Genomic DNA, 57,671 nt, shown 5'->3' with positions numbered 1-57,671 from the left:
AGCATATTTTACATCAAGATGTATCAAATCAAAACTCTTATCAACAGCTAGGTAATCATGTATATATTGTACCTTTGCCTCATAGTCATAATATAAAGAATCTAGTTGATCCATTCAGCGCCCTCTTTCTATCCCTGTTTTCAGATAGCATTTGCCAAATAGGCCAATTTCATACAACAGGAAATGGGACAAGCCAGGATAAATTGCACGGATTGTCACTTTATACTGGTAAACAAACATGGAAAAGCTGGATAAGGAAAGGCGGCAGTTTATGAAAAAATATCGAACCTTTTTAACTAGACGTTGGCACACCATTCTCTGCATTCTATTTATGATTATTGTATTAGCCCTATTGCTGCAAAAAGACTTGGCGGAAGAAACAATTCAATACTTCCCTCCCGATGAAGCTGCTCATTTTGTTGAAGCAGCTACTGAACTCAGCTTATCAGAAGACACCGAACAAGACAGCGAACAGATAAAATGGCATTCACATAGTGCTTCCAATCAAAAGATGTATCTTCGGCAAGATATTTCGCTCGTATTCAAAAATGGTTACCTGTTTGGGATACAAAGCATATGGAAACAAAATGAAGCAAAGATTACACTTGATTCCGATTTTCCTGCTGATAAAAATACCCTGCTTCAATCCATTTCCTATCATCATGGTGAAATTCATTATCCAAAAGAAGAAATACGCAGTATCCAACAGATGTCTGCAGACCATCTGTACCTCACTGAAGAACTTGTTTCTTTCAAAAAGGCAACACCTGACCAGCAGCCATGGCAGGACCAGTTGGATCAAGCCACAAGACAAAGGCTACAAACCACTTGGAAACAGTGGATGGCAGATCAACAAATTGATGTAGATCAGTACGATCAAGTACCGCTGATAGATCTTATCCAATTTCAACGGCATCCTATGCAAGGGTTTACTCAAGCAGAAACAGATCAGATCATGGGCCAGTTATGGGAGGGACTATATCGCAATTATTTAATCCCGCTTATTGATGACAACAACTTGACCAAGGTGAATATGCCCCTGATTCTGCTTAGTGTGAAACATGACCATTTACTTGTCCTATATAACACACCTGATCAGCAAGTACAGAGCTTACGTCAGCAAACAGGAAAGCAACCTTAAGATTGCTTTCCTGTATCTGATGCCGGAACATCGCTTAGTATTTCTTCATACAACTCTTGATAATTTTCTTCTCTGTCATTTATCTCTAACAATTGTTCCATTGCCGCTAGAGCTTCTTCTTGTCTATCCTCCTGATGATATAACAAGGCTAAGTTAAACCATGCCTCTTCAAATTCAGGCCGTTCCTCCACTACTTCCTTTAAATCTGTCTCCGCTTGAACATAATCCGATAAGCGGATATAGGCGACAGAGCGGAGGAATAACAGCTCCGGCTTTAACTCATTTGCATATGGCAGCGCTTGATCAATCGTTTCTACCATCTCCGGGTACCTTTCTTCTGCTAATAATTGCTGGGCATGTTGCCCTCTCAGTGTTTCATGATTTTGCACCTCGTCATTAGATACACCATACCAAATGACACCGGCTACATACATCAAATAAACGACCAAGGCAAGCAGCTGCTGCAACCTTGCTTTCATTTCCGGCAGCATAACCATTGCGGCCACAATAAAGCCACCCACTAGGCCGCCCAAATGAGCACCGTTATCGATCTGCGGTATGGTAAAGCCGAAGATTATATTTAGGATTACAATAAAAATCACATTGGCACCTATCGTTTTAAAAAATAGATTTGGCTTCTTCAAGCCGAAATATAACAAGGCGCCAAACAAGCCAAAAATGGCACCAGAGGCACCTGCCCCAACACTTGGATTAAAAGCGAAACTGCAAAGACCGCCAGCAATTCCCGAAAGAAAATAAATCAAGAAAAACCGCAGATTTCCATACATCCGTTCTACTAAAGTGCCGATAAAAAATAAGGCCATCATATTGAGAAGCAGATGCAGGATTCCAATATGAAGGAACATCGAGGTAATAATCCGCCACCATTCTCCATCTAAGACGGCTATATTATATTTGGCGCCAAACTCAATCAATACCTCAGGATTCATCGATCCGCCCTGCGATTCCACCAGGAGAAACAACACTACATTGATAACAAGCAGAAAATAAGTGATGTACGGTTTGGCACGCCGAAAAACATGTTGTACTTTTTTGGCTTCCTGTTTATGAAGCTGACTAATCCGTTGCTGTAAGGCTTGCACTTCATAGGTAAGATACAGCCCCTGTCCAGATACAGTAAAACTTAAAGGTTTCTGCAGCTTGGCCTCTCTAAAAAAGCGAACAAGATCTTCCTGATCCTCTCTCTCCCATATATATACTTTGGAGGACTCGATTTTCTTATACTTTTTCACAGGTTCCTGTGCTTGCCTCCCACCTTCCAGAGGCTGGTATTCATTGATAAACAAGTGATAGAAGGAGACCTTTTGAAATAATAAGGCTTGCTGCAAATTCTTTAACACATTCTCTTCCACTGATTGAACCGAACGCAGCAAATCCTCCCGCCATTCTGCTTGTTTAGTGGAAACATGAACGATATGACTATGACGTTTCTCACGTTTCCATAACAAATAATTTTGAAAATCTGGAGAAGCTGTAAGTAACTCATAATGTTCTTCTTCCATTAAATGAAGGACTAGTTTACATTGCACAAATTGATTATCTACTAGCATGGACAACACCCACCTTACTATTGTTCTCATCATACCATGTTATCGGTAAGCTGGAACAATAATAAGTCATTAATGCTGAGAAAAAATTGAATGGACCATTTTTTTACGAAAGTAAGGAATGCTCATCATGATTCGCACGCCGCTTTTTCTTAATATTGGTATGCTTACGGCCGTATTGACTATTTGTTTTCGGCCAAACCACACCATCCCAATACTGCCAATTACCAAAAAAACCTTTAATAGTTTCATCTTTTTCACTCCTTAGATGTTCTATCAAAAGTTTGTCCGTAAAGCTATTTTTTTATGTAAAGAAACTGGCCGCAACTATATCTTTCTGATCTAGCGTTGTTTGGCAGAGCAAAATATCTTGCCAAAATTGGTGATAAGCACATCAACAGGAATATCATGCTCTTCTGTAATTAGTGCTTCGACAATTTGAAAATCAGCGGCTAAGGCAACAGTAGCACCTTGATAATCGGCTAAAAATCTGTCATAGAAACCACCGCCGTATCCAATCCGATAACCTTGTTTATCAAATAGAATCCCAGGTACAATTACTAAATCAATCTCCTGTTTGCTTATAGCTGTGGCAGTGCCTAACGGTTCTTGCAGTGTTTTCCATGTTACTTCTAAAGGATCTCCTTCTTTATATACATGAAAAGACATCTCATATGTTGCCGGATCCGTGCGCGGAATCACCACCTGTTTTCCTAAGGCTTGGGCTTTCTGCATAATTGGTCCAGTCTGCCATTCTAACCCTTTGGAAAGGGTGATTGCCAGGACAGAAGCTGTGCTCCATTCGGGTAAACGAAACAAATGCTGATACAATTGTTGTTCTGTGACCTTCCGGTTATGATGTAACCTCCATAAAGTCATTGTTTGCCGGCGCAGTTGTTGTTTTATATCATCCATTACCTTGTCACCTACTATACTAGCGTCTAACATAATGATTTAGTTCTCTCTGTTCTGTCAAGTGAGACAAAACCCATCATATGAAAAAAACCCTTACTTTGGACAGAGTAAAGGTTCTTTTACATACTTATTTTGTTTCACGGTGTAACGTATGACGTTTCAAACGTGGGCTATATTTTTTAAGCTCAATACGTTCTGGGTGTTTACGTTTATTTTTAGTCGTAATGTAATTACGATCACCTGTTTCCGTACAAGCTAATGTAATATTAACGCGCATCATTTTCCCTCCAAACTAAATCGAACATAGTTTCCGATTCATAATCGAAACACTTCCTCAAATATCATAGCAAAAACCGTCGATTATTTCAAGTAATTGTTTAATCCATGCAGCAAATATGGTATAACTAAATTATGAAATATACTTTAGGAGGAAAGTCATGATTTTCGCAATTGGTACTGTTATCGTTATAGGTGTAGTTTTGTGGATAACATCCTTTTTCTTACAAGATAAATTTAAACATCTTGAAGAACAAATGGAACAATTATCTATCTCATCACTACAAGAAACCTATCAATTAAAGAAAAAAATCAATGTCTTAGAAGAGGAACTATTAATGGATGACTTCTCTATGCAGCGCTCATTACAGTTTAAAACCCAGATGTCTGCTTCTGTTATAAGCGAAGTAAAAGAATTATACCAGCAAGGACATGATACAGATTCTATTGCAGAACAACTGAATTTAGATGAGTATGATGTAATTGCTATTGTTAAATAACCACTGGAATTCACTACAAATGAGGGATGAATGTTGAAACAAATCGTGAGAGCTTTTTCTTTAGGCTTAATTACGGCTGGTATTATTTTTATGATCATTTACTTTATTGATGAGGACAGCTCTAATCAAGCTTCTTCTCCCGTAACAGTCGAAGAAGCTATCGAACTAGTAGAAAGCAATGGCTATTATGTATATGACGAAGAAATGGCAGTAAGTGTAGAAGATCAAGAAGATGAGGAAACAACTAATATAAACTCGCCGGATCAGGAAGAGGGAATCGATGCAGAAACAGAAGATGCTGATAATGAAGAGGCAGATGGCCACATGATTACGATTATGATTGAGTCTGGCATGGGAATCAGCGATATTATAGCTTTATTAGAAGAAAACAATGTTTTAGATGATCCTCAAGCATTTACTACATATTTGACAGAAAATGACTTAAGCAGATTTATCCAAGCTGGTGAATTTACTGTAGAAACCGATGTGTCACCAGAAGAATTAGCTAATACATTAACTAGACAAAATACGGAGTAGCCTCTCAGAGCACTCCGTATTTCTTTTTACAACAAAAAAAGCCAATGTCTTCGGACACTGACTGGTAAGATATAACCGCCCGTTTAACAGATGATTTCCATTTTGCATAAAACCAACTTACTCAAAGCTCTCTCGATTATTCATTTAAATCTAATGATTCGCCTTTAACCAGGTACATAACATCTTCCCCGATATTGGTGGCATGATCACCAATCCGCTCTACATAACGGCCGCTAAATGCCATTTGCATCACATGTTGTATTTCCTCTGGATCGGTTGCCTTTTCTTCCAATAATTCTTTCATAATTGTGCCGTAAAATTGATCAATCATATCGTCTAATGAGGCCAGTCTTCTTGCTAAGGTAATATCCTCATACTCATAAGCCTTCATCGCCAAATCAATCATTTCTATCGCTATTTCCTTCATTTCCCGTATAGCCGAGTGAGGCTTCACCCTTGGATTACTGCCAAGATGAACCGTTGCCTTTGCGATATTCTTTGCATTATCAGCCATTCGTTCCAAATCAGTTGATATGCGTAGGGCTACCACCAGTCTGCGTAGATCTCTGGCTACCGGCTGCTGTCTCGCAATCAGCACAATCGCTTCATCATTAATCTGATGATCTAATGCGTCCAATTGTTTATCTTGATCAATAACTTGCTTTGCTTTTGCCACATCTGCCTTATAAAGACAGTCAACCGCCTTGGATAACTGCTCTTTCGTTTTATTTGCAAATTCAATAATTAATTTTTCGATATGTTGTTGTTCCGCATGGAACATTGATCTTGCTACCATACCAATAGACAGCTCCCTTCTTAGCCAAAACGTCCTGTAATATAATCCTCTGTCCGCTTGTCTGATGGATTAGAAAATAGTTGATCTGTTTCTGAGAATTCAACTACTTCTCCATTTAACATAAAGACGGTTTTATCCGAAATTCGTGCTGCCTGTTGCATGTTGTGTGTCACGATAATAATCGTATATTGCTTTTTTAACTCTTTCATCAGCTCTTCAATTTTCAACGTAGATATAGGATCTAACGCAGAGGTTGGTTCATCCATTAAGATAACATCAGGCTCTACTGCTAAACAACGTGCTATACAGATACGCTGCTGCTGTCCGCCTGATAAACCATAAGCATTTTGGTGAAGACGATCCTTGACCTCATCCCAAATAGCTGCTCCGCGTAAGCTTTTCTCGACAATTTCATCGAGAATAGCTTTCTTCTTGATTCCATGAATTCTTGGACCATAAACTATATTCTCATAAATAGATTTAGGAAAAGGGTTTGGCTTTTGGAATACCATACCAACTTGTGTTCTTAGATCTTCCACCTTGATCGATTTATCTAAAATATTTTTATTCTTGTAAGAAATACTGCCAGATGTGCTCACACCAGGCACTAATTCAACCATTCGATTTAAAGTCTTAATATACGTTGATTTTCCACAACCCGACGGCCCAATAATAGCTGTTACTTCATTTTCCAATATTTCTAAATTAATATTCTTGAGCGCATGGCTGTTTCCATACCATAAATCTAAATTCTTCGTATCATAAATCACTGATTTTTCTTTTATCTGTGATAGTGCTTCCTTATCGTCCTGACTAGTCTGCAGATCGATTTTAATGCCTTTCTCTGTCAGTGTACTCATGTTTCCACTCCTTGCTTATCTGTTGTTTTCTCTCGCATAACTGAATGATTAGTATGATTGTTGATATTTATTGCGGATAAAAATCGCGATAGAGTTTAAAATGAATAAAATAACCAACAATACAATGATAGTTGCCGCTGCTAAATTCGCATATTCCGCTACTAAAGAAGAATCAAGTGTCCAATAGTAAATTTGCATTGGTAATGCTGTAAACGTATCAAACAAACCACCTGGAAGTGGTATTAACAACGCCGGGATTCCAAGAACCGTCAATGGTGCTGTCTCACCAATAGCTCGTGACATAGCCAAGATAGCACCGGTTAAGATACTTGGAATAGCTGCTGGTAAAATGATCCGACGAATTGTCTGCCATTTTGTGGCCCCCATTCCATAAGAAGCTTCCTCTAAATAACCTGGGACAGCTCTTAATGCCTCTTGAGCAGATACAACTAAGATTGGCAAAACTAATAAAGATAAGGTCAAACCACCAGCCAAGACAACATTTCCAAAAGCCATTAGCCGAACAAATACGGTTAAGCCTAATAATCCATAGACAATGGATGGAACACCAGCTAAGTTAGCAATATTAGTTTCGATGATCGATTTCATAAAACCCTTTTTGGCATACATTTCTAAATATATCGCTGTTCCCACACCTACTATCAAGGTAACAGGTATCACTACTAACATGACCCATAAAGTGCCGAGAATGGCTCCAGAAATACCTGCCGTATTAGGATCGGTTGATAAACGTGAAGTGAGGAATGAGAGATCTAACCAGGCCATCCCATCCGCTACCACTCGGTAAATCAAAATTGCCAGCACAAAAAGGCCAAATAAAGTAGAAAGGAAAAATATTGACTTCCAAAATGTATTTATACGGACTCTTGCATTGATTTTATTAGGTTGACGCATTACTGCTTGTGACTTTGCCATTAATATTCCTCCCTAAATTTACGAGAGACATACTTTGCCAGTAAATTCATGATTAAAGTAAATGCAAACAAGGTTAATGCAACAGCATATAAACTATAATGCAAGGTTGAACCAGCAGGTGCTTCCCCGCCAGATACTTCAACAATGTAGGCTGTCATTGTCTGCATCGATTGTGTCAAGTCAAATGTGAAATTCTTTGAGCTCCCACTGGCAATAGTCACAATCATTGTTTCACCAATTGCCCTAGAAATCGCTAATACAAAGGAAGCAATGATACCAGACAGTGCTGCTGGAATTACCACTTTAAACGTTGTTTCTAATCTGGTTGTACCCATAGCAAGTGAGCCTTCCCGAATACGGTTAGGAACAGATGACATTGCATCCTCTGATAAAGAAGCAATCATCGGAATGATCATGACACCCATTACCAGCCCTGGGCTTAAAATATTTGTAGCCTCTACTTGCGGCCAAATGGCGCGAATGATTGGTGTAACAAATGTGAAGGCAAAGAAACCATAAACAATGGTTGGAATACCCGCCAAAACCTCTAATAAAGGTTTCAGCACCCTCCTTACCTTATCAGATGCATATTCACTCAAGTAAATAGCTGACATTAAACCAATTGGACCTGCAACTAAAATTGCAATGATCGATGAGATAAGCGTTCCATTTAACAAAGGCAGTATTCCAAACTGCGGATCTTGACTAAGCGGTTTTAGCTCTGTACCTGTAAAAAAATCAAGTATCGGCACTTCCATGAAGAAATGGATTGCTTCCGAAATTAATGTGTACAATATCCCTATAGTTGTCAGTATCGTGATGGACGCAAGCAAGAAAAGAAACACTGGTATGCTTTTTTCATTAAAGTTATGAAAACTTTTCTTCTGCTTATTTTGCGCAATCATTTCACTGACTGAAACAGCATTATTCTCTTTTTTGCTGTGACTAGTCATTTACTTTGGCAACTCCTTTGGTAAACAAACAGTAAAATGAGATCTTGTCCCTCATTTTACTGTTGTTACGGTAAATTTCCTGCATGTATTGATTATTGAATACTTTCAATTTCTTCTAATTGAGTTTGTAGTTCCTCATCTGGAATTGGAGCAAATCCTGTTTCACCCGCAAAATCATTGATTTTTTCAGCGATAAACTTAGTAAAGTCCAAAACTTCTGGTTTTTCTTGTGCATTACCTACATTTAAGTAAGTAAATACGGGACGAGTATAATCGGCATATGGTCCTTCTTCACCGATGGTATCAAGTGATGGAACAACAGCACCTTCACCAAAATCAATTCCAACGGCATTTAATTTGTCTTGATTACTGTCATAGTACCCAAATCCGAAGAAACCAATTGCATTCGGATCTTCTGAAATCAATGTTACAAGTGTAGAATAATCTTGTTGAAGGTTGATACCACTAACCATGTCTTGTTCTTCTAAAATTCCTTCATAGAAAAATTCATATGTTCCATGGTTCTCATTAGGACCATACGTTTGAATATCTTCTGCTGGCCAGTCTGGATTAATATCAGACCATTGTGTGACATTTCCTAAGAAAATATCATTTATTTGTTCTGCCGTTAATTCCGTTACCCAATCATTGTCAGGACTAGTTACTATGGTTAAACCATCTAAGGCTACCTTAATTTCCATAACATCTATTCCAAGTTCATCTGCTTTCGCTGTCTCTTCATCCTTAATAGGTCGTGAGGCATCATTGAAGTCTGTACCGCCTTCTGCTAGGAATTTCTCAAATCCTGCACTTGTTCCTGCCCTGCTTACTTCGACCGATACGTTTGGCTGTTCATTTATCATATATTCTTCTGCTAATTTTGCCATTAACGGATAAACAGTACCTGAACCATCGATAGCCACTTTACCTTCCAATTCTTCCCCTGAAGCAGATTCTCCACTTTCAGCAGATTCTCCACCTTCAGCAGAACTGCCACTTTCTTCATTACCACTGCCACAAGCTGCTAACAAACCTGCTGTTAAAATTGTAAATAAACCAATTGCTAACCATTTCATTTTGTTTTTCATCTCTTTATTGCCCCCAGTATCTATAAATATTGGTGAAGCTGTCTTATCTGAGCTTCTACACCTATAATACCCAACAATTATTAATGTACTATTAACCGATTGTAAAGAAATCGTAAATGTAGATTAAAAAAGGTAAAGGTGGCAATACTATTAGATTACGCAATAAAGCAGCAGGCAGTAATGATAATTATCTTTTATCCAAGATATAACTTTACATTTTTCAGTTCTTCCTATACCCCTGTTTGTTACTCTGCTCGAACACTTATGTTATGGACAGTTAGCTTTGTGATAAAAAAATAAAAGAAGAACTAGATCTCTCTAGTCCTTCTTTATTACTTCGTACCATATAAACTTTTGGCAAGGGTTAATTTCCGCCATGTCAAGCAGTTGTATTCCATCTCATTGTTTTCAAAGCAGCACAAGTGGTTATTCTTCTTCATGGTCATTTACTTCATCTACTTTTTCATCATCTGTTTTGTCTTTCAATTCATAATAGGCTTCGATCGCCCTTTTGCCGATTTCATGATTGATTGGATACTGATTAGATCCCGTCCCATTCTTCGGTACAACTACCGCAAAAGCAACTTCCGGATCTTCTGCTGGACTGTAGCCAACAAGAGTTAAATTTTCGGTATCCCTGATCTCACCATTAACATATTGCGGATTTTGTGCGGTACCGGTTTTTCCAGCAACTTCATATGGAATACTGCTCCAATGGCTTTGAGCCGTACCACTTGTAAATACCCGGCGGAATCCTTCTTGAACCCGCTCAATATATTTTTCCTCCATATCAATGCGATTCAATACTTCTGGATCAATTGATTCGATTAATTTTCCCGGCATACCATCACCAGTACCCGGTTCACGGATTTCTTTTACTAAATGCGGACGCATTCGATAGCCATCATTGGCTATTGTAGCCACATATTGTGCCAGTTGTAATGTTGTATAGGCATCATAGTTACCAAACGACAAGTCGAGCAAGTTACCTGCTAATGGATTTGTACCAATTACACCATTTGCCTCAAACGGCAAATCTACACCTGTACTAACACCTAAACCAAACTGGCTGTAGTAATTTCGGAAGGTATTAAAGGCATCAAAATTAAAGTTGTAGAGCGGTTCATTGCGTTGATAAGTTGCCCCGCTGATTCGTAAGGCAATCCGCATCATATAAGCATTGGATGATTTCTCCAAGGCCTGCACATCATTTAGGCTGGAACCAAGGTAAGCATAAGAAGACTTCTCTGCAGAACCCCGGATCTTAATCGGTGATTCATCTAATACTGTACCAATATCAATAACTCCTTCTTGATATCCAGCTAATACTGTTGCCCCTTTAATGGAGGAACCAGGTGCATGGGAATCATAAACATTGCGGTAGGCATTATTTAAATATTCTTTCTCTTCCCGATCATACCTAATTGCTGACATGGCCAGAATTTCGCCGGTTCGGGGATCCATTAAGACAGCCATTGCATCCTCAAGGTAGCCCGAATTATTTACCGGATGGTTGATTGCGGTGCGCAGCTCATCTTCGACAATATTATCTAATTCTTCCTGTAAATCCATATCAACAGTCAGTACAATATCTTTACCGCGCTGTCCTTCCACTACCACCTCTGAATTAATAACTGTACCATTGGTATCGGTTGTGTATTTCACTTTTTCTTTGCGGCCGCGCAGGACATGTTCATACTGCTGTTCAAGACCGCTTGTCCCGACACGGTCATTCCATGTATAGCCATTAGCTAAATAATACTCACTGTTCTCATCAGGAATACCATTATCCGAACTGGTCAAATTCCCTAGGAAAGAACTAAAAGTATCATCGTACAATGGTTTGCGGTCCCAGTCAATCACTGCATCGATTCCGACCATTTCCGGCAAATGTTCAGATACCTTGGCATATTCTTCATCTGTCAATCCTTCGTTTACTATGACATGAGGGGACAATTCATAGGCTGCATCCAGCTCTTTTTTTATTGCAATCACATTTAACAGATCATGATTCCAGTCAATGGAGGCTAACTCTTCATCGGTTATCGACTTTAATTCCTCTTGATACTTTTCACCCGGATCTAAGTCCTCCTCTTCTTCGGTTAGTCGTTCTTGAATCTCTTCTGCATGCAATAAGTAGTAATATTCTCGTCTGTCCCGGTCTGTTATAACGTCCTCCAATTCTTCTTCATCTTTGTATATGGTTATATAATTAGCCAAATCTTCTGCTAACTTTAGCTTATTTTCTGCTGTATCACCATTTTTGGGCGGTGTATACGTAATCGACTTTACAGCCTGATTATCTAAGACTAAGTTGTACTGACTGTCGTAGAACTTCCCTCGTGGGACCGGTTTTTCGGACGGAGTATTCTCGGTTTGATTAATTTGCCGCTGTGCTTCTTCACCATTCAGGATTTGCACGACACCTAATTGGATAATCAATAAGGAAAAAATAGCAAATACCGAAATAAATAGTATGTTTAAACGAAAAGGAAGCTGTGATTTCTTTTTCTTTAATTTCTTTTTCCCCTTCTTGAAATCTTGGTTAAAATCCATTTTCTTCCCCCTTACTCAGACATCCCTTCTATTATATCACTGTTTATTCCATATTGCATGGCTGGAAGTGTCTAAATGGGTACGTTTTACAAAAAAAGACGCCACTAAGTTTCCCAGTCCAATGATACACATTAAGATCGGAATAATCTTCATTGGATCTTTCCAAGAGACGGCAATAATAAAGAGGACAATCGACGAGATTCTGCCAATGTTCATATACACTTCCCTGACAATGATATATTCGATACGCAAGTTTTTCGCACCCCTAGCCTTCCCAATAATATCATATGTTAAAGAAACAAAAGGTATATTAAACATCGGGTAAGCAAACCCGACAAGCATACCATAAATCAATAAGGTCCAGTAATTCGTCTGAATAACCAACAAGGTCACACTAACCGCTAATATCAGACCGCCAAAGAAGGTAAGCTTTTTACGGTGCTTGGGTTGGCTCTTATTTGTTATCCAATAATAACCGATCAAGGAGCAGAGAGACAAAATAAGGTTAAATGAACCAAGTGCCAGCTCACTGTCTGTAGCCAAAAACACCCAAATTGCAATCACAAATACAAAAAAGCCTTCCCGCAAGCCCTGAAACACATGGGCACCTAACATCAAATGCCAATCTTTATTCTGTTTCTGTTCTTGAAGAACCTGTTTAAAAGAAAAAGTTCCCTTGACTTTTCGTTTCGCTAAAAAGAAGGAACAAACCATCGCAACCGCAAATAATATAAAGGATAAGACAAAAATAAGACTATATCCTTGAAAATTATCTAACCTGGTAATGATATAGCCGGCAAAAAACGGACCGATCATCCCACCTAAAGATTGCAAGGTACCCAATGTGCCATTGAAAAAATCCCTTGATTCTGGTTCTGTTATTTCGAAAGTTAGCACATTAAATGACAGCCAGTAAAAACCTGCTCCAATTCCCAACAAGGCACCTAAGAGCATTGCATATTGAGACGCATGTTCTCCAGCGATTAATACCGTCACGTAAAAAATGGACATAAATACTACACCGATTCTAAGTACAAAGGTGCGGTCTATTCGTTTCGCCCATTTGCCTGCAACAAAAAATGCTACAGGCTGTAAGACACAAATGGACAAGTTGTATAGCGCAATACTTACAAAATCGTTGGATTGCTTCCAAAGATAAATATTCACAAAGGTATTGGATAGAAATGTTGCCAAGGCGTACAATCCGCCAATGGACAATAACAACAATAAATCCCGTCGATTTGGCATATCTTTATGCCATGCTTTCATCAATCTCACCATGTTAACACCTCACAACATCTACCCTTTATTGTGGACGAGAAGGTCGGAGATATACATAACGAAACAGGCGAATATCAGATCTCTTTTTTCATAAACGAACACAATCAGCTGCTGTCCTGTCTAATGAAATGGATCCTAGACACATCCACTCTGCCAGGATCCATTGTATTTTGCTAACATAAAAAAAGGTCATAGCACAAGGGCTACAACCTTTTTGGGTTAGGAGTCAGATTATTTCGCTTCATTATATAAAGAAGCTACTTTATCCCAGTCCACTACATTCCAGAATGCAGCGATATAATCTGGACGTTTGTTTTGATATTTTAAGTAATACGCATGTTCCCATACATCCAAGCCTAAGATAGGAGACTTACCATCCGAAATAGGAGTATCTTGATTTGGTGTGCTCACAATTTCAAGGCTGCCATTGTTAACAACTAACCAAGCCCAACCTGACCCAAAACGGCCAACTGCTGCTGCTGCAAATTGCTCTTTGAATGAGTCCAAGCTGCCAAATATTGAATCAATTGCCTCTGCCAATTCGCCTGACGGCGCACCGCCACCATTTGGAGAAAGCAGCGTCCAGAATAAGCTATGGTTCGCATGACCGCCGCCATTGTTTCGAACAGCTGTACGAATGCTCTCTGGTACGGCATCAAGATTTGCAAGAATGTCTTCGATTGATTTACTAGCCAAATCATCATGACCCTCTAGTGCGTCGTTTAGCTTCGTTACATACGTGTTGTGGTGTTTAGTGTGATGAATGTTCATTGTTTCCTTATCGATATGAGGCTCTAGTGCATCATACGCATAAGGCAGTTCTGGTAAAGTAAAGTTTGCCATCTTATATCCTCCTATAATCTTTTTTTATTTTGAGAACCTCTCTATGACAAATAGTATCAAACAATCGAAATAAAATGCAAATATTATGGTTCCCTACTTTTTTAGAAAACCTAAGAAGAGCATTTGGTCCTTTACTTTTTAGCCAAGCGGGATGTTCGCTCCGAGAAGTCGCTTTCACTCAAGAATACAAGTGCAACATCTGTTCAAGCACAAGACACTTTCATTTTGTTTTCTATGCCCCTCTGCCGACTAACATCGCGACGACAACCGCCACGGTCTGCACTAGTACGTCCTGTACGTCGGAAAGCGAAATGGTCAGCTGCAGCGGTTGCCTTGCTCTCGATATTTTTTATGGAGCTTATTTCTGAAATAGCTAATCATAGCTGTATTGGAATGCTGATCTTACAAGAAAACTGGAACTCACTCCAAGTTGAACCAACAACAATCAAATTTCGACACGACTTACAGGTAAGCGCATTCTTTCGATTGCACAAAAAAACAAGCTCCTTTTCTTGTCAGCTTGTTAAAAATGGTGGCTCGGGACGGAATCGAACCGCCGACACACGGATTTTCAGTCCGTTGCTCTACCGACTGAGCTACCGAGCCTAACATATGTATTAAGATAGAATTGGCGGAGGAGGAGGGATTCGAACCCCCGCGAGCCGTGAAGCCCCTGTCGGTTTTCAAGACCGATCCCTTCAGCCGGACTTGGGTACTCCTCCGCGATTGAATGATGGTGGACCCTGCAGGACTCGAACCTGCGACCGATCGGTTATGAGCCGATAGCTCTAACCAGCTGAGCTAAGGGTCCTTTTCTTTCAAAAGTCTATGTTCTTATGGGGCGATTGATGGGGATCGAACCCACGCATGTCGGAACCACAATCCGATGTGTTAACCACTTCACCACAATCGCCATATTGTTTATTGGATAGCGGCGGAGGGGATCGAACCCCCGACCTCACGGGTATGAACCGTACGCTCTAGCCAGCTGAGCTACACCGCCTTTATAATGGCTCCACAGGTAGGATTCGAACCTACGACCGATCGGTTAACAGCCGATTGCTCTACCACTGAGCTACTGTGGAATGCTTGTATGTAATCACCGAAGCGACATTTAATAATTTATCATAGCTAATGACTATAGTCAATAGTTTTTGAAATATTTTTGTAAAAAGATCTTAAAATAGCGCCGGTGACAGCTATAAACTGGTAAAGCCAGTGTTTATTATCAGTGAGGATGTGATCCATCCCCACTGATAACTTATCACTTTTATCCCACTATGAAGTAAGCGATTATTTCTTCTCTAATACCTCATCTGCGAGGTTAACTGCATGATCTCCCATACGTTCTAGGTTGCTGATAATATCCGCAAATACAATACCTGCCGTCCCCGTACATGCTCCTTCATTTAAACGAATGATATGCTTCTTGCGTAAGTTACGTTCCATTTTATCAATCGCATTCTCTTTCTGAATGACACTTAAGGCAGCTTCACGATCGTTATTCTCGATTGCTCGGATAGCTTCTTTTACCGTACTAATGGTTAAATCAAACATTTCGTTAAGGTCGATCATTCCTTGTTCGGTAATATCTACTTTATTGGATTGTTTATAATTGACTAATTCAATAATATTCTCATAGTGATCCCCAATCCGCTCAATATCTCGAACGGCATTGATTAAAGCCGAATGGCTGTGGCGTTCTACTTCAGTAAAGTTACTTCCGGATAACTCCACTAAATAATCCGTAATTTCATGATCTAGATTATTTAAAGCCCCTTCAATCTGCATCGCCATTTCTGAGTGTTTCTGGTTATTAGTATTCATATACATACTTGTTTCTGTCATACCCTTAATCGCATATTCACCCATACGAATCACTTCTAATTTCGCTTGATCTAATGCAATCGAAGGTGACTGCTTCAAGAAAATAGGGTCTAAATGCTGTGGTTTATATTTTACTACCACATCTTCCCCTGGAATTAATTTCGTAACTAAAAAGGCCAAGAATCCAATAAACGGAAATTGGATAATCGTATTAAGCAGATTATAAATACCATGCGAAAAAGCAATTGTCATGGCTGGATTTAAGCCTAATAATCCTTGTATATACTCAATTAAATTGGTGTATGCACCCAAGAATGTTAGTATAATAACAGCGCCAATCAAATTAAACACAACGTGTGTCAGAGCTGCTCGACGCGCAGCAATCGAAGTACCAATTGAAGCAATTACCGCTGTAATGGTTGTTCCAATATTATCACCAAATAAAACAGGTAAGGCTGCTTGTAATTGGATTGCGCCTTCCATCATAAGCCCTTGCAGTATACCTATCGTAGCACTTGAACTTTGGACAATCATAGTCAGTACAGTCCCTACTAACACTCCAAGGATGGGATGATTGGACATACTTATAGTTAGATCATGAAATGCGTCGAGTGTACTAAGTGGTTTTAGACCTGTTCCCATTAATTTAAGACCAAAGAACAAGGAACCAAAACCAAAAATAGTGATACCTACATTCATCAATTTTTCTTTCTTAAAGAAAAAGAGCATCAGTGCCCCAATTGCAAGAATTGGTAGTCCATATTCCTGAATATCGAAACCAATAATAAATGCCGTCATTGTTGTTCCGATATTCGCTCCCATAATAACACCGATTGCTTGTCTCAGTGTCATAAACCCAGCATTTACTAAACCAACTGTTAAAACCGTAGTACCTGAACTAGTCTGTAATAAGATCGTAACGATAATACCTGCAAGTACTCCCATAAATGGATTACTGGTCATTTTATCTAAGAAATATTGCAAGCGTTCGCCGGCAATCTTCTGCAACCCGTCTCCCATATATTTGATCCCTAATAGAAAGATCCCTAAACCACCGATAAATTCAAATAACATCGATTGAAAATCTAGTTCCAAGAGTATTCATCCCTTCTCGAAAAAACTAATCTGTTTTGTTTAACCTTTGTGTAAAAAGTACTGTACAGCATAATCTCTAATATTTATCACCGTACTAATCGTCCGCAATGCCCATTGATGGAAGTCTCACATTATGTATATTCATAAGTCAGGTTATATCATGATTGCCCCATATTCCACAAAATTAAACATATTTCCTTACACACACCACCTAATTATTAATTATTTGTTCGATGTTTGTAAAGAGATTCATTTAAAATTTACAAAACCTTTACAAACAACCCTATTATAACAACTATTCTCCATAAAGATAGTCTTTATTACAAAAAACCTTAAAAAATATCTCCGTTGGAATTTTTTGATCAGTGTATAACTTGTGCCAACCTGTTTACTGCACGTCCCGTATAGTTTTACATAGGTTCTATTCCCTTTGTAAAACAAGTAAAACCGGATAATTTTTTTCTAAAAGAGGTAAATAGTAAATCCATTTACCTTAATGGCTAAAGGCTCTCCCTGTACCATTTTCACCAAAAAAAAGAATCGAATTTGACCCAAATGGATCTTTCGATTCTTATATAGTGAGTAGTTCTATTAATTCCCTATATTGATAAAATTGAGACGAATATTTCCTTCACCCTAACCGGTTGAAATGTTTGTTATTTCTCACGATGAACAAGTATTAATTAACCTCTTTCACCAGGATCCTTGTACCATCTACTTGGACAACTGTAATATCAGTATCTTTTGTAATCCATTTCCCTTGTGTTACAGCGCTGTATTCTATATCTTCAATCAGCACTGTCCCACTCGGCCGCATATCAGTTATTGTCTTGCCGGTTTTACCTACAAGCTCACGATATGATTGATTAAGGCTAGAATAGCCAGCCTCTTCACTTAATTGATCAAATAAAGTAATTTTGGTCCACATCTGGCGCTTTTTAAACACTTTCAAAAAGCCTAATGATGCAAAGGCCCCGATAAATAACCCGATCACGGCATATAGACCGGCTACCCAATTAGGTGCAGCAAAGCCTACTGACACAAGCATACATACCAAACCGATCACAGCAAGTGTTCCATCATTTAAAATTTTGCCATCAATCATAATTAGCATCAAGCCAAATAGATAAATCAAGATCATGATGAAAAACATGTTTAAATCTAAAAAAGATGAAAAATAAATGGTAATAAATCCCAGACCCAAAATGGCAAATACGCCTCTTGCATTTACCAATAATTCTCCAATTAAGAAAAGTGTTGCAAATCCTACAACAAGCAAACTTACCCAATCTGCCGTAATAGAAAAAAACATATGATCACCCCTACCTGCTTTTTATCTTATCATAACATACGAATAACTGCCTCTCTTTGTTTCAAAATATTAAAATTTTTTTGTATACGGATACAACTCCTTACCTGGATCTCAACCATTCCAAATAAAAACACTGAAATGTCAAGTTTTTTTAATAATTAGGGTTTGTTACTTCTCATTTAATCTATTAACCATTATAATGGACAGTGGAAAGATCGTAAAATAATGAACATACTTTTTATAGAGCAGATTGAACTAAAGGAGCGATCATTTGTATGACTTTAATACATCGAAAAGATACCCGCCCTGTTAAGGTAGGGAATGTAATGGTTGGAGGAAAGAATCAAGTTGTTATTCAATCTATGACCACTACGAAGACACATGATGTGGAGGCAACGGTTAAAGAGATTCACCGATTGGAAGAAGCCGGCTGCCAAATTGTACGTGTGGCCTGTCCAGATGAGCGAGCAGCAAATGCCATACCTGAAATCAAAAAACAAATTAACATACCGCTTGTTGTTGATATCCATTTCAATTATAAACTAGCGCTTAAAGCGATCGAGGGCGGCGCAGATAAAATTCGAATTAATCCAGGCAACATCGGGAAACGTGATAAAGTGGAAGCCGTTGTCAATGCAGCAAAAGCCAAAGGTATCCCTATCCGGATCGGCGTAAATGCAGGATCACTGGAACGCCACATATTGGAGAAATACGGTTACCCTACGGCAGATGGCATGGTAGAGAGTGCCCTTCATCATATTAAAATATTAGAAGACCTAGACTTTCATGATATTATCGTGTCACTTAAGGCTTCTGATGTAACCTTGGCAATCGAAGCGTACGAGAAAGCGGCAGAAATTATTCCTTACCCGCTTCATTTAGGTATCACGGAATCAGGTACTCTTTTTGCCGGAAGTATTAAAAGTGCGGCCGGTATGGGAGCAATTCTCAGCAAAGGTATTGGAAGCACCATGAGAATTTCATTAAGTGCTGATCCAGTGCAGGAAGTGAAAGTAGCAAGAGAACTGTTAAAAACATTCGGATTAGCTTCTAATGCAGCCACTCTTATTTCCTGTCCTACCTGCGGCCGAATTGAAATTGATTTAATCAAAATTGCCAATGAAGTAGAAGAGTACATTTCCACGATTAAGGCACCGATTAAAGTAGCGGTATTAGGCTGTGCGGTGAACGGTCCGGGTGAAGCCCGTGAAGCAGATATTGGTATTGCTGGTGCACGCGGAGAAGGGTTACTTTTCCGTCATGGAGAAATCCTTCGAAAAGTACCAGAAGAAACAATGGTTGAGGAATTAAAAATCGAAGTAGATAAAATTGCTGAGGAATATTATCAAAAACAAAAAGAAGAACAAGAAGTTTAAACCGGGCAAATGCCCGGTTTTTTTCTGAAAACTATATTATAAAACAGGTAACTTTCCCTAGAAGGTATTAAAAATTAAGGTTATTAATAAAGAAAGAATCGATACAGTAATGGCGGCATTCCCTAATGTATCTGCCCCTTTCTTCTTGGAGATGATCCCGAAAACAATACCTGCAATCCCCATAACCAACGGCCATATAAAGAAAGATACAACAGCTAAAACAAGACCAATCCAACCATAAGTCATATTTACTTGTCGCTGCATTTGTGTTCCTTGCTCCGCTTCTTCCACATCTCGGTTAAAATCTGCAGTTGACAATTCTGCGGCTGTTTCTTCATCTCGGTTATTGGCTCGATGTATTGCGTACAATTCTTCTGTGTCGGTAAATTGAGTTGAGCTTCGATCTGATTCAATTCGGCCATTATCGAGTTTTGGTGCGTCTTGTACTTGATGATCCTGTTCGCGATTAGACATACTACTACACCTCCTCTTACAAATTCGAGATACATCAGTAGTATGGCTTATTTCAACTTTTTCTTTCGTGGAAATTTATACTGCCCAGTCTAAGCACTCTGCTGGCGGTTTCAACGCGCTAAACTTTTGGTCTGCTTACAGAGTAATACCTGTCCAAGAGGCATATTTGCTCATCCTTGCTGCATACAATAGCCTATCATCTAAAAAAGGAGTCACTCACATGAATATGTTTACCAAAAAAATGATTGCTTATAAGCTCCGAAACCTAACAGCTAAGGAAATCAAAGAAAAAGCGAATGAATATAAAATTGCCATTTCCAATAATCAAGCTGCAGCTATCGCCAAACACCTCAAACAAAACAATTATGATCCCACGAATGCCCAAGACAGGGCCATTATGCTGCGGAAACTTGCAGAAATAACGGATGTCAAGACTGCACAAGCATGCCAAGCATTATTCAAGAAACTGATTAAAGAATATAATGTTGAACATCTTTTTTATTAAATAATTTCAGCTTATTATTTCCTAAACGAATAAGGAGCAAAGCCATAAATAGCTCTGCTCCTATTACAACTAATGGTTTGCTCCATTTAAATACTGGTGTTTTGTTCGCTTACTTTTCCTCGTACTTATTGATTCAAAATTTGCTCTTTCAAATCAGAAACAAATGTCCCTTCTCGCAGCATGGTGATTTCGAACTTATAAGGAGGTTTTTTATTTTTCTTGTCCTCTCCTACATAAGGTGTTTCGAGAATTTTTGGCAAGTGCTTCAGCTGTTCATGATGAACAACATGATTTAACGCTGCATAACCGATATGACCAAAGCCGATATTCTCATGACGGTCTTTACCTGCTCCTTGTACATTTTTACTGTCATTGACATGAACAACTTTTATTCGATCTAACCCAATAATTTTATCGAATTCATCAAGTACACCATCAAAATCTTCCACCACAGAGTAGCCAGCATCATGAATATGGCAAGTATCTAAACAAACCGACAATTTTTCATTATGAGTTACCCCATCGATTATTCGTGCCAATTCTTCAAAGCTGCGGCCGATTTCAGATCCTTTACCTGCCATTGTCTCTAACGCGATCTGTACTTCCTGTTTCGGATCTAACACTTCATTTAGACCCTCAATTATCTTTGTAATTCCAATATCGACTCCTTCTCCTACATGTGCCCCTGGATGGAGAACAATTTGTTTGGCACCGATTGCCTCTGTACGTTCGATCTCATTTTTTAAAAACCGAACACCTAAGTCAAATGTTTCTGGCTTAACGGCATTACCAATATTAATAATATAAGGAGCATGGACAACTATATCTTCAATTCCATGTGCTTTCATATGTTCTTTTGCGGCCTCAATATTTAGTTCTTCAATTGGTTTTCTGCGTGTATTTTGCGGTGCCCCTGTATAAATCATCATTGCTGTTGAACCATAAGAAGCAGCCTCCTCACTAGACCCTAACAGCATTTTCTTTCCGCTCATTGATACGTGTGATCCTATTTTTAACATTGTTCTCCCTCACCTTATGTTTATTTTTTGAATTGGCTGCGTTGTATTTTTCTTTTCACTTTTTGCTGCTGATTTTTCATTTTCTTTTTATATCCTGGTTTTACTTTTTTAGGCTTCCTCACCTGCTGCCATGCTTGTTTTTCAACTTCGTTTTCAGTACGTATTCGTTTTTGTCTGACATTCCAAGGTTTAGCTTCACGCCATTCTCCCTGGACAATATCGTAAAAACTAAAAGTTAATCCTTTCTTTTCAAGCTTTTGAATAAGTGTAATATCTTCTTCTTGATACAGACTAATGGCAGTTCCTTCCATTCCAGCACGAGCCGTACGCCCGACTCGATGCAAATAAAAGGACTCTTCCTTCGGCAATGCGGCATTGATAACATGACTGACACCCTTTATGTCGATCCCGCGTGCAGCAAGATCAGTTGCTACAATGTATTGATATTTTAACTGCTGGATGTCTTTTAATACCCTTTTTCGTTCTCGCTGATTTAACCCGCCATGAATAAGGCCAACTTCTAACCCTTGCTCCTGAAGCTGCTGAGCTAATTCATTAGCATGTTCTTTGCCATTGGTAAAAATAATCGCTAAATATGGCTGGATTACTTCGGATATTTGCTTAATCAGATCTGCTGGCTGACGGTGTCTCCGATCTATCAGGCGATGCTCTAATTTCTCAGGTGCAAGCCGGTCATCGATCTTAACATACAGTGGTGAATGTAAATATTTTTTAAGAAATGGCTGGAGTTTCTCAGGAATCGTAGCAGAGAAGACCATTAACTGAATGGATGGATGGGCGTTTGTTAATATTTTATCGATCTCTTGAATTAAACCTAACTCTAACATCAGGTCGGTCTCGTCCATCACAAATGATTTAGTTGAATAAATACTAATTACTCCCTGCTCCACTAAATCAAGAATACGACCTGGGGTTCCTACAATAATATGAGGATTTTGTTTAAGCTTGTCAATCATACGCTTCTTATCTGTACCGCCAATGATTAGTTTGGCATTCCACTCCTCTTCATTTGGCGAGAGCTCGATTATTTTCCTAACTTCATCATAAATTTGAATAGCCAACTCTCGAGTAGGCGCGGTCAAGATCACCTGTGTTGTCTGACTTGTTGTATCTATCTGATTCAACAAAGGCAGTAAGAAGGCATGGGTCTTGCCTGATCCCGTTTCCGACTGACCGATAACATCTTTACCCTTTAATGCTTCTGGAATAACCTTTGCTTGAATGGCAGTGGGTTCATAAAAACCCAAGCCATCGATGACATCATTCATCCAGTCTTCCAAGGCATATTGTCTAAATAAATGTTTTTTCATAACGATCTCCTTTTGACTAATTATCTTTGTCAATTATACTAAATACCTTTATAATAAAAGTATTGGACATTATGTCCGCTATTATAATCTGTTCAAAAAATTGGGGGAAGCGGATTTTTTGAACAACCACTATTAATGCGTGTTCAAAAAGTTCGATAAAAAGGACCAAGAAGTTCAAGGCGGCGCAGTCTTTGAGTAACGGAACGTATGCTTTTAATACGTGAGTAACGGAAAAGCAAGCCAACGCAGAAATTCGCCGTGTCATTTTTATTGGATTTTTTGAACAACCGCTATTAGACATTTTACTTTATCTCTAAGAGAAAGTACAGAGGGGGAACCAGAATGGAAGTAATTAAGATTGCTCCTAGAGGATATTGCTATGGAGTTGTCGACGCAATGGTAATTGCGCAGAATGCAGTGAGGGATCCCAATCTACCTCGACCTATTTATATACTTGGTATGATTGTCCATAATTCACATGTTACAAATGCCTTTGAAGAATTAGGTGTTTATACATTAGATGGTAAGAATAGATCAGATTTATTAGAGGATATTGAGACGGGTACGGTTATTTTTACGGCACATGGTGTCTCACCTGCTGTAAAGAAACGGGCGGAGGAGAAACAGTTAACCGTACTTGATGCAACCTGTCCCGATGTTACTAGAACCCACGATTTAATCCGTGAAAAGGTCCGCGAAAACTATGAGATCGTCTATATCGGGAAAAAAGGACATCCAGAACCTGAAGGTGCTGTTGGGGTGGCACCAGATCATGTGCACTTGATTCAAAATGAACAAGAAGTAGAAGAGTTAGACATTGATGCCGAGAAAATCTTGGTCACCAACCAAACCACAATGAGTCAGTGGGATGTGCATGACGTGATGCTAAAAGTAAAAGAAAAATTTCCACAAACAGAGATGGAACAAGAGATCTGTATGGCAACTCAGGTTCGTCAAGAAGCCGTTGCAGAACAAGCGACAGAAGCAGATCTCACCTTGGTAGTCGGTGACCCGCGCAGTAACAACTCTAACCGTCTTGCTCAAGTATCGATTGAAAAGGCTGGTACGCAGGCTTATCGGATTGCCGATGTCTCTGAGATTCAATTAGAATGGTTAGAAGGTGTCAAGAAGGTTGCTGTTACTGCAGGGGCTTCTACACCTACACCAATCGCCAAAGAAGTGATTAAATTTGTTGAGCAGTATGATCCGAATGATGCAAGTACTTGGGATACCACATCAAAAGTAAAACGGGATCGCATCTTGCCAAAAGTTAAAGCAAATAGATAAAGGAAAACTTCATTTCGTGGAAGTTTTCCAACGTACTCGACATGCTAGTGTAGACGCTGCGACAGAACATTAATGATAGTTACTGACTGTTGGATCTCCCGTCTAGAAATAGTCTGTTTCCTTATTTCTTATGCGGAATCTTACAGTACCGAAAAAAGAGGAGCATACCACCCTTTGCGGTGCTGCTCCTCTTCTTTTTTAATAATTCGTCTTTATTTTTTATGCAAATCGAAACGGCTCCGTGGAAACAGCAGATGCAAACACTTCAATGTCAGTTGATAAATAATCTTTATGGCGATCAAAAAATGCGACCACTCCCTGTTTCATCACTGCCTCTACGTGATGTCCTGGATCAATGAGACAAATCCCGGCTTCTTCTGCATCCTGTGCCTCATGAAAGCTTAAATCTCCCGTAATATACAGATCCGCTCCAGCTTGTCTAGCTGTATCAATAAAGCCTTTACCACTTCCCCCTAAAACGGCCACACGTTGAATCATCGTATCTGGGTCACCAACATATCTTAATGCCGGAACTGCTAAACGTTCTTTTACTTGCACAATATAGTCATATAAACGAATCGGCTTTGCTAACGTTCCAATCCTGCCAAGGCCTTCTATTTTTCCTTTATTGGCCAACGGGATTACATCATAGGCCATTTCTTCATAAGGATGGGCTTCTTTTGCTGCCTGTAATATTGCCTTTTTCTGCGTATCAGTAATGATTGTCTCTAACCTATATTCCGCAACTTCCTCTATTACTCCTTGTTTTCCTAAATAGGGATTTGTACCTTCTAAAGGTTTAAAGGCTCCCGTTCCTTCTGATCGAAAGCTGCAATGACTATAATTACCGATATGTCCTGCTCCTGCGTTCCCAACAGCTTCCCGTACCTGTTCCAAATGTGTTGTAGGTGTATAAATCACCAGTTTGTACAGCTGCTGTTCTTTCGTAGCAACCAGTGGTCTCGTTTGTTGTAATAATAACTGGTCAGCCAACAGGTCATTCACACCGCCTTTCACAATATCCAAATTCGTATGGGCGGCGTACACTGCGATCTGCTGCTGAATTAATTGCTGTACTACTCTTCCCTTTGGTTCAGCCAAATTTAATGATTTTATTTCTTGAAAGAATAGCGGATGATGAGCAATGATAAAATCGACCTCTTGCTCAATTGCCTCTTGAACTACTTTCTCTACTACATCCAGTGTAATCATAACTTTTTGAACTGGCTGATCCATACGTCCAAGTTGAAGTCCTACATTATCCCAGCTTTCTGCATAACTGACCGGTACCCAAGTTTCAAACAATTGAATAACATCTTTTACTGTAGTCATTCCGCTAATACCTCCTCAATCAGTGTTCGTTCATGTTCTACCTGCTCTATCTTGTCCTGAGGCGGATGGACAGCCTGTTTCATCTGATTTATTAATCTGGTTCGTTTGGTATGTTCACCGCGCCATTTTTTTATGAAAGTAGTAGTCTTATCTCTTACTAGCTGTGGACCAAATAATAATTCCTTCTCTGATAAAGCGACAGATTCAGCTACCTTATCTGCTGCAATTATTTCATAAATATAACCATCTTCTTCAATAATTGCCTCACTTGTCACTTGATACTGATCACTCATAAGCCATTCTCTAACAATGTGGGCATCGAGATTTGGCTGCAGAATCAACCGGTCTACCCCTATTAATTTATCTTGACCTTCCTCTAGGATGGCAGTAATTAATTTCCCGCCCATACCTGCAATGGTGATTTGGTTTACTTCCCCAGCCTCAATAACCGCCAGGCCGTTGCCCTTGCGTACCTCTATTTGCCGGCTAAGTCCTTGCTCATGGACCGTTTGCTGGGCACGAAGAAAAGGTCCATGATTGACTTCCCCAGCTATAGCAGTGGCTGTGGGATCGGCAGAACAGACCAGGCACGGCAGATAGGCATGGTCAGAACCAATATCAGCAAAAACAATCGGTTCCTTTAAAAAGCTTGCTATTAGACGTAAACGTTTTGAAATCATTTCAAGTTTCCTTTCCATAATAAGGTTAAGCAGCTAAAAAGCAGAAAAAGCCTCCTGTTTATCACAGAAAGCTTTTTTCTTATTGTTAATGGTTTTCGACTAACCATTCGGCTAATACTTCTGCTTCTTCATTCGTTACTAGACCGCCAGGCATTCCGCCATCTGTACCATTAATAATAATGTCAGTAATCTGATCTTGGTCAAGACGGCTACTTACGTCTTGTAAGGCAGGACCAGATCCACCTTCTAAATCACCGCCATGACAGCCAATACAGCTTTGAATTAGTGTTTCTGGATCTTGAGCTTCTGCTGTTTCGCCATTCTCACCGCCGTTAGCAATTTTCTCTTGTTGATTAACACCAACAGCTGAAACAATAATCATTGTTAGAATTCCTAATACGGCAATAAGTGCAAATGGTATAATTGGATTCTTCTTCATTTCTTTTTTTCCTCCTTCAATTACACTTAAATCTTTAGCTAAACTGTTTATGTACAATAAAAACCATCTTTATTTTACTTTAAAATTACTAAATAGGGAAGCGTTAATCATCAAAATTTGCAAAGTGTTTAAAAATAGACAAATCCCAGCCTTATAATTAAGGCAGCCAGTACTAAAAATCCTGCCCATTTCAAAAAATATTGCTGTTTCCATTTTCCGAATAGAATCCATGCCAAACTGTTAACAAACACAAATCCATAAACAACCTGCCATGAAACGGAATAATAATGCATCACTAGCACACAAGTAAGCGCTAGAATAAGGAAGAAAATCATGACCGCATAGGTTTCCCGAAGTACTTCATATCTGCGGAAAAATCGAATAAACAGAAAAGAAACAGCTAATGCAGCTGCACAACCTGCTGCTAACACCATGATCGATTGTACAGTTGCAAAAAGTATAATAGGGATAAATAATAAAATCGCATTAAAAAAATAAAAGAATAAATAGTAAGGTGATTCTTTTTCTGTTGGTTCTTCCCCTTGTGAATATAACGCTAACAAAAAATCACAATACTGCTCTGGCAGCACCTGATTTTCCTTCCAATGTTGAATTTCACTTATGATAATTTGCTTTCGATCTTGCTTCACATCACCATCTCCCAAAAGTGCTGCACGTTATCTACTATATCGGCATTTTTTCAGAAATAATCAAGTATTTTCATGAAAGATGGGCGGATAAAAATGATCCGCCTGGATAAGCAGCACAACATTGGAATTGGAGCATTTTTTCTGATGGTGATAACATCCATTTCGGAATAAGAACCGAAATGGACGGAGAAGATCCGGTTCTTTTCTTCTCAAAACATCATCCGCTATTTGCTTATTCCAAGAAATCCTTCAAACGCTTGCTTCTGCTCGGATGACGTAATTTACGCAAGGCTTTAGCTTCTATCTGACGAATTCGTTCACGGGTAACACCGAATACTTTGCCCACTTCTTCTAATGTTCTGGTTCTTCCGTCGTCTAATCCAAAACGAAGTCTCAGCACATTCTCTTCCCGATCAGTGAGTGTGTCAAGCACATCCTCTAATTGTTCTTTCAATAGCTCATATGCCGCATGATCAGATGGTGAAGTAGCTTCTTGGTCTTCGATAAAGTCACCTAGATGAGAGTCATCTTCTTCTCCAATTGGTGTTTCCAAAGATACCGGCTCTTGAGCGATTTTCAATATTTCCCGCACCTTATCAGGCGTTAAATCCATATCTTTAGCGATTTCTTCCGGCGTTGGTTCACGTCCCAAATCTTGTAATAATTGGCGCTGCACACGAATTAATTTATTGATCGTTTCCACCATATGAACAGGAATACGAATAGTTCTCGCTTGATCCGCAATTGCTCTTGTAATAGCCTGACGAATCCACCAAGTTGCATACGTACTGAATTTGAATCCTTTTCTAAAGTCAAATTTCTCAACGGCTTTGATCAGACCCATATTCCCCTCTTGAATCAAATCAAGGAACAGCATCCCCCGGCCGACATAACGTTTGGCAATACTTACTACTAAACGAAGGTTTGCTTCCGCCAAACGTTTCTTGGCATACTCATCACCTTGTTCAATACGTTTTGCAAGTTCTATTTCTTCAGTAGCGGATAAAAGGTCTACCCGCCCGATTTCTTTCAAGTACATTCTAACCGGATCATTAATCTTGATTCCAAGCGGCACACTGAGGTCATTAAGATCAAATTCTTCTTCTTTAGATAATTGCTGCATGGAGGGATCTTCATCTGTTTCACCGATAACTTCCACTCCCTGCTCATTCAGAAATTCATAGAATTCATCAATCTGATCTGATTCTAATTCAAAATTACCTAATTTCTCTGCTACTTCCTCATATGCTAATACACCGCGCTTTTTTCCCGCCTCAAGTAATTGCTCTTTGGCTTGTTCCACTGTCACTTCTACATCTTTAGAATGTGATGACTTGTTCTCTGCCATGAATTGCCCTCCTTTAAAAAACTAACCCCAATTCTTCGATTGTTGTTTAATTTGTATGATTTCCATTGCAATCTTTGCAGCTTCTTTCGGATTATTTCTTTCTAATTGTCTCATTTTATCTTGGAGCTGCTTTAATTTCACATTATCGGTTTGTTCCGCTTCTATGATTCGAATACAATCAGATAACTCTTTATCTGACATTTCCCAAGTGAATTCAAACATAGATAATTCTACTACAAGCTGTTGGAGGTCTCTATCATTAAGATGCGTAAGGAATTTGGCTGGATCAGGCTCATTACCTTCCTCATAATAACCATATAAGTGAGTTACAAGCACTTGGTGTTGTTCCAAATTAAACTTAGATCCTATGCTTTCTTTCACTTTCTCTGTAATAAATGCATTTTGTAGCATAACTGCAATGAGTCTTCGTTCTGCATTATAATAAGCAGGTTGCAGTGTATATGGCTGTTTAAATGATATTTGCTTTTGTTTTCCAACATTAGTATGACCAATCACTCTATTGTTATCAATATTTTTTTGTACTTGTTGTTTTCTTGCTAGTATTTCTTGCTTTAATGTCTCTATAGAAAGTTTAAATTCTCCGGCCAACTCACGAATATAATGATCTTGTTCAATAGAACTAGAGAGCTTGGCTATTTCTGCAACAGCTACTTCGACATATTTTAAACGGTCACCCTCTAAATTTAAGTTAAAGTTCTTTCTTAAAAAGTTTAATAAAAACACGATTTCGGGTTCTGCTGAGGCAATAACCTGAGAGCTAAATTGTTCTGCTCCATACTCTCTTATATATTGATCAGGATCGTATTTATTCGGCATCATACCTACTTTGATCGTACATCCTGCTTTTTTGAGTAAAGAGATCGCTTTGTCTGTAGCTTCTTGCCCCGCATTGTCACCATCATAACAAATGACAACCGTGTCTACATACCGCCTTAGCAAATTCACATGTGTTTCCGTCAGAGACGTACCGAGTGAGGCAACGCCATTTTTTACACCTGCCTGATAGGCAGCAATTACATCTGCTGCTCCTTCGAATAGAACAGCTTCACCGCGTTTTCTAATCTCACCTCGAGCCAAATCAAAATTATAAAGCAGTTTACTCTTTGTAAATAATGGTGTTTCAGGACTGTTCATGTACTTCGGTCCTTGATCACTCATCGTCCGGCCGTTGAATGCGACTGTTTTCCCTAGATGGTTGCGAATGGGGAAAATAATTCTGCTTTGAAAACGATCATAATAGTGACCATCCTCTGTCATGGCTAGTACACCGCCATTGGCCATCACTTGTTTATGGAAACCTTTCTTTTCTAAAAACTGAACTACAAAATCTCTTGAGACAGGCGCGAAACCAAGTTGAAAGGTATCAATCGTTTCATCGGTGAAACCTCGGCCATATAAGTAGTCCAGCGCTTCCTTTCCATCTTTGGAGTGGCGCAGCAGATGATGATATAATTTCACCAGCCAATTATGAGCCTCTAATACCTTTTGTTCTTCCGATTGAGACTCTGTTTTCTCCGTTTGGTTCCATTCAGGGAGTACTTGACCAGACTTATCTGCTAAAAATTGAATGGCCTGTTGAAAGGTGTATCCCTCCATTTCCATAATAAAACTGATGACATTCCCGCCTTTCCCGCAACCAAAGCAATGATAAATCTGCTTTTCTTGATTTACTGAAAAAGAGGGAGTGTTTTCGGAATGAAATGGACATAAACCAAAGTAGTTCCGACCTTGTTTCTTTAGCTGTACATACTCACCAACAATGTCTACTACATCATTCGCTTGTCGAAGTGATTCAATTACTTCATCTGATATCTTATTAACCATTGCTTATCACCATTTCTTGTTACCATTTCAAATTGTTCGACAATTTTCTCATTATAAAAATAGTAAAAGCAATTCTGTTAGTGGCAACAGCTCTTGCTTATATAATACCTCTATAAAAGAATACATAAACTTCTTATTCTAAAGAGGTTGTTCAAAAAGTCCAATAAACATAAATCATCAAATTCACCGGACTTTCTGAACACTCACTCTAAATGAGTAACGTATTCCTCACTCCATAAATTATTATTCTACATTAATCTGCAAAATCCTTCTTTTTTATAAAAACAAGCGAAAAAAATGCTTATTTGACATATATGTTGTACATATTTCGTTCAATATAAACATTTATGCAAAATATTATTATAATACAACCAGCAATAAAATCAACTATTAAAGCTCATCAGCCGATCTGCTCTGAATCTCCCAATATGGCTGATTAATCATATTTAAGATCGTATTTGCCGTTTCTTCAACAGCCTTGTTGGATACATCAATGACTGGACAGCCTAATTTATGAACCAAATCATTGAAATATGCCAGTTCATCTTCAATTCTATCCATTGCTGCATAAATAGACTGATCATTTAATCCGAGGCTTTTTAACCTTTCCTTACGAATACTGTTTAATTTCTCTGAACTGATCCGTAACCCGATACATTTATGGGCGGGGATTTGAAATAAAGTCTCCGGCGGTTCGACTTCAGGTACAATCGGAATATTTGCCACCTTTATCTGTTTATGTGCCAAATACTGTGATAATGGGGTTTTGGACGTGCGTGAGACACCAATCAAGACGATATCTGCCTGAGTAACACCTCGCGGGTCTTTTCCGTCATCGTACCGGACAGCAAACTCGATAGCTTCAATTTTCCGAAAGTAATCTTCATCTAATTTATGGATAAGCCCTGGTTCTTCTCTTGGTTTTTTTTGAAATGTACGTTCCATTACTTGAAGCATTGGTCCAATTATATCGATACATTCTACTTCTTTCTCTTTTGCTTCTTGAAGTAAAAATTCCCTTAATTTTGAATTTACTAAAGTAAAGCCAATAATTGCATTTAATTGTTTTGCGTGGTAAACAGCACCACGCAAAACTTCTACACTGGTCACATAAGGAATCCGATATACATCATAATCATTTTCATTCATAAACTGACTGAGAGCTGCTTTGGTCACAAGCTCTGCTGTTTCACCAACAGAGTCAGACACGACATAAATAATTGCTTTCTTCATTAGCTTGATTCCTCCCCAGTCTTTCAAAATGTACTAACTATGCTGCTTCCATTGTACCTTGGTTAGATCAGCAAACTGTAGCAATAACTCGGCAATATGAAGTAATAACGCCAAGCGATTTTGACGAATAGCTGGATCCTCTGCCATAACCATTGTATGATCAAAAAATAAATGAATGGGTTCAACGAGCGGAATCAAGGCTGTCAATGCCTGTTTGGCATTTTTCTGTGTCAGTCCTTTATCAAAAGGCTCTTTTACAGCTAAATAACTTTGATATAATGCCGCTTCTTGCTCATTCTCAAACAGCTCTGGCTTAATTGCCGTTGTTTCCTCTGCCTTCACCGCAAGATTAAGAACACGAACAAATGCTTCTTGACTGGATTTAAAGTCTGGATCAGCTTTCTTCTCTTGAAGCAGTTTACCTTTTTCAATGAGGAAGGAGAAATTGGATAGCTGGCTGGCTAATACCGCCTCAATAATGTCTGAATCTAATGCTGCCTCCTTCATAATATATGCACTGCGCTGTTTAAAAAATGCTTCAATTTGATCAATTGATTGTTCATAGCTTTCCGTCTGAATACCTGCTTGCTTAAATAATGATAAGACTTCCGCAATTATATGGTCCAGATTCAGATCCCATTCTTTATCCTGAATAATTTGCAGAATACCTAATGCTTGTCTTCTTAATGCATAAGGATCTTGTGAACCGCTAGGTATCAGACCTACCCCAAAACAGCCAACCACGGTATCGAGCTTATCTGCAATACTTACTACAGCTCCTACTGCTGTTTCCGGTAAACGGTCATGTGTGTTCCTCGGCATGTAATGCTCTTCAATCGCTTGGGCTACCACCGGATCTTCTCCAAACATTTCAGCATACTTTCTGCCCATGATCCCTTGCAGTTCTGTGAATTCTGTCACCATATTGGTTACTAAATCAAATTTGCTTATTTGAGCCGTTCTCTTAATTTGAAACTTTTGTTTATCACTTAATTGTAACATATCTGCTAACAATCTACTAATATTTATTACACGTTTTACTTTATCAGCAATCGTTCCCAGCTTTTCTTGGAATACCATACGTTCCAAGCGTTTTAAATTAGTGGCGATCGATTGTTTTTGATCTTCCTCAAAGAAGAATTGAGCATCCTGCAAGCGAGCTCTTAATACTTTTTCATTACCACGTGCAACTGTATCGATATGTTCTTCTGTACCATTACGCACCCCAATAAAATATGACAGCAACTCCGACTGGTTGTTTTGTACGGGGAAATATCGCTGATGTTCCTTCATGGAAGTGGTCAGTACCTCTTTAGGAAGCTGTAAATAGTCCTGGCTGAATTGCCCATAAAATACAGTTGGATACTCTACCAAGTTGGTTACCTCTGTTAATAAATCCAGATCAACTGGAATTACCCATTGCTGTTCTTTCTCTAACTGCGCAATACCTGACAAAATACGCTGCTTGCGGTCTTCTGCCTTGGCAATTACATATTGTTCTGCTAGTTGTTCTTCATAGGCTGATGGATCCGTAATTTCAAATGATCCCCCCAGAAAACGATGGCCCTTACTTGTTCTTCCTGTCTTTACACCAGCAATCTCAAACGGAATGATTGCTTGATCTTTCAAGGCAACTAACCACTTAATCGGACGGATATAACGCATATTTTCGTTTGACCAACGCATATTTTTCGGAAAATTTAAACTTAAAATAATATCTTTAAAAGCAGGCAGTAATTGTTCCTGTGTTCTGCCTTCAATGAACTTTTCAACAAAAATATATTCTGTCCCTTTCACTTCTTTTACAAATAAGTCGTCCACTGATTTTCCTTGGCCTTTGGAGAAACCAATTGCGGCCTTGCTCCAATTTCCTTGGTCATCCTTGGCAATCTTCAATGCTGGGCCCTTTGCTTCTTCTGTTTGATCAGGCTGTTTATCAGCAAGCCCTGTAATCAGCACCGCAAATCTCCTCGGTGTAATAAAGGTAGTTATTTCCTGATAAGGAAGACGAATCTGTTGGAGCCATTCGATCGTTTTTTGCTTCAATTGCTGCTCTGTATCATCCATAAACCGTGCTGGCATCTCTTCTAAACCAACTTCAAATAAGACATTAGTTGTTTTCATCGTTAGCTTCTTCTCCTTTCAACATCGGGAATCCCAAACGTTCTCTTTCTGCGACATATAATTTAGCTATTTCTCTGGCCAAGTTCCGTACGCGTCCAATATATCCTGTACGTTCTGTTACCGAAATAACGCCTTTGGCATCCAGAAGGTTAAACGTGTGTGAACATTTAAGCACATAATCATAAGCAGGAAATACGAGATTTTTCTCCATTGCACGCTGTGCTTCTTTCTCATAGGTTGAAAATAAACCAAACAACATATCTGTATCAGATTCTTCAAATGTATACTTAGAATGTTCATACTCCGGCTGATAAAAGATATCCCCTACAGTTACACCATCTGTCCATTCTAAATCGAAGACATTTTCTTTGTCTTGAATATAAGAGGCCAGACGTTCAATACCATAAGTAATTTCTACTGCCACCGGTTTAGCTTCTAACCCGCCAATTTGTTGGAAATAAGTAAATTGGGTAATCTCCATCCCATCCAGCCAAACTTCCCAGCCTAAACCTGCTGCACCCAGAGTCGGATTCTCCCAGTTATCCTCTACAAACCGAATGTCATGATAAGCAGGATCGATGCCTAATTTTCTCAGTGAAGCTAGATACAAATCCTGAATATCATCAGGAGATGGCTTCATAATCACTTGAAATTGATGGTGTTGATATAGTCTGTTTGGATTTTGGCCATAGCGTCCATCTGCTGGGCGTCTAGATGGTTCGACATAAGCCACATTCCATGGTTCTGGCCCTAGGCTGCGTAACAAGGTCATAGGTGACATCGTACCGGCGCCTTTTTCGGTATCGTATGCCTGCATCAGGATACAATTTTGATCTGACCAATGTTTTTGTAAGGTTAAAATCATTTCTTGAATATTCATTATTGACTCATCCTCCATCTTTTTCTTCTTTGTAAATAAAACGTGAAACATAGCTCGGTTCTTGCTTAATTAGTTAGGGAAATGTCTGTACCGAGAAGCCGCTACTCGTTATTTTATATAAATAAAAAAATCCGTCCCTATGCTTTATCTATCGCGATAAGGCATAGGGACGGATTTTCCGCGGTTCCACCCTATTTGTCACAACATGCGTGACCACTTTTACGTGTTACATTGCTCCAGAGTGCCTTCCTAAGTTTAACCTGTTCAGCTCACACCCTCCTGAACTCGCTGTCTGGCAATCTCCTCAGTACTACTCTCTATCCACACAAATTGATATTTAATTCATTTTAATATGATACGCAAAAACAGACAAAATGTCAATTAAAAATAACGTATAGGATGTGCTAATATCACTGCTTCACAATCAATTATTTAATTGTGCAACAGCCTCTTTTCAAAATAGTGCAATCCAATCAGTGGAGCGACTAGAAGTTTTCACAAGGAACGATGTCTATCAGAACATATTGGTTTTGAACCCTTAGATCTTCCCCTGCCAATCACTCATCTGTTTCAAAAAACGTTTCGATTTAATATAGTAACCGCCATGTGTTTCATAGTATTGATCCATGATAAGGTGAAGGATTCTCTTATTTTCAGCTTTTACTGAAATATCACCGATGCGTTTCATTTCAACCCAAAGAAACAATTTCATTAATTTAATTACCTGATCTGGAACAGAGATACTGTTTGGATCTACTGCTAAACATCTCCTGCATAATAAACCGCCATTATCAATGGAAAAAGCCTTCAATTCCTCTGGATTGCCACAGGACACACATTGTGTCACTATTGGCGCGATTCCAGCCTCTCGATACATTTTCCATTCATACATCATCGCTAATACTTCAGGATCTTGCCCATCATTAATACGTTCTGCGGTCTGTAACAATTGTTGAAAAATAAAGGCGCTATATTTCTTTGGATCGATCAATTTATCTGTTAATTCTGCAATATAACTCATATAAGCCGTCTTAAAGATATCTTCACGAATTTTGCGAAAAGAAGAAATGACTTCCCCTTGCTGGATGGCTGCCAAATTAGATCCTGGCTGAATCAAATAAGAACCATGAATAAAAGGCTGCGTAATTGCAGCCATACGACTTTTTGTTTTTTTAGCACCTCTAGCAATAGCGCCTATCTTCCCCAAAGTAGGTGCTAATAATGTCACAATCTTGTGTGTTTCTCCATAATCCTGTGTTTTGAGAATGAAGCCTTCCACTTTTTCAAACACAAGCTTCACCTTACTTTCTATACCGTTAAATGTTACTCTTCCACAATCACATCATCTTCTATATTTTCGTCTTGCATTTCATCAGCTTCTATTTCTTTCATCCATAAATAAGCTTCAATATTCCCTGTTTGACTAAAGACTTTCCATGGTACATCAATCATATTAAACCTCACCTTTCCTTCCATAATCTGTGATTTTTTTTAGAAGAAAGCATGTTTATGTTTCGCAGCTCTGACAGATCACGACCAGTAATCTATATCAGTCGGAAACATAATTTTGTTCTTAATCATGATGCTCATCTAATGTTCCTCTATAGTTTTTCCACAAGAATTGATTAAATGAGTATTAATATTTACCATGTATCAAATAGCTATTGATAAGAAATACAGTCAGACTATGAGCCACGGGAAGTACTTCTAATACCTACAAGCAAGTGTTGTTGCTTCTAAATTGGCATATGATCTGCAGCCTTAATCAATATTCGTCTTGATTAAAGCCGAACTCACGTAATTGATGCGGCCGGTTGCGCCAGTTCTCTTGTACTTTGACCCATAACTCCAAGTATACCTTAGAACCTAGAAGTTTTTCGATGTCTGCTCGTGCCCTCTGACCAACTTCTTTAAGCATTCTTCCTTGCTTCCCAATCACAATACCTTTTTGAGACTTTCTTTCCACGATAATCGCAGCTTGTACCAATATTTTTTCATCATCTTCACGCTGCTGGATTTGTTCTATTACTACTGCAATCGAGTGCGGAATTTCTTCACGGGTTAACTGCAATACCTTCTCGCGAATTAATTCACTAATAATGAAACGTTCTGGATGATCTGTTACTTGGTCCTCCGGATAATACTGCGGACCTTCAGGCAGATGTTCTGTCAGAACGTCCATTAAGTGCCCTACATTATTCCCTTCCAAAGCCGAGATTGGTATGATCTCTTCAAAAGAATAGGCATTTCGATATTGCTCAATCATTGGCAATAGCTGGTCAGGGTGAACCAAATCAATCTTATTAATGATTAAGAAAACAGGTTTTCTTACGGACTGTAGTCGATCAATTATAAACTGATCTCCTCTTCCATAGCCTTCTTCGGCATTGATCATAAACATGATCGCATCGACTTCATCTAAAGCGTTTTCAGCAATTTTAACCATGAAATCGCCCAACTTGTGCTTTGGTTTATGAATTCCAGGTGTATCAATAAAGATAATCTGTTTCTGCTGATCGGTATAAACACCTTGAATTTTATTTCTTGTTGTTTGCGCCTTATCACTCATAATAGCAATCTTTTGACCGATTACCCGATTCATAAAGGTCGATTTCCCTACATTTGGTCGGCCAATAATGGCGACAAAGCCTGATTTAAATTGATTTTGCATCTCTTTGTTCCTCCGCTTAATTTCATGTTGCATTGCTTATTATTATCATACTATATTTTTGATAGTAATTCATATCTTCGACAAAAATAGTGGTGTTATTTAAAAGGGATGTTTAAAAAGTTCGATAAAAAGAACCATCATCGGTTACGCTCGCAACATCATGTGGTCACACGATACTAGCACATCATGAACGTCGGCAAGCTAAAACTGTAACATCCTGCCCCAACGCTTCCAATAGTACATTCTTTATGTCAAAGTAAAGGGACAAGACAGCACAGTTTTGAGTAACGAATTTGAACAAGATGTGTTGATTTCTACGATACCCTCACGATATGGGGAATATAAATAGAAATTACACTATCGCCAACTTCGCCATTTGCATTTTGTTAGATTTTTTGAACAACCTTTTACAGAACGTTGACATATGACCAATCACGGCTAACTAAAAAAAATGCTGATTCCTTTTGGCAGGAAAATCAAACAAGCGATGACAACAGCAAATACAGCCGTAACTAATACAGCGGCTGCCGACATATCCTTGGCAATTCCAATTAATTCTCTTTGTTCCGGTTCTAAATGGTCTAACGCTCTTTCTAATGCTGTATTCATCATCTCCATACTAATAACAGCACTCATTGCCAAGCAGATAATCGCCCATTCTATTATCGTGATAGATAGAACAACACCTGCTATCACGACAAGAATAGCAGCAATCAGATGAATTTTTATATTTCGCTCTGTTAATACAGCCATTCTCAGCCCATTCAGCGCATAACGCAAACCAAAGTGTAATTTACCCTTTCCGCGAGAGCCCGAAATCATTCAGAATCTCCTCTTGTCTTGTGAACATTTTCTGTTCATCTTCTTTATTCATATGATCATAGCCAATTAAATGTAACAGACCATGTACAGTTAAAAATCCTAACTCTCTAGTGAATGAATGGTTGTATTGTTCTGCTTGTTCCGTAATCTTATCGACCGAAATAATGATATCTCCCAGCACGACGGGTAATGCCGCGCCAGTAATCGCAAGTTCCCCCTCCACTTGTTCTTCTAATGCAAAAGATAACACATCAGTCGGACGGTCGATCTGACGAAATTGTTTATTTAATCGATGAATTTCATCATCATTGACAAACGAAATAGATACTTCAGCCTCTGGGCTAATATCTTCCTGTTCTGCTGCATATAGGAGTAATTGTTTGACCAATTCCATGTGTTCGTTTGAGATCATCCCAGTCTCATCATTGAAATCAATTTCCATGCCGCTCCTCCTCATCACTCGGATATTGTATTCGTGAATGGTACATCCCTTTTAGTGTTTCTTCAATCACAGATTTTATTTTCTCTAAGTCTTTAAAAGTTAATGAACTCTCATTTAATTGACCATCCAGTAACCGATCTTCCAAAATAGAATTGACAATCTTTTCAATCGATTCTTGATCTGGGTTTGTCAATGAACGTACTGCGGCTTCAACAGAATCACAAATAGACACCACTGCTGCTTCTTTGGTTTGCGGTTTCGGCCCTTCATAGCGAAAGGCGGTCTCATCCACGTTGTCTTGATGTTCTTTCGCCTTGTAGTAGAAATACTTTAACAAGGTTGTTCCATGATGCTGATAGGCAACATCGATGATTTCTTTTGGTATTTTAGCTTCTTTTAGTATGTTGGCACTGTCTTTTGGATGCTGTAAGATAATTTCTGCACTTTGGTAAGGATCTAAGTAATCATGGGGGTTTTTCGCCCCCATTTGATTTTCAATAAAATAGTGAGGCCGGATCGTTTTACCTAAATCATGATAATAAGCAGCAACCCTGGCCAGTAATCCATTTGCTCCAATCGCTTCACAAGAAGCTTCACTTAAGTTGGCTACCATAATACTATGATGGTAAGTACCTGGTGCCTCCATCAGCAATTTACGCAGTAATGGATGATTAGGACTGGAAAGGCTGAGCAATTTTGTATCAGACAACAAGCCCAAACCAGTCTCAAAGAAAGGTAACATACCAATCGTCAAAACGGTTGCCACAAAGGCTGAAAAGATACCGTATCCGCCAAAGATTAAATAATCAAGCCATGAATATTTCTCAAACGAAAGGAATATAAATAGACAGATCACCATGAGATTAATGCCAGCTACCGCAACACCGCTTTTAATAATGGCACTCCGGTCTCTAATCAAATTCAAGAAGAAAATACTGGCCAATTGCGATAGTACCAAATAGATACCCGCTTCTATATTAAGGTGACCCGGAATATTTCCGTTAAAAATGACACTGCCGATAATTGCATATAAAATAGACATCGTAAGGGCGTATTTCTCATTAATCAAAATCTTGATTAACATGGAAAACGCCGCGATCGGTGTTAACCAATATAAAGGATTGGTTGTTGTTGTATAAATGCTGAATACTTTCATCAATAGGGCGAGAATAATCGTTAATATCGTTAAAGCAAGCAATTTGCGTACCTGAAATTCCTGCTGCTGCCTGCTGTTTTGGATAAGAGCAAATAGGAAGATACCAATTAACAACACCAGCACAACCAAACCGATTACAGGGTAAAAGCTTTCCTTCTCATTCAGCAAACCTGTAAGCTCTAATTCCTCATAAATCTCATTTGTAATCAACTGACCTTCTTCGGCAATAACTTCTCCAGCCCGAATCATGACTGGTTCTACCGTGTTTCTTGCTTGCTGTTGTGCCTGATTCGTCTCTTCCAATGAAAAAAAGGAATTAGGCTGAACACCAAAAGTCATTAACGGTTCAAGAGCCGTCACTAAAGACTCATCTAACGTAGAATAGCGAAGTTTCTGCTGAACAGTTTCTATCGCTTGTTCCACATCTTCCGTTTTAATACCATCATGGTAAACATCATATAGGGCTGAGGTCAATAATTCTTTCGTCAGTACCCTTGTCTCCTCTGGTGTTTCAAATAGGGTAGCGAAGTTATCACGATTCATCTGAGCATATAGATCCTCATTGATAAAGGCTTCCAAGTAGTCAACCTTCTCCGCCGTTGAATCAAATTCAACTTTCTCATCCCCTACTTCTATATTACCGGAATTAATTTCCTGAATTGCTTCAAATAATTCATTGATATATGTAACCTGTTCTTCAGCGACCTCAGGCATCACTTCATAGTGATCTTCTACAGACTGAACAGCCTCCCGGATACGCCTCTCGGTTTCTTTCGCATTCTCAATCGTAATAGGGGAACGAATCGTTTCTTGCGCCGAAGAGAACTTCTCGATTTCATATGTTTCCAAATGGACATTGTCATAAGAAACGCCAAACAGCACAGCCATCATGATCAAAATACACGCAGGGATCTGTAAGGCTTGATTCCGAAACAAAGACAGCCCTCTATGTTTGATAAATGTCACAAATCGCATCGATTCTCCCCTCATTTCTGTACTCTATCTTTACCCCGTGATTAGTCTTCATATGCTTCAATAATTTTTTGTACAATTGGATGGCGTACCACGTCAGATTGGGATAAATAAACTAAACCAATCCCCTTCACATCCACCAGCTTCTGCTTAGCCTCTATCAAACCTGACTTAACTCCTTTGGGCAGATCTATTTGCGTGACGTCTCCGGTAATCACCATTTTAGAACCAAATCCAAGTCTGGTCAGGAACATTTTCATTTGGGCATTTGTTGTGTTTTGTGCCTCATCTAAAATAACAAAGGCATCGTCTAATGTACGTCCTCTCATATAGGCAAGAGGCGCTATTTCGATCGTTCCGCGTTCAATAAGCCGTGTAGTATGTTCGGCTCCCAACACATCATGCAAGGCGTCATATAACGGCCTTAAATAAGGGTCAACCTTCTCCTTCAGGTCTCCTGGCAGGAAGCCAAGGCTTTCCCCTGCCTCCACTGCCGGACGTGTAAGAATGATCTTCTTTACCTTGCCGTTCTTCAATGCATGTACGGCCATAACGACAGCTAAATAGGTTTTCCCAGTACCTGCAGGCCCTATTCCAAACACCATATCATTTTGCTTAATCGATTGCAGATAATGGCGCTGCCCTAGGGTTTTTACGCGAATCGACTTTCCTTTAGCATTTTTGGTAATTTCATCTTCAAATAACGTTGCCAATTGATCAATTTTATCTTTCTTTGCAAGATCTACTGCATAAACAACATCCCGCTCAGAAATGGTAATGCCTTTTCTAATAATAGCCAACAAACCATTTAGGACATCTTGAATCACTGCTATATCATGAGTATCGCCTGAAACACTGATTTGCTCTCCCCTGGATGTGATTGATACTTGTAATTGTTCTTCCAGTTGTTTCAAATGGCGGTCTTCTGTACCAAATAAAGCTAATGCCTCATTTGGATTTTCTAGGTGTAAATCAATTATTTTTAAATCTTCTGTCATATTCAATCTCCTTGACTAATAGGTTGTTTCGTTGCAATGTTTTCCAGTACTGAGTAATACAAAGTTAATTTAACTTTACCATTCTCTGCCGATTCGTGCAAAACTTTTTCATCTATTATTTTTGTTTTTGGAGGAGTTGTCCTGCTTAATTCTCTGCGAGCCTGTGCCAAGGCTATCTTTCTTGCTTGTTCCGCTTCCATTTGCTGTTTGGTGATTTCTGTCTGATAGATCGTCTTCTTCGTATAGGTGACCGGTAATTTCCACTTAAGGAAGTAAAAATCTTTTTCTTCTGATTCAATTTGATATTCGGAAAAAGAAGGCTGTTTAAAATTCCAAATGGGTAAAACAATATCTTTGAATTGTAAATAATGTTTTTTTTCGTTTATCCCTTTCATTAACTGTAGTTCTTGTTCCATTGGAACCGTTACTTCTGATTTGTACCAAACCTCAGCAAACACTTCCCCTTCTGCACCGACAATCGTGCCTGAATTCGTATCCTCTTCATCTGATGAATGAAGAAAACCGGAAACCAAGATATCACCTGGATATACGACATCATTGGTTTGGACCATAGGTTGTCCCTTTGAAATAAATAAGTTTGCCACTACCCCCTCTTTGGTTGCCACCAAATGCCCCGGAGGAGTGGGCTCTTCTTTTTCTACGATTGTCTTCTCTACGCCCTCTAGATGATAAGCTGACCCTGTTCTTTTTACACCGACCCACAATAATTCAGGGATATCAGCCAGTAATTGCTTTTGAATATTCCCTGGTGAGGTTACATTCCATTGAAAATTACCCGTTTTGACACCATATTCCTCTAGTTGCTGACTTACCTTTTCCTCGATCTCTGCATCAAGCCCGGTAATATCCACTCTCCAGATTAGATTAGAAAGCATGAAAATAAATATAATCACGACAAGAAAGCCAATAATTAACGGTCGCTTCTGATTCAGCTGTTTCATTGTAAATGGCAGGCCTTTCCGGCTCCCAAAGGATAATTTATATCTCGTCTTTCGCCTGATCTGCCGTACTTTCATTACATCTGCTAACTTTATTCTACCACACGCAGTCTCTTTATCATGTTTGATAATATTCCATGACATAATTTGGTGCTTTGCTAATATTTGAAAAAAAAGTTCTGGATGTGCTCCTTTCACCACAATCGTAATATACCCAGTCAACCAATTTTTTTTGATAAAAAACATGTACGTCCCTCCGGCTCCTTGCTTTATTTCTCGTAATAAATTCCACTAATTTCGCCCTCTAATAAAATATCTTGGGCAATCATCATTTTTAACACAAAGCCTTTGCCTTTGATGCGGACATGCCCTTGATGAACTTTTAGTAATAATTCTTCAGAAGAAAAAATAATAAGGCCTTGATGATTTTCAATATAGGCATGAATTGTTCCTATCGTTGTTATACGCGGTAGCTTTAAGGTGACCTCAGAAGGCAGATCAAATATCTGTGTAATCGAACGCATGATGCTCTCTTTGAGTTTATTTTTCTTCACTAAATCTGAGCCTCCCCTCCATTTTATTCTATGAATGGAATAAGGAATAAGAACATTGAATTATACGTGCATTTAAAAGTTTGTTATCTAAATTAAAGGGGAATGCGCTAACAATATACGAGGTAAAACGACAGCTATACATGCTTTGCAAACATATAGAAGGAGAGTCATTTATCACGATCCGGATAACTCATTTAGGAGGTAAATATAGAAGAGGTCGTTATATAGAGGAATGGCTCGTAATGATTCAGCCTTAGTTTTTTATACTATAATCCATAAACTTTTATGCTTTCCTATAGTACAACAAAAAAATCGGAAGCTGATCTGCTGTAGATCTGCCTCCGATTTTCCGAAAATCATGTTACAGTTTGATTAAGAAGTAATCCATCCAATCTTTTTTGACTAGCGGTTAAAACGTCCATAGCGTCTTTTTTGATAGGCTCTTGGCGGGCCTAAGACTTCTGACATGATAATGCCTTGGGCAATACCTTTACTTGTCAAATTGTTTTTAATCGAGAAGGTACCTTCATATACCTTCGGATTGGACTTGTTCACTTTCTGATCAAGCTTGCCTTCCAGCTCCTGATACTTAATTACCTTATCATTTTGCGTCTGTTCACGCATTTTCCTTGCTTGTTTCAGTTTGTCTTTTAAGTCTTCCATTTGATCCCGTTTTTGTTTGGTATAAGGATCCTCGCCTATACGACCTATTTCCTGTCCGGATCGCGCCATCATTTCTTCAGCTTCCTGTTTCCAACGCTCCTGGTCTTGAGTCTGTGTCTGATAGGTTGATCGTTGGGCCGTCTGAGATTGATGGTTTTGTTGCTGCTGCACCGTTTTAGGCCGACGGGCTTGTTGCTGCTTCTGTTGTTCCTCACGCTGCTTACTCATATTCATAATCCAGAATATGAATACAAGGATCGGAATGATAAAACTAAATATTCCTTCCATCAGCATCTTCCTTTCAAAGACTGCCTATCAGATAATGGATAGGAGAATTCATACTTACTTGTCATTTTCATCATTATCGTTTTCAGTCAGCTTACCGATAGACTCACGCATATCTGTATCGGCATCGATATTCTGATAATTCATATAATCCATAACACCCATTTTGCCAGAACGTAATGCTTCTGCCAAGGCTTGCGGCACTTCTGCCTCTGCCTCCACAACTTTCGCGCGCATTTCCTGAACCTTTGCAACCATTTCTTGCTCTTGTGCAACGGCCATGGCACGGCGTTCTTCGGCTTTTGCTTGGGCAATATTCTTGTCTGCCTCGGCTTGATCTGTTTGCAGGATCGCACCAATGTTCTTACCGATATCCACATCGGCAATATCAATCGAGAGAATTTCAAAAGCTGTACCAGAATCAAGACCTTTACTTAATACGGTTTGAGAGATCATATCTGGATTTTCTAAAACTTGTGTATGAGCATCCGAGCTACCAATCGTACTTACCACACCCTCACCTACACGGGCAATAATGGTTTCTTCACCAGCACCACCGACTAAGCGGTCAATGTTAGCTCGAACGGTAATACGCGCTAATGCCTTCACTTCAATACCATCCATTGCAATACCAGCAATAAAAGGTGTCTCAATTACTTTTGGATTTACACTCATTTGTACGGCTTCTAATACATCCCGGCCTGCTAAGTCAATCGCCGCACAACGTTCAAAGCTTAATTCAATATTTGCACGTTGGGCAGCAATCAATGCATTTACCACTCGGTCTACGTTACCGCCTGCTAAAAAGTGACTCTCCAGCTGATTGGTGGTAACCCCAATTCCCGCTTTATGTGCCTTGATTAAAGGATTGATTACACGTGATGGTACAACCCTTCTTAAACGCATCCCTACTAGTGTAAAGATACTTACCTTCACCCCTGCAGCCAGCGCACTGATCCACAGCATTACTGGAATAAAAGTAAAGAGAATGGCTACTGCAATTACAATTAGACCAATAATAATTATGGGAATAATAATATCTAAATCATTGTTCATACGATATTTCCTCCTTATATCTATTGTTTTATTTTCAAGCGTTCCATGCAATGATGGCCAGTCGCTTCTGAATAACCTCTGTTTACTGCACTATTAGTAACCAGTCCAACGGTTGCCTACTGGGACGCTCTCATTTTCACTGCTTCTAATACATTTTGGCCATCTAAGTCCATCGATGCACAACGCTCAAAGCTTAATTCAATCTTTGCTCGTTTGGCTGCAATCAATGCATTAACCACTTGGTCGACGTTACCGCCTGCTAAGAAGTGGCTTTCCAGCTGCTTGACGGTTACCTCAATTCCTGCTTTATGTGCCATAATTAATGGATAAATTACATGTGATGGTGCAATCCTTCTTAAACGCATCCCTACTAGTGTAAAGATACTTACCTTCACCCCTGCAGCCAGCGCACTGATCCATAGCGTTACTGGTATAAAACTAAAAAGAATGATAACCGCAATAACAATAATAATGGACAAAATTAAACTTCCATCCATATAGTATTTTCACCTACTATCTAGCGTTTTATTTCACTTACTACTATACGCGAACCTTCCACTTTTATGATTTTAACAGGTACATCGGCATTAATAAAGCCTCCATCAGAAACGACATCAAGCCTCTCGTTATCAAAGACTGCTGTTCCTGCCGTACGAAGCGGTGTAGCTGTAACTCCTTCTCTACCGATTAATTCATTACGGTTTACGGTCGATACATAACCTAACTCTGCGGCTGTAGGATCGGATAAAATAACTTTTCGGAAAATACCTTTCTCTAAACCAATCGTTTTGAATAACACAACGGCTACAATAATACTCGCAACTAGTGCAATAGCAATACTCATCGCCATATGACCTACATCATCAGATGACATAAACAACGCACCAACTATTGCACCTAAACCAAGGAAGCCTAAGATGCCTCCCGGTGTAAAGATCTCAAGAATAATCAAGACAATTCCGAGCAGAAGTAATAACAATGTTTCGTAGCCTGCCAAACCAGCTACCATATGACCATAAAAGTAAAAGATAAGTGAAGCTATTCCAATGGAGCCAGGTATACCGAACCCAGGTGAGTAAAGTTCAACGATTATGCCAATACTAGCGAGGGATAATAAGATTGGAACAACGACTGGATGCGTTAGAAATCGTGCTATCCCTTCCGCAACAGTCGGGCTTGTTTCGACAACTTCTGCACCTGATAGAGATAATTCATGTAATAATTCCGTGCGGTGACTGACAATCGCCTCTGCGTATCCAACTTCAACTGCATTATTGGCATCTAAGGTCAAAAACTCACCCACTGGAGCGCCATACTCCGGTAAATCGATCTGCTCATTGGCCATTGCTTCCGCATATAAAGGGTCCCTGTCTTTAGAGGCCGCTGCACCTCTCATACTAGCCAGCCAAGCCGATTGAGCCTTCTTATCAGCTGCATTGCCATCACCAGTAATAACACCGCTTGCCCCCATACTAGTTTGCGGCTTCATAAAAATATTGTCCGTATTTAAGGCGATATAAGAACCAGCTGACAAAGCCCTTACCGTGATAAAAGAAGATGTTTCTATCTCCAAATCCTGCAATATTTCACCAATATTCTCTGCTGCATCGACACGGCCGCCCGGTGTATTGATTTCAAATATGACATGATCCGCATTTGCCTCGACTGCTTCTGAGGTGGTTCGTTTCACAAATGCTTCCAATCCGCGCTCTACTTCATCAACAATCGGGATGACATACACCAGCTTACCTTGGCCATCCTCCTCTGCTGAAGCGTGGTTAGATGGAGCAAACATGAAAAAACTTACTGACAGCAAAACGGTGCACCATACAAAAAGGAGCTTCTTCAAGCATGTTCCTCCCTTCTATCTAATCTTTCCGCCACCTACCCCTTATACGTATCCTATGTATCATTGGTTTCAAAAAAAAGATATTCCGATAAACTGATTTTAACACAAACATCATCGACAAGAAAGGGATATCAAAACGAGTGATGAGGTGAGCTGCTCATTGGTGCCATAATAAAAAACCCTCAGCTGTAATTAGCCAAGGGTTCTTGGGTGAATGAATACGTTCTGTTCATTTTATGATAAGTTCTTTTGAACCAATTGATTCACTCTTGCGCCATCTGCCTTACCTTTTACTTTTGGCATCAAGCTGCTCATTACTTTCCCCATATCTTTTTTAGATTGGGCTTGCACTTCATTGATCGTTTGAACAACAATTTCTTCTAGTTCTTCTTCTGAAAGTTGTTCTGGCATATAAGCTTGAATAACGACAATTTCTTCTTCCAACTGACTTACCAGATCGTCGCGCCCAGCTTGTTTAAATTCGTGGAGGGAATCTTTTCGTTGCTTTAGCTCTCTTGCCAAAACGGTTAATTCTTCTTCCTCAGACAATGAATCTGTTTGTAACTTGATGGCCTCATTCTGCATCGCAGCTTTCACCATACGAATAACACCTAATCTTAACTTTTCTTTCTTCTTCATCGCCTGTTTCATATCTTCGTTTAATAGTTCAACGATCGCCACTGCTTACACCTTCTTTAAAATTTACGCTTTCTAGCGGCCTCTGATTTTTTCTTACGGCGTACACTAGGTTTTTCATAAAATTCACGCTTACGGTATTCTGATAATGTACCAGACTTTGATACACTACGTTTAAAGCGACGAAGAGCATCTTCTAGTGACTCGTTTTTACGAACGCGAGTTGTGTTAGACATGCAAATTTCCCTCCCTCCGAAGCAAACAACAAATTAATACAACATACATTAAAATACATATGTCTCCTTGCAATTATAATATAACCCCTTTAGTTGGTCAACAGGTATACACAAGAAAATAGCGATTAAACTATATTTATCTATCATTATTAAAAAAAGTAAAAATTTTTTTGAATTCCGTTCAGAAAGGCTGTTGTTCATACTATAAATAGAAATTATCACCATTATCAGGTCGAAATCGAAATGGTTTTTCAAAAAGAAGTAAGTTGTCTTGAATACGCACAGAGATGGCACTCCCTTTATATGTTTTGTTTAGAAAGAGAGTGCCATCCACTTAGGTAAGGGACTATGGTTTCCTTTTTGATGAAAGGAAGATCATTTACTTTGTCTCAGATTATATAGAAGAAACTGTTGAATCATCCATGATGCGAACAAAAGTACCTTCACTGTATGGATAGCCGGCCTTGTCAATCTTTACACGCACAATCTCACCTATTAGATCACGGCTTCCCTCAAATTTCACTTTCAAATAATTATCAGAGTACCCTACTAAGATATCTGGGTTATCGTCATCAAATGTTTCCTCTGGAATAACTTCCACTACTTCCTGTTCATATTGTTTAGCATAAGCAAGTGCTTGCTGGTTGGATTGCTCTACTAATGCTTGTACACGTTGGTTTTTAACTTCTTCATCTACTTGATTATCCATTCTTGCCGCTGGTGTTCCTGTCCTGCGTGAAAAAGGAAATACATGCAACTCAGAATAACCAATCTCTTTAATGAAATCAACTGTTTCCTGGAATTCTTGCTCTGTTTCACCTGGGAAACCAACAATAACATCGGATGTGATCGCTAAATGCGGCAGAGCCCTTTGAATTTTTGCTACTCGCTGCTTATAAAATTCTGTTGTATATTTACGTCGCATCCGGGCAAGTACTGTGTCAGAACCTGATTGCAGCGGGATGTGCAAATGCGGAACGATTTTCTCTGAAGCGTCCAACACCTCGATCACTTCATCTGTAATTTGACTGGCTTCAATAGAGGAAATACGGATCCTTCTTAAGCCAGGCACTTTTGTCTCTAACTCACGCAATAATTGGGCAAAATTATAATCTTTCATATCTTCCCCATAGCCGGCAGTATGAATACCTGTCAGCACAATTTCTTTATAGCCTGACTCAACTAATTGACGTGCTTGTTTGATAACGTTCTCCGGATCACGGGAACGTAATAACCCTCTGGACCAGGGGATAATACAGAAGGTACAGAAATTGTTACATCCCTCTTGGATTTTCAGTGAAGCACGTGTACGATCTGAAAATTGCGGTACATCCATTTCTTCAAATATTCGATTTTTCATTATATTAGCTACACCATTAATCGGTTGGCGGTGTTCCTGGTGTTCTTCAATGTATTGAATCATTTTACCGCGGTCTTGTGTACCCACAACGATATCTACACCTGGGATCTCCATTATCTCTCCTGGTGATGTCTGTGCGTAGCAGCCAGTTACACAAACAATAGCCTCTGGGTTATGACGAATAGCCCGGCGGATAATTTGCCGGCTTTTCTTATCCCCAGTATTGGTTACGGTACATGTATTAATCACATAAACATCGGCATGATGATCAAAATCGACACGTTCATAGCCGGCAGTCTTGAATTTCTGCCATATCCCCTCTGTTTCGTAATGATTGACTTTGCAACCAAGTGTAAATAGACCTACGGTTTTCAGTAGCTTTTCAGCCATATATATTTCATCCTTTCGTTATTCTAATAGGTTTTTTACTGTATCCTATAATATCATAAAAAATCAGAAATAGAATACAAAAGAACTTTTCTATCTTCCCTTATCTAGGTACTTTGTTTTTAGTAATGAAAGATGTTTTAAACTTGCAAGAAAAATAAGCCTCTTGCTTAATTGCTAGAGGCTGTATCTCACTTTATTTTAAGAAGTAGCTTTTTTCTTCTTTGAGACTGTCTTGGCAGTAGTTGCTTTCTTTTTGGTAGTTGTTTTCTTCTTCGTTTTTGATTGGTCTTTTTTTGCACGATTTAATGATTCTTGGAGTGCGTCCATTAAATTAACCACGTTGTCTGGTTTCACTTTAGATACTCCGCCGATCTCGATTTCCTCGTTATTCTTTTTAGCTTCAATCAACTCCAATAAAGAAGTACGGTAGTTATCTTTATATTTTTCCGGTTTAAATTCGGTTGTAAGCTGATCAATTAAGAGTTTAGCTGTATCAATTCTTTTTTGCCAACAGCTCCTGACTGGGGACGTTGGGAACATCACTAACAGCTCAAACTTCATCGGGGTAATGAATTGTTTCAACCACGATTGCGTCTTCATGTACTCGAATTACTGCCAATTGCTCTTTAGACTTTATCATCATCTTGGTTATCCCTATCTTACCAGTATCCTTTAATGCTTCTCTCAATAAAGCATATGCTTTTGAGAATTGTATCTCTAGTCCTCTTGCATCCATTTCAAAATCAGAATCTTCATCTTTATAGTTCAAAAAATTTACAACCCGTCTTTTGTCATTATCAACATGCTGCGTGTGATTATGTCGAAATTTTGTTAGACTATCTTCAAAGTTTTCGCTTAGTTCATCGGTGTCCATACCTAATGCTTCTCCAATTAACATCGTGGTTTCATAACCTTCTCCCTCAAAATTATTATATGGTTGATTTGAATTGATTACCACGAAATACATCGTTGAATAACTCATTGTATCTTCCTGAGCTCCAATTCTAAGTTCGGGTGATTCAAATAATCGCAAATTCCCTCCAACAACATCTACTGTACTATCATCTATTACTTCAACAGAATCCGATTTACTGGCTAGCTCATTAAAGCGATCAATGAATTCTTTAAAGGCAGGATCATCTTCTAACATACTATGAAAAAGACTTGTGTTGTTAGACTCCTCTGTTCCAGCTTCATTGTTATTCTCGTCGTTACCTTCGTTCTCTGATTCACTTTCTGTTTCCTGATTATTCTGGGTATCTCCATTTTTGTTTTAGAAACGATGTCTAAAGCGTGATTTTGAACTATTTCAGATACTTTCATCTTTTGATCAACATTCTCCCAAAGCGTGTGTTCCAGGACAAGGAGATCCTTTAATTTGACCTCTTGCCTCTGTTCAGTCAAGGCTTTCGCCTGTAGGAAGTGACTGTTTGAAACGCCTGTTTGAAGGGTGAATAGCTTCATCTTTTAAATCATTTCTCATTACTGATAAAGCATGAAAGACTTCATCTGGAATAGCGACCATAAAAAGGGGATTTGGGGGTAATTTCCCTCCACCCTTCTATCCTCAAAGGCGAGGGCAGGTTGCCCATACGCCTCTGTTTCTATGAGAAGGCCCTGTCAATGGGTCAAGGCTAATCTTCTGGTACTCATGTATCCTCCTCGATGTGCAAACGGCCGAGCGGGCGCGCCTTTAGTGCGTTGATGTCAGCGACGTCGCCATCGATCAGGCCTCGTTGCACGAGGGTGTCGATAGCCCGGCCGCGTAGCATCAGGAGGCGCTTCACAGTCTTCTCGTCAAGATCCTCAAGAGCGATCTCCTGCACCTTCGCCTCCGGGCGAGGCGACATCTGCACGAGGATGAACAGTGTGACGGCAAGACCCATCATCACGTAGGTCGGCACCATCATGAGACCCATGTCCACACCCTCGCGAGCCGCCAGCATGTACGCCACGGGAATCCCGAGTGCGCCGAACACGAAGATGATTGTCATGGTCAGGCGTATGCCGGGCGTCCGCTTGCGCCCTTCCCGCACCCAGTCCACGAGCAGCACCACCACACCGAGTGCTGCGATTGCGTAGCAGATGGCAGCGAAAGGAATGTCTCCCGCGTCCCGAGGGGTCATACGCCCAAGACGGATTGCACGGTCATCGCCCAGCAGCGCCGCAAACCCGCCGATCGACGCCATCCAAGGAACAAATCCGACGAGAAACGCCCAGATCTTCTGTAGAGCCGAGCTCTTCGTCCACTCGGACGCATTCGTTCGCTGTGCGACCACGTGGGCTTCCAACACATCGAGGCCGTGCGGCTCATATCGAGACACCTTCCGCGCCCACATGGGAGGAGACAGTGGGTCCGGTCCAATATCAGGCAACATCATCTGCACGCTCCCATGAAGCCTGTAAAGATTCATACGATTTTTCCTGGTGTCTTTTATCTTCCAGTGCTTTTCTTGCTAATTCTTCATTATCTTCAATGTCCTTTCCCATATCTCTCGGGTATTGTTCTAACATTTTGACCGGAACTTCTTCCTTATCAATCATTGCATTCAATTCCGAACTGACAATGGTTTTCATTCTATTATATAATTGAAACATACAAATCCTCCTCTTAGAATAAGTAATGTACGATTCGTGCACAATATGAAATACGATTGATTTCGCAAATAGTTTCCTTTGAGGCGTTTCTCTGGATAGTTTAGGAAACAGACATTTATTCTTAAGTGCTTTTAGGTATGTTTTTGAAAAATAATGTGGTAGCTATTCGGTATTATTCAAAGGAGAAAATCAATAAAAAGGACTTTTGAGGTAATTTCCCCAACCCTTCTATACTTTGCCACTACTAAATCCTGTAGCAATCATAAGTGAGTTTACTAGGGGTCATCCAAGCGTGTAAAAACTTACAGTTTTGGGTGTATTTCCGTTCATCAATATATATCATCCTTTCATTAACATTCAAATATAGTTTATCCGTATTTATGATATCACAAATTGTTTGAAATAGAATACAAAAGAACCTTTCAATCTGCATCTATTAGTTGAAAGGTTCTTTCATCATTCATTAATCAGTTCAATTTCCAATTTGCATTTTTCAAATGCTCGTCCCATTTCCTTCACGTATTACATACTTTCATAGTCATTCTTCTTCCATGTTATCAATTCACTGTGTCCATTAACTACTACTTAATAACCGTTATAAAATAATGAATGCTAAAAATATAGAATCAGATTGGAGGGAATACATCGTGGTCTACTCTCTGATGTGGATATCGATGCAGCCGACAGTTGGCCACTTGGAGCAATCTCAGATCACGAAAACGAAAGCATTCTGATAAGAATCTAGCCACAGACCTGGAGTGAGCACGGGAGATACTAGGTGTTGCAGGAAGCGCACGCATTGCTTGTCACGATATGCAGAATTAAAACAATTATTAAAAATCAAGGCATTTCGTTTGAAAGAAAACATCTACTACAAATGAAACCCGATTCCTAGATCACAATTTATAAGCAGCGTTTATTCTAGATTGACCAATTTAACCGTACAATTTCCAATCATCGTTATGAATGGCGAGCATGCATTTATGGATTATTATGGACAAGGTTCACTTAGATTGATTTAGTGGATTCTAAAGCAATTATTGCTTATTTCAGCTAAAGTAATGGATCAGCGTTCTATTTCTCAATAAAGGTTAATCGACTGCTTTACTGATACCCGGTAAGCAGTAAAGAAAGAAGAAATGCTCATAGAAGTCTGCCTGATCATGGTGGAATACTCCTTTGTTCATTATTTGAAAAGTTTTTTATGGAAATATATTAATATATTATCATATGTTTTTGCGTAAAGATATATTATACAATCACTGATACGTCGTCTTTTCCATCTATAATCATCATAAATAGAAAAAAAAGTCAACCTACACCATTGAGATAAATGATGTAAATTGACTTTTACACTTAGTTGCATATCCTATCTGAAGTTAAGCCCCTTCTACCATATCTCGTCTTTTATAACCAAAATAACCGATAATCAGTAGAACAATGCTGATTCCAGTTAAAGTTATAAAAATGGGTGCATCAAAACTGTCCATCGGCATTTGTGGAATCCAGCTTTGTACAGCTGTTTTCGAGAACCAATCCGGTAAATCCAAAATACCGCCAAAGTAATTTAAGATGAAGGAATAGCCAAGATATGCATAGACTATTTTTCCTAACTTCGGTGCCCAGCCAAGGGCTAGCGTTGCAAGTCCTGTAAAGAACAGCACAGATGGCAGAAAGTTATAGCCCGCTGCGAAAAAATCACCCATATCAATGGTTGCACTGTCCCCCAAGACCGAGATAGCTGTTCCGCCAAGACCACCGGCAGCTAATAAAATTCCGATTAACCCGGCAAAAACAGCTAAACCAATTGTTGTCCAGTAAAGTTGCCCACGAGTTACTTTCGTTGCGTGAAGCTGACTTAAATGTAAACGACTCTCTTCAGCGAAAAGCTTATTAACGACAGCAATCGGCAGAATAGATACTAGACCAGTCATTACCATCATAATCGTACCAGTAAAGGATTCTTCAATAGAAAATCCGGATTGAGCAAACATCTGCTTCATCATCTCATTACTTTCCAAAAAGGTTTGCATATCCCCATAAATGGAACCGTAAGCTGCTCCCATCACGACAAAACCAATCAGCCAGCCAATGATGACTCCTTTATTAATCTTGATAAACAGTCCCCGTACAGATAATAGAGATTTTTTCGCGCTTTCCCGGCCTTCTCTTTCAGGAAGATACCCTGCTCCCATATCACGCCCGCCTTCCAGCGTAAAGGCAAGGACTACCATAGCTATACTGAAAATCAAAACAAAAACAATCGGCAGCCAGTTGTTTTCTGTAAAAGGATATGTCAGATATGTCCAACTAAGCGGATTGAACATAGATAAATCTACATTGGAGACATCTGTTCCTGCCCGAATAATATAAAGCAGTCCAACGATTCCCAGCGCTGAACCAGTTGCACTGGAAGCGGCCGGCATAATCTGTGCCATCACCAGTCCGATTACTGCTCCAATCACACCAGCCATTCCAACAGATGCTCCAAATAACAAGGAACCTTGGACAGAAAATGTATCTACATTAAAAACGATGAGCAGACCGCTAATAAAAAGCGCCAACAGAACATTAATGACTACAACCTCTGCCATTGCCGCGAGTGAATTTGCCTGCCGTCCAATTTGAAATGAGCGCACAAGCTCTGTCAATCCAAGATCTTCTTCCTTACGTGTATGTCCTATCACATGTAAAACAGCCATAATCATTGCAAACAATCCGCAGAATAATAACATTTCATGCGCATACATCGCACCTATTGTATAATCTGCTGCTGTTTCAACCGGGGTTGGGCCAACCATAGAAATCATTGCCGGATTTTGCAATGTTTCAAACATCCCTATCAAACCTTGTCCTTTTGCTATTTCTTCAAAAGCAGGCACAAAGCCACCTGAAAATAAACCAACTCCTAGAATCCAAAAAATCATTTTCTTCCAATCACGCTTTAAATATTGCCAAAATAGTATATCCCAGCGTGCAAATTTTTCTTTCATTATCCTTTCACCTCCCTGTCAACGATTATCCTTCATAGTGGCGCATGAATAAATCTTCTAGTGTCGGCGGAACAGCTTCAAACTTTGTGATGCCTAATTTGATAGCTTCTTCTAAAATATCGTGGATGAGTTGATTATCCGCAGAGAATGTCGCTTGATTATCCTTCTGCGTAAAATCATGTACACCTTCAACAAATTCCATGCTTGATACGTCACCTTCTGTTGACAATGTTATCGTAGAACGGGTCAAATGACGTAATTCATCGAGTGTGCCTGTTTCTATAATTTCTCCTTGACGGATAATGACAACCCTGTCGGCTAAACGTTCCACCTCACTCAAAATATGAGAAGAAAGCAAAATAGACTTCCCTGCTTCTTTAATTTTTTCTACCTCTTCCTGAAAAACTGCTTCCATCAATGGGTCAAGACCGGAAGTCGGTTCATCAAAAATATATAAATCAGAATCAACAGACAATGCCGCAATCAAACCAACTTTTTGCCGATTCCCTTTGGAGTAACCTTTGGCTTTTTTCTTCGGGTCCAATTCAAAACGTTTAATTAAATAATCACGTTTTTGCTTATCGCCTCCACCGTGCAACTTCATAAACAAGTCAATGATTTCCCCGCCTGTCAAGCTCCCCCAAAGTGCAACATCACCAGGCACATACGAAATGCGTTTATGAATTTCCAGACTTTCTTTCCAAACGTCCTTCCCAAAAATTTCTGCCTGCCCGGCATCACGCTTAATAATGCCCAATAAAGTACGAATCGTTGTAGATTTCCCAGCCCCATTCGGCCCGATAAAGCCAACAACTTCTCCCGCCTCTACTGTGAACGTCACACCTCTTAGTGCTTGAAAATTACCAAATTTTTTCTGTAGACCTTTTAATTTCACAATTTCAGTCATAACACTGACACTCCTTCTTTAAAAAATGGCTATCATGTCATAACGTGCTTTCCGGTTTAAAAAGAAGTTTAGAATAAACCATTAATGGATTTATGGTTCACATTAATTTATAATAAACATCCTTTTAAACTAAAGTTCATTTATAAGTTCAATAATAGTCCTTTTTTTTAATATAGTCAATGCAATAAAACTATTTTTTATTTGCTAGTTCATAAATTGTTATATATAATAAATAGGAAGAAATATGATTATGAGAAGAAATTTTTTAAATGATATATAGAAAGTAGGCTTAATTATGAATGGTTTCCAAAAACGGACAGAAGAAAAGAAAATTCAAATTTTGGAGGCAGCTTTTGAATTATTGAATTCAAATACTGGTGAAGGAAATGTAACGATGGAGCAGATTGCCAAACAGGCTAATGTCGGAAAAGCTACCCTCTTCAAATATTTTGGCAGCAAGGACAATCTTATTCACGAAGTTTTTCAACACATGTTCAATCAATTGATAGGAACAGCAAAAAAAATAATGGCTGAAAATAAATCTTTTGAAGAAACGCTGATTGCATTAAGCCAAAATAAAGTCAGCATGTTAGATAAAATTAGTCATCCATTTTACATGAAAATGATGGATTTTTTCACGAAAAAGGATGAACATGGTTTATCTTTGATGATGGAGAAATTTAACGAAGTAAATTACGACATGATGCTGGATTTATTCCATCGAGGGCGTAAAGAAGGAAAGGTAGACTTAAAATATTCGGATGAATTTCTGCTGCTATATTTCCAAGCGATTGTAGAAGGCATTTCCAACCCGAATATTTACGAAAAAATTGCTCCTTATACAGAAGAATGGACGGAGATGCTCATTAAAGGGATTGCTCCAAATAAGAAAAAGTAGATTTGTTCTTAAAATGAAAATACGCTAAACCACAAAATCAAAACCACCCGTGAGTGGTTTGTTAAGGAAGACACATTTATGTACAAGTTTATCAATATGATCTGTACACACTTCTGCTTTAATGGGGAGTGTAATATTAACTGTGTAAGTAAGAAATGCGTACGGTTTCTTACTCACACAGTTTTTTATTTGGTAGAATAAAAATATAAAGCTAAAGGA

54 protein-coding genes, 6 tRNA genes and 2 pseudogenes (1 of these 62 running past the window's edge) are annotated in these 57,671 nt (G+C 39.1%); 7 read left to right on the top strand and 55 right to left on the bottom strand.

All coding sequences use genetic code 11. The features are described 5' to 3' along the window. A protein-coding gene (locus JOD18_RS00310) for a spore germination protein (RefSeq protein WP_204666887.1) crosses the window boundary here: on the bottom strand, nucleotides 1–114 show its beginning. The gene continues 1,341 nt to the left of window position 1, outside the view; the window shows 114 of its 1,455 coding nt (coding positions 1–114); its start codon is at nucleotides 112–114; its stop codon lies off the left edge, out of view. 157 nt (nucleotides 115–271) lie between these two features. On the opposite strand from JOD18_RS00310, the gene JOD18_RS00305 reads away from it, so the two are divergent. Continuing rightward, a complete protein-coding gene (locus JOD18_RS00305) occupies nucleotides 272–1,141 on the top strand; it encodes a hypothetical protein (RefSeq protein WP_204666886.1) in 870 nt (289 codons plus the stop codon). Here JOD18_RS00305 and JOD18_RS00300 read toward each other — a convergent pair. The 4 genes from JOD18_RS00300 to rpmG form a co-directional block, all read right to left on the bottom strand. Then, nucleotides 1,138–2,712, bottom strand: coding sequence for a rhomboid family intramembrane serine protease (locus JOD18_RS00300; RefSeq protein WP_204666885.1), 1,575 nt, complete (start codon nucleotides 2,710–2,712; stop codon nucleotides 1,138–1,140). The two genes, JOD18_RS00305 and JOD18_RS00300, sit on opposite strands and share 4 nt — an antisense overlap. 69 nt (nucleotides 2,713–2,781) lie before the next feature. Further along, complete coding sequence (locus tag JOD18_RS00295) at nucleotides 2,782–2,961, bottom strand: hypothetical protein (RefSeq protein WP_204666884.1); 180 nt, start codon at nucleotides 2,959–2,961, stop codon at nucleotides 2,782–2,784. A 90-nt stretch (nucleotides 2,962–3,051) separates the two neighbouring features. Then, nucleotides 3,052–3,624, bottom strand: a complete 573-nt coding sequence (locus JOD18_RS00290) for a 5-formyltetrahydrofolate cyclo-ligase (RefSeq protein WP_204666883.1) — start codon at nucleotides 3,622–3,624, stop codon at nucleotides 3,052–3,054. Nucleotides 3,625–3,751: 127 nt separating this feature from the next. Beyond that, a complete protein-coding gene (gene rpmG, locus JOD18_RS00285) occupies nucleotides 3,752–3,901 on the bottom strand; it encodes a 50S ribosomal protein L33 (protein ID WP_143894352.1) in 150 nt (49 codons plus the stop codon). 160 nt (nucleotides 3,902–4,061) lie between these two features. Between rpmG and JOD18_RS00280 the strand changes: the two genes are divergently transcribed. Together JOD18_RS00280 and JOD18_RS00275 are read left to right on the top strand one after the other, a co-directional pair. Beyond that, nucleotides 4,062–4,400 (top strand): hypothetical protein, encoded by a 339-nt coding sequence (locus tag JOD18_RS00280; RefSeq protein WP_204666882.1) that lies wholly within the window; start codon nucleotides 4,062–4,064, stop codon nucleotides 4,398–4,400. Between the two features lie 30 nt (nucleotides 4,401–4,430). Then, on the top strand, nucleotides 4,431–4,937 hold the full coding sequence (locus JOD18_RS00275) for an endolytic transglycosylase MltG (RefSeq protein WP_204666881.1): 507 nt from the start codon (nucleotides 4,431–4,433) through the stop codon (nucleotides 4,935–4,937). A gap of 136 nt (nucleotides 4,938–5,073) precedes the next feature. Here the strand turns inward: JOD18_RS00275 and phoU are convergent, their stop codons facing one another. From phoU to JOD18_RS00195, 16 genes are all read right to left on the bottom strand, one after another. After that, nucleotides 5,074–5,733, bottom strand: coding sequence for a phosphate signaling complex protein PhoU (gene phoU / locus JOD18_RS00270; RefSeq protein ID WP_204666880.1), 660 nt, complete (start codon nucleotides 5,731–5,733; stop codon nucleotides 5,074–5,076). A 20-nt stretch (nucleotides 5,734–5,753) separates the two neighbouring features. Beyond that, nucleotides 5,754–6,593 (bottom strand): phosphate ABC transporter ATP-binding protein PstB, encoded by an 840-nt coding sequence (pstB, locus tag JOD18_RS00265; RefSeq protein ID WP_204666879.1) that lies wholly within the window; start codon nucleotides 6,591–6,593, stop codon nucleotides 5,754–5,756. 48 nt (nucleotides 6,594–6,641) lie between these two features. Beyond that, complete coding sequence (gene pstA / locus JOD18_RS00260) at nucleotides 6,642–7,529, bottom strand: phosphate ABC transporter permease PstA (protein ID WP_204666878.1); 888 nt, start codon at nucleotides 7,527–7,529, stop codon at nucleotides 6,642–6,644. Further along, on the bottom strand, nucleotides 7,529–8,482 hold the full coding sequence (gene pstC / locus JOD18_RS00255) for a phosphate ABC transporter permease subunit PstC (protein ID WP_204666877.1): 954 nt from the start codon (nucleotides 8,480–8,482) through the stop codon (nucleotides 7,529–7,531). The genes pstA and pstC overlap by 1 nt, the downstream gene beginning before the upstream one ends. Before the next feature lie 92 nt (nucleotides 8,483–8,574). Next, entirely contained in the window at nucleotides 8,575–9,570 is a 996-nt protein-coding gene (locus tag JOD18_RS00250) for a PstS family phosphate ABC transporter substrate-binding protein (protein WP_204666876.1), read from the bottom strand. A 426-nt stretch (nucleotides 9,571–9,996) separates the two neighbouring features. Beyond that, nucleotides 9,997–12,126 (bottom strand): peptidoglycan D,D-transpeptidase FtsI family protein, encoded by a 2,130-nt coding sequence (locus tag JOD18_RS00245; protein WP_204666875.1) that lies wholly within the window; start codon nucleotides 12,124–12,126, stop codon nucleotides 9,997–9,999. Between the two features lie 36 nt (nucleotides 12,127–12,162). Beyond that, complete coding sequence (locus tag JOD18_RS00240) at nucleotides 12,163–13,407, bottom strand: MFS transporter (RefSeq protein ID WP_204666874.1); 1,245 nt, start codon at nucleotides 13,405–13,407, stop codon at nucleotides 12,163–12,165. 231 nt (nucleotides 13,408–13,638) lie between these two features. Continuing rightward, the gene (gene sodA / locus JOD18_RS00235) at nucleotides 13,639–14,250 is read right to left on the bottom strand and encodes a superoxide dismutase SodA (protein WP_204666873.1); all 612 of its coding nucleotides are present in this window, start codon (nucleotides 14,248–14,250) and stop codon (nucleotides 13,639–13,641) included. 530 nt (nucleotides 14,251–14,780) lie between these two features. Beyond that, nucleotides 14,781–14,856, bottom strand: a tRNA-Phe gene (locus tag JOD18_RS00230). Between the two features lie 23 nt (nucleotides 14,857–14,879). Then, nucleotides 14,880–14,972, bottom strand: a tRNA-Ser gene (locus JOD18_RS00225). A gap of 12 nt (nucleotides 14,973–14,984) precedes the next feature. Further along, a tRNA-Ile gene (locus JOD18_RS00220) sits at nucleotides 14,985–15,061 on the bottom strand. A 26-nt stretch (nucleotides 15,062–15,087) separates the two neighbouring features. Continuing rightward, a tRNA-His gene (locus JOD18_RS00215) sits at nucleotides 15,088–15,163 on the bottom strand. Between the two features lie 16 nt (nucleotides 15,164–15,179). Next, nucleotides 15,180–15,253: transfer RNA gene (locus tag JOD18_RS00210), tRNA-Met, on the bottom strand. A 7-nt stretch (nucleotides 15,254–15,260) separates the two neighbouring features. Next, a tRNA-Asn gene (locus tag JOD18_RS00205) sits at nucleotides 15,261–15,335 on the bottom strand. Between the two features lie 208 nt (nucleotides 15,336–15,543). Next, entirely contained in the window at nucleotides 15,544–17,151 is a 1,608-nt protein-coding gene (locus JOD18_RS00200) for a Na/Pi cotransporter family protein (protein WP_420827775.1), read from the bottom strand. Nucleotides 17,152–17,851: 700 nt separating this feature from the next. Beyond that, nucleotides 17,852–18,484 carry an NfeD family protein gene (locus tag JOD18_RS00195; RefSeq protein ID WP_204666871.1) on the bottom strand — a complete coding sequence of 211 codons (633 nt, stop codon included), beginning with the start codon at nucleotides 18,482–18,484 and terminating at the stop codon, nucleotides 17,852–17,854. A 275-nt stretch (nucleotides 18,485–18,759) separates the two neighbouring features. On the opposite strand from JOD18_RS00195, the gene ispG reads away from it, so the two are divergent. Continuing rightward, the gene (ispG, locus tag JOD18_RS00190) at nucleotides 18,760–19,860 is read left to right on the top strand and encodes a flavodoxin-dependent (E)-4-hydroxy-3-methylbut-2-enyl-diphosphate synthase (protein WP_204666870.1); all 1,101 of its coding nucleotides are present in this window, start codon (nucleotides 18,760–18,762) and stop codon (nucleotides 19,858–19,860) included. A gap of 57 nt (nucleotides 19,861–19,917) precedes the next feature. Here the strand turns inward: ispG and JOD18_RS00185 are convergent, their stop codons facing one another. Continuing rightward, nucleotides 19,918–20,334, bottom strand: coding sequence for a DUF4190 domain-containing protein (locus JOD18_RS00185; RefSeq protein ID WP_204666869.1), 417 nt, complete (start codon nucleotides 20,332–20,334; stop codon nucleotides 19,918–19,920). A 220-nt stretch (nucleotides 20,335–20,554) separates the two neighbouring features. Here JOD18_RS00185 and JOD18_RS00180 point away from each other — a divergent pair, with 220 nt between their 5' ends. Next, on the top strand, nucleotides 20,555–20,839 hold the full coding sequence (locus JOD18_RS00180) for a DUF2624 family protein (protein WP_204666868.1): 285 nt from the start codon (nucleotides 20,555–20,557) through the stop codon (nucleotides 20,837–20,839). 125 nt (nucleotides 20,840–20,964) lie between these two features. Here the strand turns inward: JOD18_RS00180 and JOD18_RS00175 are convergent, their stop codons facing one another. Beyond that, the gene (locus tag JOD18_RS00175) at nucleotides 20,965–21,858 is read right to left on the bottom strand and encodes a deoxyribonuclease IV (protein WP_204666867.1); all 894 of its coding nucleotides are present in this window, start codon (nucleotides 21,856–21,858) and stop codon (nucleotides 20,965–20,967) included. Between the two features lie 20 nt (nucleotides 21,859–21,878). After that, complete coding sequence (locus JOD18_RS00170) at nucleotides 21,879–23,189, bottom strand: DEAD/DEAH box helicase (RefSeq protein WP_204666866.1); 1,311 nt, start codon at nucleotides 23,187–23,189, stop codon at nucleotides 21,879–21,881. A gap of 342 nt (nucleotides 23,190–23,531) precedes the next feature. Between JOD18_RS00170 and JOD18_RS00165 the strand changes: the two genes are divergently transcribed. Continuing rightward, nucleotides 23,532–24,476, top strand: a complete 945-nt coding sequence (locus tag JOD18_RS00165; RefSeq protein WP_204666865.1) for a 4-hydroxy-3-methylbut-2-enyl diphosphate reductase — start codon at nucleotides 23,532–23,534, stop codon at nucleotides 24,474–24,476. A gap of 219 nt (nucleotides 24,477–24,695) precedes the next feature. On the opposite strand, the gene JOD18_RS00160 is transcribed toward JOD18_RS00165, so the two are convergent. The 31 genes and pseudogenes from JOD18_RS00160 to JOD18_RS00010 form a co-directional block, all read right to left on the bottom strand. Further along, on the bottom strand, nucleotides 24,696–25,808 hold the full coding sequence (locus JOD18_RS00160; protein ID WP_204666864.1) for a Nif3-like dinuclear metal center hexameric protein: 1,113 nt from the start codon (nucleotides 25,806–25,808) through the stop codon (nucleotides 24,696–24,698). Then, nucleotides 25,805–26,488, bottom strand: a complete 684-nt coding sequence (locus JOD18_RS00155; protein WP_204666863.1) for a tRNA (adenine(22)-N(1))-methyltransferase — start codon at nucleotides 26,486–26,488, stop codon at nucleotides 25,805–25,807. Before JOD18_RS00155 ends, JOD18_RS00160 begins: the two co-directional genes overlap by 4 nt. Before the next feature lie 85 nt (nucleotides 26,489–26,573). Next, nucleotides 26,574–26,927, bottom strand: coding sequence for a cytochrome c550 (cccA, locus tag JOD18_RS00150; RefSeq protein WP_204666862.1), 354 nt, complete (start codon nucleotides 26,925–26,927; stop codon nucleotides 26,574–26,576). A gap of 128 nt (nucleotides 26,928–27,055) precedes the next feature. Beyond that, nucleotides 27,056–27,577, bottom strand: a complete 522-nt coding sequence (locus tag JOD18_RS00145) for a hypothetical protein (RefSeq protein WP_204666861.1) — start codon at nucleotides 27,575–27,577, stop codon at nucleotides 27,056–27,058. A 232-nt stretch (nucleotides 27,578–27,809) separates the two neighbouring features. Beyond that, nucleotides 27,810–28,925 carry an RNA polymerase sigma factor RpoD gene (gene rpoD, locus JOD18_RS00140; protein WP_204666860.1) on the bottom strand — a complete coding sequence of 372 codons (1,116 nt, stop codon included), beginning with the start codon at nucleotides 28,923–28,925 and terminating at the stop codon, nucleotides 27,810–27,812. A 21-nt stretch (nucleotides 28,926–28,946) separates the two neighbouring features. Beyond that, entirely contained in the window at nucleotides 28,947–30,770 is a 1,824-nt protein-coding gene (gene dnaG, locus JOD18_RS00135) for a DNA primase (protein WP_204666859.1), read from the bottom strand. Nucleotides 30,771–31,160: 390 nt separating this feature from the next. Further along, nucleotides 31,161–32,003 carry a pyruvate, water dikinase regulatory protein gene (locus JOD18_RS00130; protein ID WP_204666858.1) on the bottom strand — a complete coding sequence of 281 codons (843 nt, stop codon included), beginning with the start codon at nucleotides 32,001–32,003 and terminating at the stop codon, nucleotides 31,161–31,163. Nucleotides 32,004–32,036: 33 nt separating this feature from the next. Further along, nucleotides 32,037–34,127 (bottom strand): glycine--tRNA ligase subunit beta, encoded by a 2,091-nt coding sequence (gene glyS / locus JOD18_RS00125; protein ID WP_204666857.1) that lies wholly within the window; start codon nucleotides 34,125–34,127, stop codon nucleotides 32,037–32,039. Further along, nucleotides 34,114–35,007: a glycine--tRNA ligase subunit alpha gene (gene glyQ / locus JOD18_RS00120; protein ID WP_204666856.1), complete on the bottom strand. Its 894-nt coding sequence runs from the start codon at nucleotides 35,005–35,007 to the stop codon at nucleotides 34,114–34,116. The genes glyS and glyQ overlap by 14 nt, the downstream gene beginning before the upstream one ends. Before the next feature lie 538 nt (nucleotides 35,008–35,545). Continuing rightward, on the bottom strand, nucleotides 35,546–36,298 hold the full coding sequence (gene recO / locus JOD18_RS00115) for a DNA repair protein RecO (RefSeq protein ID WP_204666855.1): 753 nt from the start codon (nucleotides 36,296–36,298) through the stop codon (nucleotides 35,546–35,548). A 32-nt stretch (nucleotides 36,299–36,330) separates the two neighbouring features. Further along, entirely contained in the window at nucleotides 36,331–36,459 is a 129-nt protein-coding gene (locus JOD18_RS00110; protein ID WP_204666854.1) for a YqzL family protein, read from the bottom strand. Between the two features lie 313 nt (nucleotides 36,460–36,772). Next, on the bottom strand, nucleotides 36,773–37,678 hold the full coding sequence (gene era / locus JOD18_RS00105) for a GTPase Era (RefSeq protein ID WP_204666853.1): 906 nt from the start codon (nucleotides 37,676–37,678) through the stop codon (nucleotides 36,773–36,775). Between the two features lie 438 nt (nucleotides 37,679–38,116). Next, complete coding sequence (locus JOD18_RS00100) at nucleotides 38,117–38,500, bottom strand: diacylglycerol kinase family protein (RefSeq protein ID WP_204666852.1); 384 nt, start codon at nucleotides 38,498–38,500, stop codon at nucleotides 38,117–38,119. Continuing rightward, nucleotides 38,472–38,942, bottom strand: a complete 471-nt coding sequence (gene ybeY / locus JOD18_RS00095; protein WP_204666851.1) for an rRNA maturation RNase YbeY — start codon at nucleotides 38,940–38,942, stop codon at nucleotides 38,472–38,474. The genes JOD18_RS00100 and ybeY overlap by 29 nt, the downstream gene beginning before the upstream one ends. Then, the gene (locus JOD18_RS00090) at nucleotides 38,932–41,073 is read right to left on the bottom strand and encodes an HD family phosphohydrolase (RefSeq protein WP_204666850.1); all 2,142 of its coding nucleotides are present in this window, start codon (nucleotides 41,071–41,073) and stop codon (nucleotides 38,932–38,934) included. The genes ybeY and JOD18_RS00090 overlap by 11 nt, the downstream gene beginning before the upstream one ends. A 41-nt stretch (nucleotides 41,074–41,114) precedes the next feature. Continuing rightward, a complete protein-coding gene (locus JOD18_RS00085; RefSeq protein ID WP_204666849.1) occupies nucleotides 41,115–42,068 on the bottom strand; it encodes a PhoH family protein in 954 nt (317 codons plus the stop codon). Between the two features lie 2 nt (nucleotides 42,069–42,070). Then, a complete protein-coding gene (gene yqfD / locus JOD18_RS00080; protein ID WP_204666848.1) occupies nucleotides 42,071–43,273 on the bottom strand; it encodes a sporulation protein YqfD in 1,203 nt (400 codons plus the stop codon). 23 nt (nucleotides 43,274–43,296) lie between these two features. Then, on the bottom strand, nucleotides 43,297–43,581 hold the full coding sequence (gene yqfC / locus JOD18_RS00075; RefSeq protein WP_338029467.1) for a sporulation protein YqfC: 285 nt from the start codon (nucleotides 43,579–43,581) through the stop codon (nucleotides 43,297–43,299). A 402-nt stretch (nucleotides 43,582–43,983) separates the two neighbouring features. Beyond that, nucleotides 43,984–44,532 carry a hypothetical protein gene (locus tag JOD18_RS00070; RefSeq protein WP_204666847.1) on the bottom strand — a complete coding sequence of 183 codons (549 nt, stop codon included), beginning with the start codon at nucleotides 44,530–44,532 and terminating at the stop codon, nucleotides 43,984–43,986. 54 nt (nucleotides 44,533–44,586) lie between these two features. After that, nucleotides 44,587–45,585, bottom strand: a complete 999-nt coding sequence (gene floA, locus JOD18_RS00065) for a flotillin-like protein FloA (protein WP_204666846.1) — start codon at nucleotides 45,583–45,585, stop codon at nucleotides 44,587–44,589. Between the two features lie 131 nt (nucleotides 45,586–45,716). Then, nucleotides 45,717–46,082 (bottom strand): annotated as a pseudogene (locus tag JOD18_RS00060) (flotillin-like FloA family protein); the annotation flags it as partial. Nucleotides 46,083–46,102: 20 nt separating this feature from the next. Continuing rightward, nucleotides 46,103–47,380, bottom strand: coding sequence for an NfeD family protein (locus JOD18_RS00055; protein ID WP_204667169.1), 1,278 nt, complete (start codon nucleotides 47,378–47,380; stop codon nucleotides 46,103–46,105). 288 nt (nucleotides 47,381–47,668) lie between these two features. Beyond that, nucleotides 47,669–48,115: a GatB/YqeY domain-containing protein gene (locus JOD18_RS00050; protein ID WP_204666844.1), complete on the bottom strand. Its 447-nt coding sequence runs from the start codon at nucleotides 48,113–48,115 to the stop codon at nucleotides 47,669–47,671. Nucleotides 48,116–48,129: 14 nt separating this feature from the next. Further along, nucleotides 48,130–48,306 (bottom strand): 30S ribosomal protein S21, encoded by a 177-nt coding sequence (rpsU, locus tag JOD18_RS00045; RefSeq protein WP_018931586.1) that lies wholly within the window; start codon nucleotides 48,304–48,306, stop codon nucleotides 48,130–48,132. A gap of 394 nt (nucleotides 48,307–48,700) precedes the next feature. After that, nucleotides 48,701–50,056 (bottom strand): tRNA (N(6)-L-threonylcarbamoyladenosine(37)-C(2))-methylthiotransferase MtaB, encoded by a 1,356-nt coding sequence (gene mtaB, locus JOD18_RS00040; RefSeq protein ID WP_204666843.1) that lies wholly within the window; start codon nucleotides 50,054–50,056, stop codon nucleotides 48,701–48,703. A gap of 198 nt (nucleotides 50,057–50,254) precedes the next feature. Then, nucleotides 50,255–50,762 (bottom strand): annotated as a pseudogene (locus JOD18_RS24095) (Ku protein); the annotation flags it as partial. 437 nt (nucleotides 50,763–51,199) lie between these two features. After that, nucleotides 51,200–51,520 (bottom strand): hypothetical protein, encoded by a 321-nt coding sequence (locus JOD18_RS24915; RefSeq protein ID WP_204666842.1) that lies wholly within the window; start codon nucleotides 51,518–51,520, stop codon nucleotides 51,200–51,202. Between the two features lie 185 nt (nucleotides 51,521–51,705). Continuing rightward, entirely contained in the window at nucleotides 51,706–52,437 is a 732-nt protein-coding gene (locus JOD18_RS00025; RefSeq protein ID WP_204666841.1) for a hypothetical protein, read from the bottom strand. After that, nucleotides 52,424–52,654 (bottom strand): PspA/IM30 family protein, encoded by a 231-nt coding sequence (locus tag JOD18_RS00020; RefSeq protein ID WP_204666840.1) that lies wholly within the window; start codon nucleotides 52,652–52,654, stop codon nucleotides 52,424–52,426. The genes JOD18_RS00025 and JOD18_RS00020 overlap by 14 nt, the downstream gene beginning before the upstream one ends. 1,379 nt (nucleotides 52,655–54,033) lie before the next feature. Then, entirely contained in the window at nucleotides 54,034–55,647 is a 1,614-nt protein-coding gene (locus JOD18_RS00015; RefSeq protein WP_204666839.1) for an ABC transporter permease, read from the bottom strand. 25 nt (nucleotides 55,648–55,672) lie between these two features. Continuing rightward, nucleotides 55,673–56,554 carry an ABC transporter ATP-binding protein gene (locus JOD18_RS00010; RefSeq protein ID WP_204666838.1) on the bottom strand — a complete coding sequence of 294 codons (882 nt, stop codon included), beginning with the start codon at nucleotides 56,552–56,554 and terminating at the stop codon, nucleotides 55,673–55,675. Between the two features lie 295 nt (nucleotides 56,555–56,849). Between JOD18_RS00010 and JOD18_RS00005 the strand changes: the two genes are divergently transcribed. Beyond that, nucleotides 56,850–57,452: a TetR/AcrR family transcriptional regulator gene (locus tag JOD18_RS00005; protein WP_204666837.1), complete on the top strand. Its 603-nt coding sequence runs from the start codon at nucleotides 56,850–56,852 to the stop codon at nucleotides 57,450–57,452. The last annotated feature ends 219 nt before the right edge of the window (nucleotides 57,453–57,671 follow it).

This window comes from Gracilibacillus alcaliphilus (assembly GCF_016909015.1).
In the GTDB taxonomy this organism is placed as follows: domain Bacteria; phylum Bacillota; class Bacilli; order Bacillales; family Amphibacillaceae; genus Gracilibacillus; species Gracilibacillus alcaliphilus.
The sequence above is the reverse complement of the archived record's forward strand: the minus strand, read 5'-3'. Positions and strand labels throughout refer to the sequence as shown.

What these genes read in the sequence shown, in the direction of transcription:
- JOD18_RS00305 (WP_204666886.1), top strand. Translation starts at nt 272, where the DNA reads ATGAAAAAATATCGAACCTTTTTAACTAGACGTTGGCACACCATTCTC.
- JOD18_RS00300 (WP_204666885.1), bottom strand. Translation starts at nt 2,712, where the DNA reads ATGCTAGTAGATAATCAATTTGTGCAATGTAAACTAGTCCTTCATTTA.
- JOD18_RS00295 (WP_204666884.1), bottom strand. Translation starts at nt 2,961, where the DNA reads ATGAAACTATTAAAGGTTTTTTTGGTAATTGGCAGTATTGGGATGGTG.
- JOD18_RS00290 (WP_204666883.1), bottom strand. Translation starts at nt 3,624, where the DNA reads ATGGATGATATAAAACAACAACTGCGCCGGCAAACAATGACTTTATGG.
- rpmG (WP_143894352.1), bottom strand. Translation starts at nt 3,901, where the DNA reads ATGCGCGTTAATATTACATTAGCTTGTACGGAAACAGGTGATCGTAAT.
- JOD18_RS00280 (WP_204666882.1), top strand. Translation starts at nt 4,062, where the DNA reads ATGATTTTCGCAATTGGTACTGTTATCGTTATAGGTGTAGTTTTGTGG.
- JOD18_RS00275 (WP_204666881.1), top strand. Translation starts at nt 4,431, where the DNA reads ATGTTGAAACAAATCGTGAGAGCTTTTTCTTTAGGCTTAATTACGGCT.
- phoU (WP_204666880.1), bottom strand. Translation starts at nt 5,733, where the DNA reads ATGGTAGCAAGATCAATGTTCCATGCGGAACAACAACATATCGAAAAA.
- pstB (WP_204666879.1), bottom strand. Translation starts at nt 6,593, where the DNA reads ATGAGTACACTGACAGAGAAAGGCATTAAAATCGATCTGCAGACTAGT.
- pstA (WP_204666878.1), bottom strand. Translation starts at nt 7,529, where the DNA reads ATGGCAAAGTCACAAGCAGTAATGCGTCAACCTAATAAAATCAATGCA.
- pstC (WP_204666877.1), bottom strand. Translation starts at nt 8,482, where the DNA reads ATGACTAGTCACAGCAAAAAAGAGAATAATGCTGTTTCAGTCAGTGAA.
- JOD18_RS00250 (WP_204666876.1), bottom strand. Translation starts at nt 9,570, where the DNA reads ATGAAAAACAAAATGAAATGGTTAGCAATTGGTTTATTTACAATTTTA.
- JOD18_RS00245 (WP_204666875.1), bottom strand. Translation starts at nt 12,126, where the DNA reads ATGGATTTTAACCAAGATTTCAAGAAGGGGAAAAAGAAATTAAAGAAA.
- JOD18_RS00240 (WP_204666874.1), bottom strand. Translation starts at nt 13,407, where the DNA reads ATGGTGAGATTGATGAAAGCATGGCATAAAGATATGCCAAATCGACGG.
- sodA (WP_204666873.1), bottom strand. Translation starts at nt 14,250, where the DNA reads ATGGCAAACTTTACTTTACCAGAACTGCCTTATGCGTATGATGCACTA.
- JOD18_RS00200 (WP_420827775.1), bottom strand. Translation starts at nt 17,151, where the DNA reads ATGTTATTTGAATTTATCGGTGGTTTAGGGATCTTTCTATTAGGGATC.
- JOD18_RS00195 (WP_204666871.1), bottom strand. Translation starts at nt 18,484, where the DNA reads ATGTTTTTTTCTATTACGGCAGATTGGGTAAGTTTGCTTGTTGTAGGA.
- ispG (WP_204666870.1), top strand. Translation starts at nt 18,760, where the DNA reads ATGACTTTAATACATCGAAAAGATACCCGCCCTGTTAAGGTAGGGAAT.
- JOD18_RS00185 (WP_204666869.1), bottom strand. Translation starts at nt 20,334, where the DNA reads ATGTCTAATCGCGAACAGGATCATCAAGTACAAGACGCACCAAAACTC.
- JOD18_RS00180 (WP_204666868.1), top strand. Translation starts at nt 20,555, where the DNA reads ATGAATATGTTTACCAAAAAAATGATTGCTTATAAGCTCCGAAACCTA.
- JOD18_RS00175 (WP_204666867.1), bottom strand. Translation starts at nt 21,858, where the DNA reads ATGTTAAAAATAGGATCACACGTATCAATGAGCGGAAAGAAAATGCTG.
- JOD18_RS00170 (WP_204666866.1), bottom strand. Translation starts at nt 23,189, where the DNA reads ATGAAAAAACATTTATTTAGACAATATGCCTTGGAAGACTGGATGAAT.
- JOD18_RS00165 (WP_204666865.1), top strand. Translation starts at nt 23,532, where the DNA reads ATGGAAGTAATTAAGATTGCTCCTAGAGGATATTGCTATGGAGTTGTC.
- JOD18_RS00160 (WP_204666864.1), bottom strand. Translation starts at nt 25,808, where the DNA reads ATGACTACAGTAAAAGATGTTATTCAATTGTTTGAAACTTGGGTACCG.
- JOD18_RS00155 (WP_204666863.1), bottom strand. Translation starts at nt 26,488, where the DNA reads ATGATTTCAAAACGTTTACGTCTAATAGCAAGCTTTTTAAAGGAACCG.
- cccA (WP_204666862.1), bottom strand. Translation starts at nt 26,927, where the DNA reads ATGAAGAAGAATCCAATTATACCATTTGCACTTATTGCCGTATTAGGA.
- rpoD (WP_204666860.1), bottom strand. Translation starts at nt 28,925, where the DNA reads ATGGCAGAGAACAAGTCATCACATTCTAAAGATGTAGAAGTGACAGTG.
- dnaG (WP_204666859.1), bottom strand. Translation starts at nt 30,770, where the DNA reads ATGGTTAATAAGATATCAGATGAAGTAATTGAATCACTTCGACAAGCG.
- JOD18_RS00130 (WP_204666858.1), bottom strand. Translation starts at nt 32,003, where the DNA reads ATGAAGAAAGCAATTATTTATGTCGTGTCTGACTCTGTTGGTGAAACA.
- glyS (WP_204666857.1), bottom strand. Translation starts at nt 34,127, where the DNA reads ATGAAAACAACTAATGTCTTATTTGAAGTTGGTTTAGAAGAGATGCCA.
- glyQ (WP_204666856.1), bottom strand. Translation starts at nt 35,007, where the DNA reads ATGAATATTCAAGAAATGATTTTAACCTTACAAAAACATTGGTCAGAT.
- JOD18_RS00110 (WP_204666854.1), bottom strand. Translation starts at nt 36,459, where the DNA reads ATGATTGATGTACCATGGAAAGTCTTTAGTCAAACAGGGAATATTGAA.
- era (WP_204666853.1), bottom strand. Translation starts at nt 37,678, where the DNA reads ATGCAAAATCAATTTAAATCAGGCTTTGTCGCCATTATTGGCCGACCA.
- JOD18_RS00100 (WP_204666852.1), bottom strand. Translation starts at nt 38,500, where the DNA reads ATGATTTCGGGCTCTCGCGGAAAGGGTAAATTACACTTTGGTTTGCGT.
- ybeY (WP_204666851.1), bottom strand. Translation starts at nt 38,942, where the DNA reads ATGGAAATTGATTTCAATGATGAGACTGGGATGATCTCAAACGAACAC.
- JOD18_RS00090 (WP_204666850.1), bottom strand. Translation starts at nt 41,073, where the DNA reads ATGCGATTTGTGACATTTATCAAACATAGAGGGCTGTCTTTGTTTCGG.
- JOD18_RS00085 (WP_204666849.1), bottom strand. Translation starts at nt 42,068, where the DNA reads ATGACAGAAGATTTAAAAATAATTGATTTACACCTAGAAAATCCAAAT.
- yqfD (WP_204666848.1), bottom strand. Translation starts at nt 43,273, where the DNA reads ATGTTTTTTATCAAAAAAAATTGGTTGACTGGGTATATTACGATTGTG.
- JOD18_RS00070 (WP_204666847.1), bottom strand. Translation starts at nt 44,532, where the DNA reads ATGGAAGGAATATTTAGTTTTATCATTCCGATCCTTGTATTCATATTC.
- floA (WP_204666846.1), bottom strand. Translation starts at nt 45,585, where the DNA reads ATGAACAATGATTTAGATATTATTATTCCCATAATTATTATTGGTCTA.
- JOD18_RS00055 (WP_204667169.1), bottom strand. Translation starts at nt 47,380, where the DNA reads ATGTTTGCTCCATCTAACCACGCTTCAGCAGAGGAGGATGGCCAAGGT.
- rpsU (WP_018931586.1), bottom strand. Translation starts at nt 48,306, where the DNA reads ATGTCTAACACAACTCGCGTTCGTAAAAACGAGTCACTAGAAGATGCT.
- mtaB (WP_204666843.1), bottom strand. Translation starts at nt 50,056, where the DNA reads ATGGCTGAAAAGCTACTGAAAACCGTAGGTCTATTTACACTTGGTTGC.
- JOD18_RS24915 (WP_204666842.1), bottom strand. Translation starts at nt 51,520, where the DNA reads ATGAAGCTATTCACCCTTCAAACAGGCGTTTCAAACAGTCACTTCCTA.
- JOD18_RS00025 (WP_204666841.1), bottom strand. Translation starts at nt 52,437, where the DNA reads ATGATGTTGCCTGATATTGGACCGGACCCACTGTCTCCTCCCATGTGG.
- JOD18_RS00020 (WP_204666840.1), bottom strand. Translation starts at nt 52,654, where the DNA reads ATGTTTCAATTATATAATAGAATGAAAACCATTGTCAGTTCGGAATTG.
- JOD18_RS00015 (WP_204666839.1), bottom strand. Translation starts at nt 55,647, where the DNA reads ATGAAAGAAAAATTTGCACGCTGGGATATACTATTTTGGCAATATTTA.
- JOD18_RS00010 (WP_204666838.1), bottom strand. Translation starts at nt 56,554, where the DNA reads ATGACTGAAATTGTGAAATTAAAAGGTCTACAGAAAAAATTTGGTAAT.
- JOD18_RS00005 (WP_204666837.1), top strand. Translation starts at nt 56,850, where the DNA reads ATGAATGGTTTCCAAAAACGGACAGAAGAAAAGAAAATTCAAATTTTG.